Below are 57,671 nucleotides of genomic sequence, written 5' to 3' on the forward strand. Positions count from 1 at the left end.
CACTTTCCTCATTCCGACACCCCACGACCAACCAATTTATCGGTGGATCGAGGCTAAGGGCGTGCCGATTCCGCACCAGAACGTCACCCGACTGCTGGAGGCGCTCGCCACCGACATGGCTCTGGCGGATCAGGTATGGACCCAATGCCATTCACTGGCATTCGACTTCTCGGTGTGGGAAATATGGGGTGCGTTGCTCTATGGCGGCCGGGTGGTGGTGGTACCGGACGCGGTGGTCCGTTCGCCGGAAGACTTCCACACCCTGCTGGTGTCCGAACGGGTAGAGGTTCTAAGCCAAACCCCGTCGGCGTTCTACGCACTGCAGAGCGTCGACTCGCCCGCAGCTTCCGACCTGTCGCTCAAAGCCGTCGTGTTCGGTGGCGAAGCGCTTGAACCGCAACGACTTCGGACCTGGCTGCAGAATCACCCGGGATCACCACGGATGATCAACATGTACGGCATCACCGAAACCACCGTGCACGCGTCGTTCCGAGAGATCGCCTCGGCCGACACCGACAGCGCGGTCAGCCCGATCGGCCGGCCGCTGGCCAATCTGGGCTTCTTCGTGCTGGACAGTTGGTTGCAGCCCGCCCCCGCCGGTGTGGTCGGCGAACTGTACGTGGCCGGCTCGGGGCTGGCCTACGGCTACGTCGGCCGGGCCGGCTTGGCGGCAACCCGGTTCGTGGCATGCCCGTTCGGGGAGCCGGGCGCCCGCATGTATCGCACCGGCGACCTGGTGCGGTGGACGGCAGACGGTGAACTCGAATACGTGGGCCGCGCAGATGAGCAGGTCAAGATCCGCGGCTACCGCATCGAACTCGGCGAAATCCAGTCCGCCCTAGGCGATGTGGAGGGGGTTGAGCAAGCGGTCGTGATAGCCCGCGAGGACCGCCCCGGCGATAAGCGGCTGGTCGGCTACATCACCGGGACCGCGGACCCGGCTGCGGTGCGTGCGGCCGTGGCTGAGCGCCTTCCGGCCTACATGGTTCCGTCCGCGGTCGTCACTATCGGCGCGCTGCCGCTGACGGTCAACGGAAAGCTCGACACGCGGGCACTCCCGGCACCCGAATATCAGGACGTCGACTCCTACCGTGCCCCCGGCGACGCCGTCGAAGAGATCCTGGCGGGAATCTATGCCCAGGTTCTGGGGCTGGAGCGCGTCGGCGTGGACGAGTCATTCTTCGAGCTGGGCGGGGACAGCATCCTCTCGATGCAGGTGGTGGCCCGGGCCCGGGCAGCCGGTGTGTTGTGCCGTCCGCGTGACGTTTTCGTCGAGCAGACGGTGGCCCGGTTGGCTCAAGTGGCCAAGGTGATCGACGCCGACACCGACCTGGCCACCGACGGGGTCGGTCCGGTGATCGCGACGCCGATCATCCGCTGGCTGGAAAGTCTGGAAGCCGCGGGCAGCCCCGTCGCTCACTTCAACCAGACAGTGGTTGTCCAGGCACCCGTGGGGACGACCGAGGCCGATGTGCTCGAGATGCTGCAGTTTCTGCTGGACCGGCATGCAATGCTGCGACTGCGGGTCGACCGTGACGACGATGGCCGCTGGTCCCTGGAGGTGCCCGAGGCCGGTTCTGTGGACGCACGTTCGCGCCTGCACACCGTCGACGTACTGACTGACGACGCCGTGCTTCATGCCGGAACGCAGTTGAACCCGTCCGACGGCGTCATGCTGAGCGCGGTGTGGGTGACCTCGACGAACCGGTTGGTGGCGATCATCCACCATCTGGCGATCGATGGGGTGTCGTGGCGAATTCTGTTGGAGGACCTCAACTTCGCCTGGGCTCAGCATCGCGCCGGCGAGCCGGTCCTACTGCCCGAGCCGGGTACGTCCTTCGCTCGGTGGGCGTCATTGCTCTCTGAGCACGCACGCCGCACTGATGTCGTGGCGGAGACCGATGGGTGGCGAAAGATCGCCGCGACCCCGGCCGCATTGCCTGAGGTGGACCCCTTCGTGGACACGCTGGTGACCGCCGGAAACCTCGCGGCAGTTCTTGACATCGAGACCACCCAGACTCTGCTCGGGGAGGTGCCTGCGGCGTTCCATGCCGGTGTGCACGAGATCATGTTGATCGCTTTCGCTTTGGCCGCAACGGAATTCCTGGGAACGGGTGGGGCGCCGATCTCGATTGACGTCGAGGGGCACGGGCGCGACGAGGAATTGGCCGCCGACGTGGACCTGTCGCGAACAGTCGGCTGGTTCACGGCGAAATACCCGGTGGCGCTGGAAGTCGGTGGTCTGACCTGGGCTCAGGTGGCCGCCGGCGACGCACGGCTCGGCGCGGTGGTCAAAGCGGCCAAGGAGCAGCTTCGCGCAATGCCCGAAGGGCTGAACTACGGGGTCTTGCGTTACCTCAACCCCGAGGTCGATCTGCAATCACCCGATCCGGTGATCGGGTTCAACTACCTGGGCCGCCAGGGCGCGACGACCGCAGAAACATCCGGGGACGCCTGGCAAATCTGCTGGGACGGCCTCGCGAACATCAGTCCGAGCGTGAAGCCGCCGATCCCGCTGATGCACACCCTGGAGCTCAATGCCGGCACAGTGGACACCGACGCGGGTCCGATCCTCACCGCCCAGTGGATGTGGGCGCCGTCGGCACTCAAGCAAACACAGGTCAATCGGCTGAGCCAGTTGTGGTTCGAGGCGTTGACCGGTATCTGCGCGCACGTGCAGAGCGGCGGAGGCGGGTTGACTCCGTCGGATATCGCGGCCAGTCTCACCCAAGAACAGATCGACGAGCTTCAGCGGCAGTATGCGGATAGCTGATGCTCTACCGCTGACTCCGCTGCAGCAGGGGTTGTTCTTCCACGCCAGCGCGGCTCAGAGTGGCGACGATGTCTACGCCGTGCAGCTGTACGTCGGATTGAGCGGTCCGCTGGACCCGGAGCGGTTGCACGACGCCGTGCAGGCGGTGGTGGCACGGCATCCCAATTTGGCCGCCCGGTTCTCGCAGAAATTCGCCGAGCCGGTGCAGGTCATTCCGGCTGATCCGGTGGTGCCCTGGCAGTACTTGGAACTCGATACCGAAGACCGGCTCGCGGACCTATATGCCGCTGAACGAGTCGCGGTGTGCGAGTTGGCAAATCAGCCGGCGTTTCGGGCGGCACTGGTTCGGACCGCGGCCGACCGGTATCAATTCGTGCTCACCAATCATCACATCGTGCTCGACGGGTGGTCGCTGCCGATCCTGTTGGGCGAGGTGTTCGCCATCTATTACGGGCAGCGACTGCCCCCGGCGCCCCCGTACCGCCGGTTCGTCAGCTGGTTGACGGGCCGTGACCTCGACGCGGCTCGCGCGGCGTGGCGCGGGGTGCTCGCCGATGTCGAGACCCCGACCCTGGTAGGCGCAGCGGGGCGCGAACCCGGCGGACGCGCCATCGCTTCGTTCCAGCTGTCCGAGGACACAACCGGGGCGCTGGGTGATCTGGCGCGCTCGTGTCACACGACGGTGAGCACCGTGTTGCAGGGCGCCTACGCTCAGGTGCTGATGTCGCTGAGCGGTCAGCGCGATGTCGTCTTCGGTACGACGGTATCCGGGCGACCGGACGAGGTGTTCGGCGCGGACGCGATGGTGGGCCTACTTATCAATACCGTGCCGGTTCGGGCGGGCATCGAAGCGACGACCACAACCGCTGATCTATTGGGGCAGTTGCAAAGTGATCATGCCCAGACGCTGGACCATCAACACCTGGCGTTGAGCGAGATTCACCGTCTCACCGGGCTGGATCAGCTGTTCGACACCTTCTTCGTCTACGAGAATTATCCGATCGACGCGGCCACGCTTTCCGGCAGCGACGGGTTGTCCGTGACGACGTTCGCGCACCACGAGACCAACCACTATCCGCTGTCGGTTCAGGCCATACCGGGGGACGAGCTGACCCTGCGCGTCGAGTACGACACCGACGTGTTCGACACGGCGGGTATCGACGCTCTTGTCGAGCGACTCACACGGGTTGTGGCGGCGATGATTGCCGATCCCGACCGGGCGTTGTCGACACTGGACCTGCTGACCGACGACGAACACGCCAGATTGGATTGCTGGAGTAATCAGGCCGTGCTGGCCCAGCCGCCGACCCCTTCACCCTCGATCCCCGAGTTGTTCGCGGCGCAGGTCGCGCGTACCCCGGGGGCGCCGGCGCTCAGCTTCGATGGCCGCACGATGACCTACCGCGAGCTCGACGATGCCGCCACTAGTTTCGCGCATGTGCTGGCGGACAAGGGCGTTGGTCCGGGTCAGCGAGTCGTACTGTACCTGCCGAGGTCTGCTGACGCGATCGTGTCGATTCTGGCGGTACTCAAGACCGGGGCAGCGTATGTGCCGATCGATCCGGCGGCGCCGTCTGCCCGCATGGACTTGGTGGTGGCTGACGCCGAGGCGGCCGCGGCGATCACCAACTCTGCGTTGGCCGAGCGGCTGGCGGGACACAACGTACGGCTGATCGAGGTGAACGACCCGGCCCTCGATCATCAGCCCGGCACGGACCTCGTCAGACCGACACCGGACGACATCGCTTACCTGATCTACACCTCGGGGACCACCGGGGTCCCCAAGGGCGTGGCCATCACCCATCGCAACGTCGCGCAACTGATGGACTCGCTGCACGCGGCGCCCCTACCACCGACACGGGTGTGGTCGCAGTGCCGCTCCTATGGATTCGACGTCTCGGTCCAGGAGATCTTCGGCGCGCTGCTGGGCGGTGGCCAGCTGGTGGTGGTGCCGGAGTCGGTGGCCCGCGCGCCGGAAGACCTTCAGAGTCTGCTGATTTCGCAAGGCGTAAATGTATTCAGTACCACTCCGTCCGAAGTGGGGATGTTGTCGCCCGCGACACTCGAGTCGGTGGCACTGATCATCGGCGCCGAACCCTGCCAGACCGAGCTGAGGGATCAGTGGGCGCCCGGACGGGTGATGATCAATGCCTACGGCCCCACCGAGACAACGGTCGACGTCGCGTTGAGCGCACCGTTGACCGCCGGCTCCGGAGCGGTGCCTATCGGGCCACCCATCGCGGGGGCGGCACTGTTCGTGCTCGACGGCTGGCTGCGGCCGGTGCCGCCCGGCTCGATCGGCGAGTTGTACGTCGCAGGCCGCGGTGTCGGTGTCGGCTATTCGGGCCGCGCGGGGTTGACGGCGTCCCGCTTTGTGGCCTGCCCGTTCGGCGGAGCAGGAACACGCATGTACCGCACCGGCGATCTGGCGTGGTGGGGTCCGGACGGCCAGCTGCGCTACGTCGGGCGCGCCGACGACCAGGTGAAGATCCGCGGCTTCCGCATCGAGCTCGGCGAGGTCCGCTCGGTGCTGGCCGGCCTGGACGGCGTCGAGCAAGCGGTGGTGATCGCACGCGAAGACCGTCCCGGCGAGAAGCGGCTGGTGGGTTACATCGTCGGGACAGCCGAGCCTGCGGCACTTCGCGCGGCGCTGGCCGAGCGCCTGCCCGAATACATGGTCCCCGCCGCGATCATGGTGATCGATGTCCTTCCGCTGACCGTCAACGGAAAACTCGACCGAAAAGCGTTGCCGGCTCCGGAATTCCAAGACGTCAGCCATTATCGCGCACCGACGACGGCCGTCGAGGAAGTTCTGGCCGGCATCTATGTTCAGGTGCTGGGCGTTCAGCGCGTCGGCGTGGACGACTCGTTCTTCAACCTGGGTGGGGATTCGCTGTCGGCGATGCGCCTGATCGCGGCCGTGAATGCCGGTGTGAACACGCGACTCTCGGTGCGAGCCCTCTTCGACGCCCCGACCGTCGCGCAATTGGCCGCCGTGATCGCACGAGATGAGGCCGCACCGACACCGGCGGCAGCGAAGCCCGCGCCGACTCCCGTCGTCGCCAAGAGCAGCGCACCGACCGGCGGCGGAAGTCTCCGGATAGCCGACGTTCTGCCCCTGACTCCATTGCAGCAGGGGCTGCTGTTCCACGCCAGTGCGGCACTGGGCGGCGACGATGTCTATGCGGTGCAGCTGTACGTCAGTTTGCGAGGACCGCTGGACGATGAGCGCCTGCAGAATGCGGTGCAGAAAGTCGTGGTGCGCCATCCGAACGTGGCCGCGCGGTTCTCGCAGAAGTTCGCCGAACCCGTACAGGTCATACCGGCCGACCCGGCGGTGCCGTGGCAGTACTTCGACCTGGAAGCCTCCGGTGGAGACGTCGAGGAGCAGATCACGCAGATCTGCGCGGCGGAACGTGTCGCAGTGTGCGAATTGGGCAATCAGCCGGCGTTCCGTGCGACGCTGATTCGGACGGCGGCTGATCAACACCGGCTCGTGTTGACCAATCACCACATCGTCCTGGACGGTTGGTCGCTTCCCATTCTGCTCGGTGAGGTGTTCGCCAGCTATTACGGGCAGCGGTTACCCCCGCCCGCGCCGTATCGGCGGTTCGTCAGCTGGCTGGCCGGCCGTGACCTCGACGCCGCGCGCGCGGCGTGGGGTGAGGTGCTGGCGGGGTTCGACACCCCGACATTGGTGGGTAACGCCGGCCGGGCAAGCGTCGGGCACCGCGATGTGGTGGGATCCGTGGTCCCGTGGCATACCACGAAAGCTCTTGCCGAACTTGCACGCTCACGTCACACGACGGTGAGCACGGTGTTGCAGAGCGCCTTCGCGCGGGTGTTGATGTCGCTCACGGGACAGCGCGATGTCGCATTCGGCACGACCGTGTCGGGCCGTCCCGATGAGGTTTTGGGGGCAGACTCGATGGTGGGTCTGCTGATCAATACGGTGCCTGTGCGGGCCACGATCACAGCGTCGACAACCACTACCGAACTGCTACACCAGCTGCAGAACTCGCATGCGCAGACGCTGGACCACGAGCACTTGGCGCTCAGCGAGATACACCGGGCGACCGGTCACGACCACCTGTTCGACACATTTTTCGTGTACGAGAACTACCCTATCGACGCCGCCAAGCTCAGCGGCGCAGACGGGCTGTCCGTCGAGAACTTCGCGCACCGCGAATACAACCACTACCCGCTCGCGATGCAAGCGATCCCCGGTGACGACCTGCGCCTGCGAGTCGAGTACGACACCGACCTTTTCGACTCGGCTGCGATTACGACACTGATTGAGCGGCTCAAGCGGGTGTTGGCTGCCATGGTCGCCGATCCGGACCGCCCGCTGTCGTCGATCGACGTACTCGACGACGCCGAGCACGCCCGAGTGGAGCAGTGGAGCAACCGGGCCGCTCTGGCGGCGCCGGTGCCGACCGGGTCGATTCCCGCGTTGTTCGCCGCACAGGTGGCGCGCGCTCCGGAGACGGTGGCGCTGACGTTCGGCGAGCAGTCACTCACCTACCGAGAGCTGGACGAAGCCACCAACCGCTTCGCGCATCTGTTGGCTGATAGGGGGATTGGGCCGGGGCGGCGGGTGGCACTGCTGGTGCCTCGCTCTGCGGAGGCGATCGTGTCGATCTTGGCGGTGCTCAAGACCGGCGCAGCGTACGTTCCGATCGATCCGGCGGCGCCGTCGGCGCGCATGCAGCTGGTGCTCGGCGACGCCGAGCCGGTCGCGGCCATCACCACCCCGCAGCTCGCCGAGCGCCTCGACGGACTACCGATCATCGACGTGTACGACCCCGCTGTCGCGAGCTACCCCAGCACCCCGCTACCAGGCCCTGCACCAGAGGACATCGCGTACCTGATCTACACCTCGGGCACCACCGGAATCCCCAAGGGCGTGGCGATCACCCATCAGAACGTCACCCAGCTGCTGGCGGCGATGGACACCAAGGTCGCAATGGCCGAGCAGGTCTGGTCGCTCTGGCACTCACTGGCCTTCGACGTCTCGGTGTGCGAGATGTGGGGTGCGCTGCTGTATGGCGGACGGCTGGTGGTGGTGCCTGAATCGGTAGCTCGCGCACCGGAGGAATTTCATGCGCTGCTGGCCGCGGAGCAGGTCAGCATGCTGTCCCAGACGCCGTCCGCGTTCTATGCTTTGCAGACCGCCGATGCGCTGCGGCCCGAGCTCGGACGTGAGCTCAATCTGCACGCGGTCATCTTCGCCGGCGAAGCCCTTGAGCCGCAACGTCTCCGACCATGGCTGGCAAACCACCCGGACTCCCCGCGCCTGCTCAACCTGTACGGCACAACCGAGACCGCCGTGCACGCATCATTCCGCGAGATCGTGCACGCGGATGTCGCGGGCGATTCCGACGTGAGCCCCGTCGGGGGGCCGTTGGACGATCTGGCGTTCTTCGTGCTGGACCAGTGGTTGAAACCGGTTCCGGACGGTGTGATCGGTGACCTCTACGTGGCAGGACCGCAGGCCGGCCTTGGCTATTGGCGTCGCCCGGGGTTGTCATCGTCGCGCTTCGTCGCAAGCCCGTTCGGGCCGCCGGGACAGCGGATGTATCGCACCGGCGATCTGGTGTGGTGGGGTGCCGACGGCGAGCTGCGGTACGTGGGCCGCGCCGACGAGCAGGTGAAGATCCGCGGTTATCGCATCGAACTCGGCGAAGTCCGGGCCGCACTCGCCGCGCTGGACGGGGTCGAGCACGCGGTGGTGATCGCACGCGAGGACAGGCCCGGCGAGAAGCGGCTGGTCGGCTACATCACGGGAGTGGCGGATCCGGCCGCCGTCCGCGCGGCGTTGGCCGAGCGAATCCCGGAATACATGGTTCCGGCCGCGATCATGGTGATCGAGGCGCTGCCGCTGACCGTCAACGGCAAACTCGACCGACGCGCCCTGCCCGCACCGGAATTCGTCGACACCGATTCCTACCGCGCCGCGACGACCGCGGTCGAGGAGATCCTGGTCGGAATCTACGCCAATGTGCTTGGCGTGCAACGAGTCGGCGTGGACGATTCATTCTTCGATCTCGGCGGCGACTCGCTGTCGGCGATGCGCCTCATCGCCGCGGTCAACACCGGGATGAATACCAGGCTGTCCGTGCGGACGTTGTTCGAGGCTCCGTCGGTCGCGCAACTGGCGCTGCGCATCGGCGGGGAAGACGACCGGTTGTCTCCGCTCGTCCCCATGGAGCGCCCTGCGGCGATCCCACTGTCGTTCTCGCAGAACCGATTGTGGTTCCTCGATCAACTCCAGGGGCCCTCGCCGACGTACAACATGGCCGTCGGACTGCGCATGCAAGGCCACCTCAACGTCGAGGCGCTGGGTGCTGCCCTTGCCGACGTGGTCGGCCGCCACGAGAGCCTGCGCACGATATTCACCGCACCCGACGGCGTACCCCGTCAGGTGGTGGTGCCCGCCGAGCAGGCCGACTTCGGCTGGGCCGTCATCGATGCGACCGACTGGACGCCGGCGCAACTCGATGAGGCCGTGGGCGCGGTCGCGCTACACGCGTTTGATCTTGCCCTCGAGATCCCCATGCAGGCACGGCTGTTCCGGGTCAGTGACAACGAGCACGTCGTAGTCGCCGTGGCGCACCACATCGCCGCTGACGGTTTGTCGATGGGCCCGATGGTGCGTGATCTGGGCGTGGCCTATGTCTGTCGGAGCGCGGGTCTGAATCCGATGTGGACCGAACTGCCGGTTCAGTACGTCGATTACACGCTCTGGCAGCGCGCACAGTTCGGTGACCTGGACGACAGCAACAGCCTGATCAACGCCCAGCTGGCGTACTGGCAAGACGCGTTGGCCGGCATGCCCGAACGGCTGCAGCTGCCCACCGACCGGCCATACCCGCCGGTGGCCGATCAACGGGGCGCCACCACGTCGTGGCGCTGGTCCGTCGACCTGCAGGAGCGGATCACGCGGGTAGCCCGCGAATACAATGCGACGCCCTTCATGGTGGTGCAAGCCGCACTGGCGCTGCTGCTGGGCAAGCTCAGCACGAGTTCCGATGTCGCAGTGGGCTTCCCGATCGGTGGACGGCGCGATCCGGCTCTTGACGACCTGGTCGGGTTCTTCGTCAACACCTTGGTGTTGCGGGTCGACGTCGGCGGTGACCCCACCGTTGCGGAGCTACTTGATCAGGTGCGGGCTCGCAGCCTGGCCGCCTACGAGCACCAGGACGTGCCCTTCGAAGCGGTCGTCGAGCGGATCAATCCCACCCGCTCGCTCAACCACCACCCGTTGGTCCAGGTGATGCTGACCTGGCGGAGTATGCCAGGTGAAACCAGCGACGACATCGCACTCGCCTTGGGGGACCTACAGGTCACCCAGCTTCCACTCGACACTCACACCGCCCGCGTGGATCTCGCGTTCTCGCTGAGTGAACGGTTGACCCACGGTGGTGAACCCACCGGTATTGAGGGCATGGTCGAATTCCGCACCGACGTCTTCGACGCCGCCACCATCGAGACGTTGGTCGCGCGGTTGCAACGCGTACTGGTTGCCATGACCGCCGAGCCGACCCGGCGGGTGTCCACGATCGATGTACTCGACCCCGCCGAACATGCCCGCCTCGACACGATCGGCAACCGCGCAGTGCTGACCCGGCCGGCGCAGACCGGGGTCTCGGTTCCCGAACTGTTCGCCGAACAGGTTCGTCGCATTCCGACAGCCGTCGCACTGACATCCGGCGATGTGTCCATGACCTACCGAGAGCTGGACGAGGCGGCAAATCGGTACGCACACCTGCTGTCCGATAAGGGAGTCGGCGCCGGCGACTGCTTGGCGTTGTTCATGGACCGCTCGGCCGAGGCCGTCGTCGTGATGCTGGCCGCGCTGAAGATCGGCGCGTCGTACCTCGCCGTCGATCCCGCGCTGCCTGAAGCGCGTATCGAATTCATGCTCGGCGATGCTGCGCCCGTCCTCGTGATGACCACCGCTGAGCTCCGGCCCCGGCTGCACGGGCACGATGTCACGGTCATCGACATCGACGATCCAGGTGTCGAGGGCCAGTCCAGTGCAGCCCTGCCTGCGCCGGATCCGGACAACATCGCGTATCTCATCTACACCTCGGGCACGACGGGAACGCCCAAAGGTGTTGCGCTGAGCCACCGCAACCTGGCTCACCTGGCGGCGTCGGCCCATCCCGCACTTCCGGCCGACCAGGTGTGGACGCAGTGCCACTCGTACGCCTTCGACTTCTCGGTATGGGAGATCTGGGCCGCCCTACTCGGTGGCGGGCGGCTACTAGTGGTACCCGACGCGGTGGTCCGTTCGCCAGACGACTTCCACGCGCTGCTGGTCCGCGAACGCGTCAACGTTCTCACCCAGACCCCGTCGGCGGTGGCCGCGCTGCGCCCGCAAGGGCTGGAGTCGGTGGCGCTGCTGCTCGGCGGTGAAGCTTGTCCGCCGGAAGTGGTGGAACAGTGGGCACCCGGCCGAGTGGTGATCAATGCCTACGGCCCAACCGAAGTCACCGTGTACGCGTCGATGAGTGCGCCCTTGGTCGTCGGCGCTGAAGTGCCGATCGGTGCTCCGCCGCCGACCGTCGCCCTGTTCGTCCTCGACGAGCGCTTGCAGCCGGTGCCGCAGGGCGTGGTCGGCGAACTGTACGTGGCGGGACGCGGCGTCGGTGTTGGGTACATCGGACGCACGGATCTGACGGCGTCCCGGTTCGTGGCCTGCCCGTTCGGCGAGCACGGAACACGCATGTACCGCACCGGGGACCTGGTGCGGTGGCGCGCCGACGGGCAACTGCAATACCTCGGCCGCGCCGACGAACAGGTCAAGATCCGCGGCTACCGGATCGAGCCCGGCGAGATCCAGGCCGTCCTGGCCGGACTCGACGGGGTCGAGCAGGCGGTGGTGATCGCCCGCGAGGACCGTCCGGGTGACCCGCGTCTGGTGGGCTACTTCACCGGGACGGCCGATCCGGTGAAGATCCGTGTCGCTCTCGCCGAGCGGCTCCCGGCGTACATGGTGCCCGCCGCGGTCATCGAACTTGCCACGTTGCCGCTGACCGTCAGCGGCAAGCTCGACCGCCGCGCCCTCCCGGCACCGGACTATCAGGACGCGGAAAGCTACCGCGCGCCAAGCACTCCCACCGAGGAGATCTTGGCGGGGATCTTCGCCCAGGTGCTGGGTACCGAGCGCGTCGGCGTGGACGACTCGTTCTTCGACCTGGGTGGGGATTCGTTGTCGGCAATGCGTCTGGTCGCCGCGGTCAACAACAGCCTGGGCTGCGGTCTCGCGGTGCGGGTGCTCTTCGAGACGCCCACCGTGGCGCAGCTGGCGCCCCGGCTGTCCGGGGCCGAGAGTTCCGCGGAGCCACTGGTCGCCGGTCCCCGGCCCGAGATCGTGCCGCTGTCCTTCGCGCAGAACCGATTGTGGATCGTCGACCAACTGCAAGGGCCGTCACCGATCTACAACCTGCCGGTCGCGTTGCGGCTGCGCGGTGAGCTGGACGTGGACGCCCTCGGGGCGGCGCTCGCCGATGTGGTGGACCGTCAGGAGAGCCTGCGGACGCGCTTCCCCGAGGTGGCCGGAGTACCCGAACAGCTCATCGTTCCCACCGAGATGGCGGACTTCGGCTGGACCGTCATCGACGCGACCGGCTGGTCGGACAGCGAACTGGCTGACGCCATCGACACCGTGACGAGCTACGCATTCGACTTGTCGCGGGAAATCCCCATGCAGGCCAGGGTTTTCCGGGTCGCCGGTGACGAGCATGTGCTGGTGGCGGTGGTGCACCACATCGCGGCCGACGGGTGGTCCATCGCTCCGCTGGTGCGCGATCTGGGTGTTGCGTATACGAGCCGGTCGGCCGGTGACGCTCCAGGCTGGGCCGACCTCGCGGTGCAATACGTCGACTACACGCTGTGGCAACGAGCGAGGCTCGGCGATCTGGCCGATCCCGACAGCCGTATCTCCGCTGAACTGAGCTACTGGGAAGACGCACTGGCCGGCATGCCCGAGCAGTTGCAGCTACCGACCGACCGGCCATACCCGATGGTCGCCGACTACCTCGGTGCGCGGCTCGACATCGACTGGCATGCCGAGCTGCAGCAAGCGGTCGCACGGGTGGCCCGCGAGCACAATGCAACCAGCTTCATGGTGATCCAGACCGCGTTGGCGGTGCTGCTGTCGAACCTGTCCGCCAACAACGATGTGGCGGTGGGCTTCCCGATAGCCGGGCGTGGCGACACCGCGCTGGACGAACTGGTCGGATTCTTCGTCAACACCTTGGTGCTGCGGGTCGACCTGAGCGGAAACCCGACTTTCGCCGATCTGCTGGCGCAGGTGCGTCGACGAAGCCTGTCCGCCTACGAGCATCAGGATGTTCCGTTCGAGGTACTGGTCGAGCGGCTCAAGCCGACCCGCAGCATGGCCCACCACCCGCTGGTGCAGGTCGTGTTGGCCTGGCAGAACTTCGGTTGGCAGGCAGGCGATGCCGCCGGTTTGTCGTTGGGTGATCTGCACGTCGAACCGCTGGCGGTGGACACCAAGACCGCCCGGATGGACCTCACCTTCAATCTGGCCGAACGCTGGAACTCAGCGGGTGAGCCGGCCGGGATCGGTGGTGGTATCGAATTCCGCACCGACGTGTTCGACGCCGCCAGCATCGAGAAGATGGTCGAGCGGCTACAGCGCGTGCTGGAAGCGATGACTTCCGAGCCGAATCAACACATGTCGGCACTGGACGTTCTGGACAGCGCCGAGCACGCCCGGCTAGATCGGGTCGGCAATCGAGGTGTGCTCACTCGGGCGGCGACAACTGCCGAGTCGATCGCCTCGGTGTTCGCCGCGCAGGCGGCGCGCACGCCCGAGGCGATGGCGGTCACCTTCGAGGGCCGTTCGATGTCGTATCGCGAGCTCGATGAGGTGACCGACCGCGCGGCCCGGGTGCTTATCGGGCGTGGGGCCGGGCCCGGACAGCGGGTCGCGCTGCTTCTGCCGCGCTCGGCCGAGGCGATCATGGCCATGGTGGCCGTCGTCAAGACCGGCGCCACCTATGTTCCGATCGACCCGGCGGTGCCCGAGTCGCGACGACAGTTCGTGCTGGGTGACGCCAACCCGGTCGCCGCGATCACCACCGCGGCTTTGACGGAACTGCTTGACGGGCAGTCCCTCTCGGTCATCGATGTCGACGATCTGAACGACCCCGCCGCCGATACCAGCGCGGCACTGCCCGGGCCGCAGCCGGACGACGTCGCGTACATCATCTACACCTCGGGCACGACGGGCACACCCAAAGGCGTGGCGATCCCGCATCGCAACGTGATTCGGCTACTCAAGACCCTCGACGCCGACATGGACATGACGGGGCTCGCCTGGTCGCAGTGCCACTCGCTGGCGTTCGACTTCTCGGTGTGGGAGATCTGGGGCGCGTTGCTGTACGGCGGCCGGGTGGTCGTAGTGCCCGATGCGGTGGTGCGCTCGCCGGAAGACCTGCACGCCCTACTGGTGTCGGAACGCGTCGGGGTGCTGAGCCAAACCCCGACGGCGTTCTATGCATTGCAAACCGCCGACGTCGCGAACCCTGAGCTGGGTGCGCAGCTGGCACTTGAGGCCGTGGTGTTCGGTGGGGAAGCGCTTGAGCCGCAACGGATGCGTCCGTGGCTGGAGAACCACCCCCCGGGTTCGCCGCGCCTGATCAACATGTACGGCATCACGGAGACGACGGTCCACGCCTCGTTCCGGGAGATCGTGGCTGGGGATGTGACCGGCTACGGGGGGAGCACGGCCAGCCCCATCGGTGTGCCGCTGGGCCACCTCGGCTTCTTCGTCCTCGACACGCTGTTGCGGCCGGTCGCGCCCGGCGTGGTCGGTGAGCTGTACGTGGCCGGCGCCGGGGTGGCCGACGGATACATCGGTCGGGCCGCCTTGTCGTCAACCCGCTTTGTGGCCTGTCCATTCGGGGAGCCCGGAGCGCGGATGTATCGCACCGGCGATCTGATGTATTGGGGCGCCGACGGCGAACTGCGCTACATGGGGCGCTCCGACGAACAGGTCAAGATCCGCGGATACCGGATCGAGCTCGGCGAAATCCAGTCCGCCCTCGGCGCGTTGGACGGGGTCGACGACGCGGTGGTGATCGCCCGCGAGGACCGGCCCGGTGACAAACGCTTGGTGGGATATGTGACCGGCGTGGTCGATCCGGTCGCCGCCCGCGCCGCATTGGCAGACAAGCTGCCGTCGTACATGGTCCCCACCGCGGTGGTCGTGATCGATGCGCTGCCGCTGACGGTCAACGGCAAACTCGACACCAAAGCCCTGCCTGCACCGGACTACCAGGACGTCGACTCCTACCGTGCTCCGTCGGACGCCGTGGAGGAGATCCTGGCGGGCGTCTACGCCCAGGTTCTCGGCCTGGAACGGGTCGGCGTCGACGAGTCGTTCTTCGAACTCGGTGGCGACAGCATCCTGTCCATGCAGGTGGTCGCCCGGGCGCGCGCTGCCGGCGTGCTGTGTCGCCCGCGCGACATCTTCGTCGAACAGACCGTGGCCGGGCTGGCCCGGGTCGCCACTCTCACCGACGGTGAGAACGATGTGGTGGATGAAGGCGTCGGCCCGCTGCCGGCGACCCCGATCATGCGGTGGCTCAACGAAGTTCAGGGTCCGGTCGATCAGTTCAATCAGACTGTGTTGATCCAGGCGCCGGTCGGTGTCACCGAGGACGACGTGCTGGTGGTGTTGCAAGCGATCCTCGACCGCCACGCGATGTTGCGGCTGCGCATCGACCACGACGGTGCGGGCGGTTGGGCACCGATCGTGCTCGAGCCGGGAGCGGTGGATGCCGCGACGTGCCTGCAGACGGTCGAGGTGCTCTCGGACGAGGTGGTGACGCAGGCCAGGTCACGGCTCAACCCGGCGGCCGGCCAGATGGTCAGCGCCCTGTGGGCGGTGCCAACGGGGCAATTGCTGATGATCGCGCACCACCTGGTGGTCGACGGTGTGTCGTGGCGGATTCTGCTGGAGGACTTCAACCTCGCGTGGGCCCAGCATCACGGCGGTCAGGAGGTCGTGCTGCCCGCGCCGCGGACCTCGTTCGCACGGTGGTCGTCGGTATTGGCCGAACACGCTTACCGCCCCGAGGTCCTCGATGACCTGCCCCGCTGGCGAGACATCGCGGCAGTCCCCGCGCCGCTGCCAGCGGTTCAACCCGTCATCGACACGTACGCCAATGCCGGCAGTCTGTCGGTGGAGCTCGATCCCGAGACCACCAGGATGCTGCTCGGCGAGGTGCCGGCCGCTTTCCACGCGGGCATCAACGACATTCTGTTGATCGCTTTCGGGTTGGCACTAACCGAATTCCTCGGTACCGCAGGTGCTCCGGTCGTGATCGACGCCGAAGGCCACGGCCGCGAGGAGGAGGTGGCCGGCGATCACGATGCCGTCGACCTGTCCCGCACCGTGGGATGGTTCACCACCAAGTTCCCGGTGGCGCTCGCGGTCGCCGCCGGGGACTGGGAACAGGTGCTCGCCGGCGATCCAAGTCTGGGACCGATCATCAAAGACGCCAAAGAACAACTCCGTGCCCTGCCGGACGGTCTGACCTACGGTCTGCTGCGTTACCTCAACACCGACGTCGATCTGGCGGGTTGCGACCCGACGATCGGCTTCAACTACTTGGGCCGGATGGGTGCCGGTAGCGGTCAGGTGTCCGGTGACATCTGGGAGATTCGTGAGGACGGCTGGAAGGTGACCGGTGCCGCGGCGGCGGTCCCCATGCCGTTGATGCACACCGTCGAACTCAACGCCGGCACAGTGGAAACCGCGGACGGCCCGAGGTTGCGGGCCGGCTGGACATGGGCGCTGTCCGCCCTCGACCACGCCCGGGTCTCCCGGCTGTCCGATTTATGGTTCGACGCACTCGCTGGGATCTGCGCGCATGTGCGCGGCGGCGGAGGGGGCCTGACGCCGTCGGACATCGCGCCCGCACAGCTGACCCAGCCGCAGATCGACGAACTCTGTACGACCCACGACGTCGCGGACATCCTGCCGCTGACGCCGTTGCAAGAGGGATTGTTGTACCACGCCGACATCGCGCACAGTTGCGGCGACGACGTGTACGCCGTGCAGATGGCGGTCACCCTGAGCGGGCGGCTGGATCCGTACCGGCTGCAGGAGGCTGTGCAGGCCGCGGTCGCCCGCCATCCCAACCTGGCGGCGCGATTCTCGCAGCGGTACGGCGAGCCGGTACAGCTCGTCCCGGCCGATACCGAAGTGCCGTGGCAGTACGTCGATCTGAGCCGTGTCACGACCGACCGCGCCGAACGGATCGCCCAGCTATATGCGGCTGAGCGTGCCGCGGTGTGTGATCTCGCCGGGCAGGCGGGCTTCCGCGCGGCGCTGATCCGCATCGCACCCGATCAACATCGGCTGGTCGTCACCAACCACCACATCCTGCTCGATGGCTGGTCGGTGTCGGTGCTGCTGCAGGAGGTGTTCGCCGGCTACTACGGGCAGCGGCTGCCCTCCGCCGTGCCCTACCGCAGGTTCATCACCTGGCTTGCCGATCAGGATCGGGACGCAGCGCGGTCGGCGTGGCGAGAGGCCCTGGCTGGCTTCGACACACCGACCGTGGTCGGGCCTCGGGATCTGACACCGGTGGGGCCGAGAAGTGTCACCTCGCTTCGAGTTTCCCCCAATATCACGTCGGCTCTCACCGAACTTGCTCGCAACCATCACACCACCATCAGCACCGTGTTGCAGGCCGCCTGGACTCAGCTGCTGATCGCGATGACCGGTCGGCGTGACGTCACCTTCGGCGTAGTGGTCGCCGGACGGCCGGCCGACGTGGCCGGCACCGACGCCATGGTGGGCCTGCTGATCAATACGGTTCCGCTGCGCGTGACCGTCTCACCCGAGAGCACCGTCGCGGATCTGCTCGATCAGCTGCAGGACAAACGCGGCCGCACTTTGGACCATGAGCATCTGGGACTCAACGAGATTCACCGGGCAGTCGGCCGGCACGAGCTGTTCGACACCGTGTTCGTGTACGAGAATTATCCGACTGACACATCTCTGTTGTCGGGAGCGGACGGGTTGGCGGTCACCGAGGTCGACAGCCGCGACTACTACCACTACCCGCTCACCGTTCAAGCGGTCCCGGGCGAGGAACTCGACCTTCGGATCCAGTACCGCGCAGATGTGTTCGACGACGCCGACATTCAGCGGCTGATCGACCAACTCGACCAGGCGCTGGTAGCAATGGCCGCCGGCGCTGACCAGCCGCTGCCTGCGTTGGACTCCTGGGGCCGCGCGCAAACCCCTGATGCTCCGACGCCGCGTACCGGCAACGGTCACCGGGCGGCGGCCACCGAGGTGGAACGAATCCTGTGCGACATCTACGGGCACGCGTTGGGTATCAACCCGGTTGGAGTGGATGACTCGTTCTTCGACCGGGGAGGCGACTCCCTGTCGGCGATGCGGGTCGTCGCGGCCATCAACGCGGTGCTCGGCGTCCGGCTGGATGTGACGGTGTTGTTCGACAATCCGACGGTACGCGAACTGAGCGTGCGGGTGGCGCGTTAGCCTTGCGACACGTGGCCTTCCGAGGGGGCGGTGTACCACCGGGTGACGTCGTAGCCAGCCTCGTAGCGTTCGAGCCATTCAGCGGCGAGCGCCGGCATCTTGTGCCGTCCCGGATCGTGGCCCGGAATCTGGCTACGTAGGACTCCCAACGCCGCCACCGCCTGCACACGCAAGGGGATGTGGGGATACATCCGTTGGTTCGGCCCGTTATCGGGAAGGTTGAATCGGCGGAATCTCTTGAGGAATGGAAACCTCTGCACCAGAGCGGCATTGATATCCGGACCGTACATCGAAGTCGCGTCGACCTTGCGCTCCTCAAGTGGGATCAGTCGATTGAAGCTGTCGACGGCTGCGCCGATCACCGCGCCGGTGTGGCCGAACACCGACGGTGAGATGCGCATCCGATACCACCGGTCGGCCACGACCGCGTTGTAGATGATCAGTGCTGAGCTGCGATGCTCGATCTCTTCGACGAAGTGCCATAGGAACAACGAGGCCACGCGATCGTCACCTGGTGCGAACAAAGTATCGGCGTTGTCGAGCATCATCGTGAACGTCGGAGTGAACGTGGCCTCCAGATCGGCGATGTAGGCCAACCGATACTTCACCGACGTGGTGGCCGTCAGCTCGTCGTACACGGCCATCATGTCGTCGAGCACCTTTTGCAGCGCCGGATACGCCTTGATCAGACCTTTGGCGTGCTGACGGTGGGCCATGCTGTGCTGGCCCTCTTGACGGACGAACGCCACCGCCTCCTCGGCGACGTCCGGGTCGGAGATGTCCGGCAGCGCTTCGTGGACGGTCGCGCTGATCATCTTCTCGATCGCGAGAAACAGGAACGACAACATGTTGGCTGCGCAGGAGAACGCCGGATCGGAGGGATTCCAGTTGAACGGAACGGGGCGTTCGGCGAAGGCGAATCGCATCTTTCGCACGATGAGATCGGTCATGTCATCACCACATGTAGGGAATCAGGCGGGAACGGACCTTCTGGGTGTACGCGCGATAGCCGTCCAGCTCGTCGCCGAGGAGCTTCTCCTCGTCGTGGATGCGGGTGGCGAGTACGGCAATGCCCGGCATAACGAACGCGAGCGCCCAGAGCGAGCCGATGGCCAGCGGCAGACCGACGAGGATCAGGACGTTGCCGGTGTACATGGGGTGCCGCACCAATCCGTAGAGGCCGGTGCTGACCACTTGCTGGCCTGTCTCCACCTGAACGGTTGTGGAGGCATACGTGTTCTGGATGGCGACCAGTACCGTCACGACCAGGCCCGCCCCGGCCAGTGCGCTACCGATCACGCAGAGCGCGGCAGGAACCGTAGACCAGCCGAAGCGGTGGTCCAGGCCGCCAACTATGCAGATCGCCACCAACGAGCCGTAGAGGCCGAGCATCACGACCTTTTGAACGGTCCGGCCTTCGGCGACCGGACCGCTCTTCATCCGGCGTTGCAGAACAACAGGATTCGTTACCTGCAGATAGATGCTGGGCAGCCAGGCGGTCACCGCGAAAACCGCCAGAAACACCCAGGCCTGCCAGTAGTCGAACGTGCCAGCCGACGCGAAGAACAACAGTCCGATCGTGACGAGCTGGCCAAGGCCGAGTGCGGCCACTCTGAGAACGGCGTTCACTATCCTCCCAAGAATCCTGTCCTGTATCGCCTACCGCTACGCCGATGCGTCACTATTGGACGGTGCCAGCCTCTCGCACAGCAGTTCCGCCAGTCCGCGAATGGTGCCGACGGCAAGATCATTCGGCGTCAAGCGCACGCCTGTCTCAGTCTCGATGCGGGTTCGCAGTTCGAGAGCGCCCAGCGAGTCGACCCCGTACTCCGACAAGGGCCGGTCCGGATCGATGCTGCGCCGCAGGATCAGGCTCACCTGATCGGAGATCAGATGCCGCAATCGGGCGGGCCACTGGTCACGTGGCAACTCACTGAGCTCGGCCCGCAACCTGCTTGTGTCGGTAGGGTCTTGCCCCAACATCTTGAAAGCCTCCGCGAACGGGGTGCGCTGGGCGAAGGCGGTCAGCCAGGTGTTGTCGACCGTCGGCGCGTAGGCGGTGTAAGGACGGTCGTAACGCAGCAGCATGTCAAGCGCATACGCCCCTTCATCGGGGGCGACGGCGCCTGCGGTGTCGGCGAGCTTCGTGCCACGGCCGATCTGACTCCAGGCGCCCCAGGCGATGGAGGTGGCGGGCAGTCCCTGAGACCGTCGCCACCGAGTGAAGGCGTCGAGCCAACTATTGGCGGCGGCGTAGGCCCCCTGCCCGGGTGAGCCCACCAGCGCGGCGGCCGAGGAGAACGAGCAGAACCAATCCAACGGTTCCTCGGCGGTGGCGGCGTGCAGATTCCAGGCACCGTAAGCCTTTGGCGCCCAGTCACGTTCGATGAGAGCGTCGGTGATGTTTGCCAGGGTGGCGTCGTCGATCACCGCGGCCGCGTGCAGCACACCGCGCACCGGCAAGCCAGTGGCGGTCGCGGCCTCCACCATCCCCTCGGCGGCGGCAGGGTCGGCGATGTCGCCGCAATGCGCGACCACGTCGGCGCCCATCGCCCGGATCAGTTCGATGGTTTCCAGCGCTTTGAGCGTCGGCTGCGAGCGGGAGGTCAGCACGATGCGCCCGCAGCCGGCGATGGCCATTTTCTCGGCCAGGAACAGTCCCAGCCCCCCAAGGCCCCCGGTGATCAGGTAGGCGCCGTCGGTTCGAAATGGCTTCGCCTGCTGCGGTGGCACGACAGCGCGACTGGTTCCCGTCTGAGGGATGTCGAGCAGTAGCTTGCCGGTGTGCTGCGCCGCGGCCATCACCCGGATCGCAGTGGCGGCGTCGGCCAGTGGGTACGCCGTGTACTGCGCGGGCGGCAGATCGCCCTCTGCGACAAGCCGATTCACGGTTCGCAGCAACTCGCCCACCCGTTGGGGGTGGCTGAGCGACATCAGTGCGAGATCGACGTAGTAGAACGTGAGATTCCGGCGGAATGGGAACAGTCCCAGCCGGGTGTTGCCGTAGACGTCACGCTTACCGATCTCGACGAAACGTCCGCCGACCGCAAGCAGTTCCAGCCCGGCCCGCTGCGCGGCGCCGGTCAGCGAGTTGAGCACGATGTCCACGCCATAGCCGTCCGTGTCCCGGCGGATTTGCTCGGCGAAGTCGGTGCTGCGGGAATCATAGACATGCTTGATTCCCATGTCGCGCAACATCTGTCGTCGTTCTTCGCTGCCCGCGGTTGCGAAGATCTCGGCGCCCACGGCGCGCGCGACGCCGATGGCCGCCTGGCCGACTCCGCCGGTCGCGGAGTGGATCAGCACCCGATCGGCGGCGGTGATACGGGCCTGCTCGTGCAATCCGTACCAGGCGGTGGCCGTCGCGGTGGCCACCGCGACGGCCTGGTGATCGCTCAATCCGAGGGGCAGCGGCGCTGCCAGCCGGGCATCGCAGGTCACGAACGTCCCCCAACAGCCGTTTGCGGAGAACCCGCCGACCCGGTCGCCGACCCGATGGTCGACGACGTCGGGACCCACCGCGGTGACCACCCCGGCGAAATCCATGCCCAGTTCCGGCAATGCGCCCTCGATCGCGGGGAACAACCCCATCGCGACCAGGACGTCGGCGAAATTGATGCTGGACACCCCGACCGCGACCTCGATCTGCCCCGGTCCGGGCGCGACCCGCTCACAGGCGACCAGTTCCAGGGTCTCCAGATCCCCGGGTGTTCGGATCTGCAGGCGAACGCCGTCGAACTCGTTGTCCGCCACAGTGTTCTGCCGGTCGTCAGGACCCAGTGGGCTGGGCAGCATCCGGGCCACGTACCACTGTCCGTCTCGCCAGGCGGTCTCGTCCTCGTCGGATCCGCTGAACAGATGCCGGGTCAGCTGCTCGGCATCGACGGCGTCATCGACGTCGATGTGGGTGGTGCGCAGATGCGGGTGCTCGGCGCCGATCACCCGGATCAACCCTCGCAAGCCACCCTGCTCCAGATTGGGAACGTCGCCGCCCAGAACGGTCTGCGCGGAGTGGGTCACCACGAACAGGTGCGGCAATTGAGCCTGCGTCCGCAGCACTTCGCCGACGACGCGAACCAGATGCTCCACATACTCGCGGCCGGCGGACGCAAGTGCAGCATCCTCGGTCGCCGTTTCACCGGGTCCGGTGAGGATCACCATCCCCGTGACGTGCCCGGACCGCAGGTTGTCGGCCAATTGTGCGGCATGGGCTGCATGATCAGCGGACCGGGGCCAGCAGATAGCCGCGTACTGCGCGCCTTCACGCTTCAGGGCGTCGGCCAACGCTGTCGTGAGCACGGTCGGCGTCGCGGTGACGCTGACCAGCAACCAGATTCCCGCGTCGACATGAGGCGGCTCGGGCAGCTGTCGCGGCTGCCACTCGATGGTCAGCAACCGCTCGCTGAGCAACCGATTCTGTTGGACTTCCTCGGATTCGCCTGTGCCGCAGCGTAGCCCCTGCACACTGAGCAACACTGCGCCGTCCTCGTCGAGCACATCGAGGTCGGCCTCGATCTCGGACGAGTCGACGCGCGTGATGCGGGCGTGGCAGTAGCGGGCATTTCGGGTCGGGGCGTACAGCCGGAGCCGCCGCACGCCGAGCGCCAGCCCGAGCGCACCGTCGCCCGCGGCCTGGAGCTGCGGACTGGCCGCGATAGCCTGGAAGCAAGCATCCAAAAGCGCGGGATGCACACCGTAGGCGCTCTGTTGTGAGCGGATCTTGCTGGGTAGCGCGACCTCGGCGACGACGGTGTCTGCTGAGTCCGCGCCGGTGTGAACCGCGCTGAGACCGCTGAAAGCTGGGCCATACTGAACCCCGCGCTGGTCCATGCTCGCGCGCACCTCGGCCCCGTCGGTGCGACGCGGATGACGGGCGAGCAACGCGCCGATGTCGTAGGCGGTGGGGTGCTCGTCCGCGGCCGTCTTGAGGGTTGCGCTGGCCTGGCGCACCTGCGCACCGCCCTCGTCGGATTCGACGATGAACTCGACGACGCCGGGGGAGGACACCGTCGCCGAGGCGCCGATGATGGTCTGCTGATCGAGCAACAGCGCCTGCTCGAAGCGGATGTCGTGGACCTCGGCGGCGTCGCCCAGCACGGTGTGCGCGGCGCTCAACGCCATTTCGCAGTACGCCGCTCCCGGCAGCAGGGGCACGTCGCGGATCGAGTGCTCGGCGAGCCAAGGCTGGGCGGCTGTCCCGACCTCGGCCTGCCATACATGGCGCTCAGGTTCCTCCTGCAGTCGCACGTGGGGGCCGAGCAGCGGGTGTACCGCTACCGAGTAGCCGCTGTGCGTGGAGACCTCCGGATCGTTGCGTTCTAGCCAGAGGCGGCGGTGCGTCCAGGTCGGCAGTGGCGCGTCCACCAGTTGACCCGTCGGATACGGCACGGCGAAATCAATTGCCGCACCGGCACTGTGGAGACCGGCAACCAGATCGCGAAGGCCGTTTGGCTGGGTCTGCTCACGGCGCATGGCGGCGAAGGTGGCAACTGGTGTGTCCAACGTGGCGGCCGCACGCTCGATCGCATGCGTCAGCATCGGGTGCGGCGCCATTTCGGCGAAGACCCGGTACCCGTCCTCCAAGGCGGCTCGCACCGCGGCGGCGAACCGGACCGTATTGCGAAGGTTCTTCACCCAGTACTTGTTGTTGCACACCGACTCCTCGCGGGGGTCGAAACCCGTCGCCGAGTAGAACGGAACGTCCGGTGTCCGTGGCGTGATCTCGGCGAGAGCCTGCGTAAGGTCGTCGAGGATCGGATCGACGAGGGGAGAATGGGCCGCCACGTCGATCAGCGACTGACGCACCATCACGTCGCGTTCTTCCCAGGTTGCCATCAACTCGCGGACCGTCGCCGTTGCTCCGCTGATAACCGTGGACTCGGGTGCGGCGACCACTCCGACGACGACATCCTTGATGCCGCCGAGCGTCAGTTCCGAAAGCACTTGCTTGGCAGGCAGTTCCACCGATGCCATCATCCCGGATCCGGCGAGACCGGCCATCAGCCGCGAGCGCCGGCAGACCACCCGCACGCCGTCCTCGAGCGACAACGCACCGCACACCACCGCTGCGGCGACCTCACCCATCGAATAGCCGATGACCGCGCCGGGACGCGCACCGTAGGCGGCCATGGTCGCCGCCAGCGCGACCTGCACGGCGAACACCGTCGGTTGGAGCTGGGCGTCACCGCTGACCACCTCGGGCGCGGTCATTGCGGCGGTGACCGAGAATCCGGACTCCTCGGCCACCAGGGGTTCGATCTGCGCGACCGTCGCGGCGAAAACCGGTTCGGTGGTGAGTAATTCAGCACCCATCCGAGCCCACTGCGATCCCTGCCCGGAGAACACCCACACCGGCCCGCGGTCGCCGTGTCCCAGCTCGGCCGGATAGGGCGTATCGCCCTCGGCAACCCCACGCAGCGCCCGCGTCAGCTCCGGGCGGGTGCGGGCCGTCACCGCGGTGCGCACGGGGCGGTGCGCGCGCCGGCGGGCCAGGGTGTACGCCAGGTCGGGCAAGGCGACTTCGTCATGGGTCTGCACCCATTGGCCGAGGCGGCCCGCAGTTCGGCGGAGCTGCTCTGCGGACGTCGCCGACACTGGGAAGAGAAGCGCGACGGGTGCGACGCCGGCGTCTCCTCCGCCGTTCGACTGTCCCTGAGGGACAGGGGCTTGTTCGACGATGGCATGCACGTTGGTCCCGGACACCCCATACGACGACACCGCCGCGCGCCGTGGATTCAGGCCGCTGATGGGCCATACCGTGGTCTCGCGGGGCACGAAGAGTTTCGTCGGGATGCGGGCCAGATCGTCGGGCAGACGGGTGAAGTGCAGATTGCGCGGAACCGTACCGTGTTGCAAAGCCAGGATCGCTTTGATCAGGCCGACGGCACCGGACGCCGATTGCGAGTGGCCGGCATTGGTTTTCACCGAGCCCAGCGCACACGGCTCCGAGATGCCGTACACCTCGCTCAAACTGCTGAACTCGATCGGGTCACCGACCGGTGTGCCGGGTCCGTGTGCCTCGATCATGCCGATGCTGTCGGCGTCGATGTGGGCAGCAGCCAGCGCGGCTCGGTACACCGCGGCCTGGGCAGGTGCCGAGGGGGTGGAGATGTTCACGGTGTGGCCGTCGTGATTGGCGGCGGTACCACGGATGACGGCGAGAATCCGGTCGCCGTCGCGCTGCGCGTCCGGCAACCGCTTGAGCAGGACCATCGCGCACGCTTCGCCGGCGACGTAGCCGTCGGCTGCGACGTCGAAGGCGCGGCATCGTCCGGTCGGCGAAAGGTGGCCCGCTGCCGTCCCTGCCAGGTATTTGCGCGGATCGAGCATCACGTAGGCGCCTCCGGCGAACACCAGGTCGCTTTCGCCCTCGCTCAGGCTGCGGCACCCCAGGTGGACTGCGAGCAGTCCGGACGAACAGGCGGTGTCAACCGCGAGCGCGGGACCGCGGAGTGCGAGGGTGTAGGCGATCCGCCCGGCCGCCATGCTGAAGGTGTTGCCGGCGAAGCCGTACGGCCCTTCCATCGCGTCGGAATCGGCCGACACCGTTTGGTAGTCGGCGTGCGTCAGTCCGGTGAAGACCCCGGTCAGCGAGTCCTTGAGGGCGGCCGGTGTGAGTCCGGCATGCTCCATGGCTTCCCAGGCCGTCTCCAGAAGCAAGCGATGCTGCGGGTCGATCGCCGCTGCCTCGTCTTCCTTGATACCGAAAAACTCCGAATCGAAGCCGGCGACGTCATCGAGGAACGCGCCCCACTTCGACGCCGTCCGACCTGGTACGCCGGCTTCGGGGTCGTAGTACTCGTCGTTGTCCCAGCGATCGCGCGGGACTTCGGTGACCAGGTCGTCACCCCGCAGCAACGCCGCCCACAGCTGCTCAGGGGACTCGATACCGCCGGGCAGTCGGCAGGCCATGCCGATAACGGCGATCGGTGTGGGCGATGTGGCGTTCACAGCGGCCGGGGGATTCGCCGGGTCGGAGCAACCTGCCCGGTCATCGAACGCACTGAATGAAACCATCCCGTCTCTCCGCAGCAACGGCATTGCGGACCTGTCCGTCGCTGACTTACCGCCGGTTCCCCCGAACCCGGGCAAGGCAATTATTGACGCAGACGCAGCGTTGCGGGTCAAGTTTGCTTGATTCGCAACTATCCGCCTGGCCAGACCGGGTGGCCGAGCCGCTGCGCGGGTGCCCTCGGCGCCCGCTTAACGACGGTACGGACTAGTTGACGGCCGCGTCACTCAAATCCCGGTTCAAAGGAATCGGGGCGACGGCCTTTGATAGCTTGCTTCGCGTGACACAGGCGATCGAGGCTTCACTTCCGGCACTGCTGCGCGAGCGGGCCAGTATGCAGCCGGACGACACGGCATACACCTTTATCGACTATGACCAGGACTGGGCCGGGGTTCCGATCAGCCTGACCTGGCCGCAGTTGTATCGGCGGGTCACCAACATGGCCCGTGAGCTCCGGCTCACCGCCTCGGCGGGGGACCGCGCCATGATCATCGCGCCGCAAGGGCTGGAGTACATCGTTGCCTTCCTCGGTGCACTGCACGCCGGAGTGATCCCCGTTCCGCTGTCGGTGCCGATGGGCGGTGTCACCGACGAACGCGTCGAATCGGTGCTGCGCGACGCCTCGCCCGTTGCTGTTCTGACCACATCCGCGGTGGTGAACGAAGTCGTGCGCAGTGTGACCCCCGAGTCGGGGCAGCCCGCACCCGCAGTCATCGAGGTCGATCGGCTCGACCTGGACGCCCCGCCCCAGTCCGGGGGCGGCATGTACGAGGACGGCAGCCACCACGACACCGCCTATCTGCAGTACACGTCGGGTTCGACTCGTTCGCCGGCCGGCGTGATGATCTCGTACACGAATCTTCTGGCCAACCTGCAGCAGATCACCACCGACTACTCGCGGCACGCGGGCATCACTCCGCCGGACTTGACGTTCGTGTCGTGGCTGCCGTTCTTCCACGATCTGGGATTGATCCTGGGGGTGTGCTCGCCGATCGTGCTGGGGACCAGCGCCGTGTTGACCAGCCCGGCCTCTTTCCTGGTGCGGCCCGCACGCTGGATGCAGTTGCTGGCCACAAACCCGTGCCCGTTCACAGCAGCACCGAACTTCGCGTTCGATCTGGCGACGCGCAAGACGTCCGACGAAGATATGGCCGGACTCGACCTCGGTGGTGTGCACACCATCCAGAGCGGCGCCGAACGCGTCCAGCCGGCGACGATCAAGCGGTTCACCGACCGGTTCGCTCGGTTCAACTTGAACGAGAATGTGATCCAGCCGTCGTACGGCATGGCCGAGGCGACGCTCTACATGTCGACGCCCAAGCCGGAAGACCCGATCAAGGTCGTCCACTTCGACTCCGACGCGCTGACCGCCGGTGAGGCGAAGCGAATCGACGGAGCCGAGGGGACGCCGTTGATCAGTTACGACGGCCCAATCAGCTCGCGCTCACCGGTTCTGCGGATAGTCGACCCGGAGACACATACCGAGGTTCCGGAGGGCAAGACCGGCGAGATCTGGTGCCACGGCGACAACGTCAGCGCCGGCTACTGGGAGAAACCCGAGGAAACAGCACGCACGTTCGGCGCGACCATCGCCGCGCCGTCGGCGGGTACGCCCGAGGGGCCGTGGCTGCGGACCGGCGACGTTGGCTTCATCTCCGAGGGTGAACTGTTCGTCGTCGGCCGCATCAAGGACATCTTGATCATCTACGGCCGCAACCACGCTCCCGACGACATCGAGGCGACGGTCACCGAGGTCACCGGCGGCCGCTCTGTGGCGGTCTCTGTTCCCGACGACTCCGTCGAGAAGCTTGTCGTCGTCATGGAAGTCAGGAAGCGCGGCGACTCCGAGGCAGAGATCGCGGAGAAGCTCGAGGCCATCAAGCGTGACGTCACGGTGGCGATCGCGAACACGCACGGCATCGCCGTCGCGGATCTCGTTCTGGTAGGTCCGGGTTCAATCCCGGTCACCACGAGCGGCAAGGTCAGGCGACAGTTGTCGAGAGACATCTACCTGCGCAACGAGTTCACCCGGGTCGACGCGTAACGACGCGCTACGGCGTTCCGGTGGTGCCGTCGATTCCGTTGGTGCCGTCGATTCCGTTGGTGGCTGTCCCGTTGGCCGCCGAGGCGGTGCCGCCGGTCCCGGCCGCACCGCCGGCCGAAGTCCCGTTCCCGCCATTGCCGCCGTTGCCGCCGGTGGCGTTTCCGAGGCTGTAGTTGTAGGCGATTCCACCACCACCGCCGGTGCCCCCGGTGGTGGTGCCGTCGCCGCCCGCTCCGCCTTGGCCGCCGGTGGCATTGCCGGCAGAGACCACCCCGGGAAGCAGGGTCGCCACCGACAGCAGGTAGTCCCACAGAGGGTCGCTGGCGAGCGCGGCGCTACCTCCCGCACCCCCGTTGCCGCCGGCTCCGCTGGTACCGGTGCCGCCCGCACCGCCGTTCCCGCCGTAGACGCTTCCGGGGTGGTATGCGCCGGTGAAGTAACCGAAGCCGAAGCTGCTGACCGAGCCGCCCGCGCCACCGTTGCCACCCGTCTGACCGTCGCCGCCAGTCCCGCCGGTCCCGCCGGCACCGCCGATCAGACCGCCGATTCCGCCCGCCCCGCCGTCGCCACCGACGCCGCCGGAGTTCGCGCCGCCCGCGCCGCCGTTGCCGCCGACGCCGAACAGCAGAGCCGACCCACCAGCGCCGCCGGCCCCGCCGAGAGCACCGTCTCCGCCATTGCCGCCATTGCCGATCAGTCCACCGGCCCCACCGCTACCGCCCGCGCAACCCGCGCTGGTGGTGCAGGTCGCGTCGATCCAGGAGTAGCCCTTGCCGCCGCTGCCCAGCAACCAGCCGCCGGCCTGTCCGTCCGGGTTCGTCACAGTGCCGTTGGCGCCGTTGCCGATGATAGGGCGCCCCTGCCACTGATTGGTGATGAGCGCGGTGACGATCTCAGAGAGGCTGATCTGCACCTTTGGGCCGCCGCCCCCTGACTGGGCGTACGTGACGAGCGCGCCGATGATGTCGTTGATCGTGAGGTTCGGCGGAGTGGTCGGGGACGCCGCCGCCGACGGCGTCGGCGCGGCCGCTGCCCTGGCTGACTTCGCGGGGCTGGATTGTGTGACGCTGGAAGCCGCCTCAGTGGTGACGGCCGTCGTGGAGGAGAGGGTCGAGTCGGTGGCCGCCGAGGGCGCCACCGATGATGCCGCCGAGGGCGCCACCGATGATGCCGCCGAGGGCGCCACCGATGATTTGGGCGTGCGGGCGGCGCCGGGCGCCGATTTCGGGTTGGCGCGGTCGGCAGACCCGGCGTCGGCGGTGTGTTTCGGCGGGTTGGCGCGGCCAGTTTTGCCGACCGCGGAACGGTTGCCGCTGTGGGCCGACGGCGTCGAATCACCGCGGGCGGAGTCGGCGTGCGCTACGCCGGTCGCGGTGGACAGCGCAGCGCAAACGCCAACTGCGAGAGTGCCTGCCCCCAACCAGATTGAGACTTTGCTAGACGCCTGGTGAGCGCGATGCTCACCGCCGGTGCTCCGGGCTCGGGATCGAGCCCGGTTCGTCGCGCGATGCGTTCCCGCCATGGCTTGCTCCCATGTTCACTGATGCTCTAGCGGTCCCATGGTAGCAACGCGCGAGGGGGATCGTGGCAAACTTTCGATCGTATGATTTTTCGCTGCGGTGGAGGATCGGTTGTAATACCGGTTGACCTCCCGCGTTGCCGAAATCCGGTACGTAAATCCAGTACGCATCCGTCCTCCGCGGTGGTTTGTGTCGGCGGCCCGCATGTCAATATGCGGGCTGCGCCGGGCTTGTGGGCTGACCGAGCTACTGCGTCAGGTACGTCCGGCGCGGCCGGTGCCGACCGACTCGCCGCCACCGCCCGCGCCACGCTTGATGCCAGCCGGCCCGTTGCCACCATTGTTAGCGCCACCGGTGACACTCCCTTACCGGCGCTAGCGCTGCCTTTGCCGGATGTGTGTTATCGCCGGTCTGACGGAGCGTGGCCTGAGTGCTCTCGTCACAGCGCCGTCGACGCCGGTTACCGCGCCAATGGCGCGCAAATCTATTGTGCCGGCAGGCCTCGAGTCGAACAGAGGTGTGCTCGCGGCTGGGAACCCGCAGAACCGGACCGAAGGTGTTAGGGCAACTGACCCTAGCGTGCAGTTCGTTTGTTGGCACCGCCGGATCGTGCGGAACCGGCGACCTTCTTGGTGCTCTTGGTGCTGCCGCTGGACGTAGCGGAGGCCGACTTTTTCTTGCCGACGGATCGGGTGCTCGACGCGGTGGTCGTGGTGCCGGAATCGGACGTCGTCGTTTCGCTGGTGCCCGATATCGCTGCAGACGCAGCCTTTTTAGTGCCGCCGACGGCTGCGGCCCCGTCGGCGGTGATGCCGTTGATGGTGATCCCGGGAAGCGCCCTCGCGATCGTCCGCAGATTTTGGCTGATCGCTCCCGCAATCGCGAACGGGCCCCGGCCGGCCGTCACGACATTATTGTCGCCGAAGAAATTGAACGCCAGACTCAAGGTGGTGTTAGGGAAAGGGCCCGACGAGGAGACGGTGTTCCCATCGCCCAGTAGATTTCCGGCAGCGGTCAAGATGCCCTGAGCGACCACAGTGCTGGCGCCGAGAATGTTGGTGGTCGAACTCAGGAAGCCTTGGGTCAAAGCCTTGCCTGCATCGCCGATGTTCAGGGCCAAATTCCCGAAGCCGCCGGCACTCGTGGATTTGGACCCATCCCCACCGGTAGCACTGGCAAGGGTCAGGTTGAGACTGCCGATGTTGGTCATCGTGCCCGGTCCGATTTGCAGGGCGATGTTGCCGACGCCGACCGCTCCCGTCGACTGAGCACCGCTACCGCCCGTCAACAACCCGATCGCAAAGTTCATTGCGCCCATGGCCGAGGAGTTGCCCGGTCCCTGCTGCCAGGCGATGTTCAGAAATCCGGGTAGCGTCGACGCCCGCGCACCATCGCCGACAGCCACCGCGAAGCTGAGGACGCTGAATGTGGTTGCGGTGACTGCGTCGGCGCCGAATGAGATGGCTCCGCTGAAGAACCCAGCGCTGGCATTCGCTGTGGCGCCAGCGCCGATCCCGATCGCAACGCTGGTTAGGTTACTTGTGCAACCGTTGCCGTTGCCGATACCGAGGGCGGAAAAGCAGCTGGCGTTTGCAGCCGGGGCTTCACCCAAGGCGCTGACCGCGAGCGCGCCCGACACCAAAGTGGCGAATACCGCACCACCCGTAGCACGAACATGACTCATTGACACACCCTGTTACGTTACGCATCTTTGCTGAAATGGACCGTACCCGACGCGCAGCGAATTTACAGCTTTCCAGAGGATATTGCACCCGGGATTCCCAGTTGTTGGATAGCGCTTCTCGGACCGGCTGTGGGAGGTGTCGGTATCACGGCCGAGTAAGCCTCACGACCCTGACTCGCCAGTGACAGCCTCGGGCGGGGATGTCACCCGGACGCGGCAAGAGGATGATTGCCTGGAGTCTCATCAGACGTCCGTAATTCAGCCAGTCGGTACAGAATTCGGCGAGCTGTCAGACGGCGGGACAACTATGTTTCGAGCGTGGGTTGGGGGGCACTTCGTGCCGCGCGCAACTGAACAATTGCGACACCAAGGGTTGGTGGGCTACCGCTTCCGGTGCTTTCCACCGCCGACGCTGTGAGTCGAGCTCGGTTTCGTGCTGTCGTCGCCCGTGTCGCTTGACGCTTCGGTTTTCCGGTGACGGCCGCTGACGGTGCCGGTTGTCGAGCTGCTGTCACCGCCGGTAATCGTCGCCGTGCTGTGGCGGCCTGACCTCGCCCCGGTATTGATTCGGTCGCTCTCGCCGTGGCTACCGAATGCCCGTTGGGGAGTCTTCGCTCGGGTGTCGTCCGTCGTCGACGTCGTGGAGTCGGCAACGGCGGAAGTCGCACTCTCGGCACCAGTCGAGGTTTTGCTCTCGTTGGCACCGGCCGGCAGCACTCGTCGGCCGGAAGCGGCTGCAGCAGACGGGAGAAGTGAACCGGGGAAGTGGTTGATATTGATGCCGGGGCCGCGCTGGATGAGTGTTTGGGCTTCCTGGAGTATCGACGTCACGAAGGACAGCGGACCGTAGAGAGCTTTCACGGTATTTCCGTTGCCGAACGCGTTGAGGGCGAGGCTCAACGGAGCGAGTGGGTTGCCTGCCATCGAAATCGTGTTGCCGGTGCCGAAGAGGCTTGCGCCCGCACTCAGAAGGCCCTGCACCAAGACGTTGTTGGTGCCCAGAATGTTGATCGCGGAACTGAAATATGACTGTGTTGTCACGGAGCCCGCATCGCCGAACAAGTTGAGCGCAAAACTGCCAAGAAGGCCCGCAGTCGTGGTCTGTGTGCCGGTGCCGTTGGCCACGATGCTCAACGCAACATTCACGAAACCGACGGTTTGGGCAATTCCGGCGCCGATCTGGGCTGCGATGTTGCCCAGACCGGAAGCGCCCGTCTGCTGGGTTCCCGAGCCGCCGCCCGGCAGGCCAAGGCTGAGATTGAAGCCGCCGATCGTTTGCGAGCTGCCCGGGCCGAGCTGTATCGCCACGTTGCCGAGGCCGACGGCGCCGGCGACACTCGCCCCGACATCGGCGGGGTTGACGGAGAGGACGAGATTGAGGATGCCATTCAGGGTCGATGCCGTGCCGGCGCCGAACTGCAGGTTGAGCCCGAACAGTGACGAAAGTGTCGACGAGGCCGCATTGTTGCCGAATGCTCCGGCGAAGGTGAAGGCGGCGACATTGGTGAGAGCGTTTGCGCCGTTCCCAATTGCGATGGCGCCGCCGAAGAGCGCGTTGCCGGCGTTGGCTACCGCGCCGTCCCCGATTCCGATCGCGAGCGTGGTCAAATTGCTGGTACAACCGTTGCCGTTGCTGAGTCCGAAGGCCGAAAAACAGCTCGCGTTGGCGGTCGGAGTTGCGGTGAATGCTCCTGCTGTCAAGGCACTGGCGACCAGTACGCCGAGCGCCGTGTTACGTCCGTCTCGAACCCGCCCCACCGACGTCTCCGTTGTTCGTAATGTTTCTTTGCTGGTTTGGACCGTACCCGAAAAAGGACCGTTACTGGCAGTGTTCGGATCGATAAGTGCCAGAGTGACCCATGGAATTGCGTTGCGCGCTCATGTCGGAGAAGCTCGGCCCAACTGGTCGTGGCCAACTCAATCCCGAAAGAGCGCGACAGCGGCCGTAATACAACTCAAGGCGCGGGCCGTCAGTCGCCCGGTCGAGCGTCTGACGATCGCTACCGGTACCGCCGTCCCCTTGCGGCGACGGCTGAAGGCGTGGGGCAGCTAAGGGTTTTGGTAGCTGCGTCGTGGAGCCCGGCGGAATCACGATAATCGCGCTCGGCTTCCGGGCCGGCTCCGGATCACTCGGGCCGTTTCTTGGCCGGAATGCGGGGAGGCTCTGCGCCTGACCGCCGCGAACGTCGGAGCTCTCGTCGACTTCGCTTCCCGGCCTCCGAAAGTCGGAGTCGAGGGAAACTCCAACCGTCCTCATGAGTGCCCCCGGCAGGATTCGAACCTGCGGCCTTCTGCTCCGGAGGCAGACGCTCTATCCCCTGAGCTACGGGGGCGCACGCACAGCTGCGCCAATGGGCTCCGACAGCCTAACGCATTCGGATGACTGCTCCTGCCCGCCGGATCCATCCCCGGGTCGCTGCGCTCCTGCCCGCCGGATCCATCCCCGGGTCGCTGCGCTCCTGCCCGCCGGATCCATCCCCGGGTCGCTGCGCTCCTGCCCGCCGAATCCATCCCCGGGTCGCTGCGCTCCTGCCCGCCGGATCCATCCCCGGGTCGCTGCGCTCCTGCCCGCCGGATCCATCCCCGGGTCGCTGCGCTCCTGCCCGCCGACCGCCCGCCGGAGGCTGAGATATGGATTCGGGCGCTGACCACGTCAGACCATAGGATGGACCCCCGTGACACCCGCCGACCTCGCCGAGCTGCTCAAGAACACCGCCGCCGCGGTGCTCACCGAGCATGACCTGGATATCGCCGCCCTGCCAGCGACAGTGACCGTCGAGCGTCCGCGCAACCCTGAGCACGGCGATTACGCGACCAACGTGGCGCTGCAGCTGGCCAAGAAGGTCGGCGCAAACCCTCGTGAGCTGGCCGGCTGGCTGGCCGCGGCGCTGGCCGAAGCCGACGGCATCTCCGCAGCCGAGGTCGCCGGCCCCGGATTCGTGAATCTGCGCATCGAGGCCTCGGCGCAGGGCGTGATCGTGAGCAACGTGCTCGCGGCGGGCGCGAGCTATGGCAATTCCACCGCGCTCGATGGCACCAACATCAACCTGGAGTTCGTCTCGGCCAACCCGACCGGCCCGATCCACATCGGTGGCACCCGCTGGGCCGCCGTCGGTGACGCCCTGGGCCGGCTGCTGAGCACACAGGGTGCGGCGGTCACCCGGGAGTACTACTTCAACGACCACGGCGCCCAGATCGATCGGTTCACCAACTCCCTGATCGCCGCGGCGAACGGCGAGCCCGCGCCCGAAGACGGCTACGCCGGCGACTACATCAAGGACATCGCCGACCAGGTGCTGGCCAAGGCCCCTGATGCGATGAGTCAGACCGGTGATGAGCAGAAGGAGACCTTTCGCTCGATCGGTGTGGACCTGATGTTCAACCACATCAAGGAATCGCTGCACGAGTTCGGCACCGACTTCGACGTCTACACCCACGAAGACTCGATGCACACCAGCGGGCGAGTCGATCAGGCCATCGCCAAGTTGCGCGAGACCGGCAACATCTACGAGAAGGATGGCGCAACGTGGTTGCGCACAACGGAATTCGGCGACGATAAAGACCGGGTCGTCATCAAGAGCGACGGTCAGCCCGCGTACATCGCCGGCGACCTGGCCTACTACCTGGATAAGCGGCAGCGCGGATTCGACCTGTGCATCTACATGCTGGGTGCCGACCACCACGGGTACATCGCCCGGCTCAAAGCCGCCGCAGCCGCCCTCGGCGACGACCCCGACACCGTCGAGGTCCTGATCGGCCAGATGGTCAACCTGGTTCGCGACGGCCAGCCAGTCCGGATGAGCAAGCGCGCGGGAACCGTTATCACCCTCGACGATCTGGTCGAGGCCATCGGCGTGAACGCTGCCCGATACTCGCTGACCCGCTCCTCGGTGGACACCCCGATCGACATCGACTTGCAGCTGTGGTCGTCGGCGTCCAGTGAAAACCCGGTCTACTACGTGCAATACGCGCATGCCCGGCTGTCCGCTCTGGCCCGCAACGCCGCCGACCTCGGGTTGACGCCCGACACCGCACACCTGGAGCTGCTCACCCACGACAAAGAGGGCGCGCTGATCCGCAACCTCGGCGAGTTCAGCCGAGTACTCCAGGCCGGTGCATCGCTGCGCGAGCCGCACCGGGTGTGCCGCTACCTCGAAGATCTGGCCGGGGACTATCACCGGTTCTACGACTCGTGTCGGGTGCTACCCATGGGCGACGAGGAGCCGGGTGATCTTCATCGTGCGCGGCTGGCTCTGTGTGCCGCCACCCGCCAGGTGATCGCCAACGGTCTGAACATCCTCGGCGTATCAGCTCCGGAGCGGATGTGAACGCTCACCCAGCGGGTCCGCGCCACGCCGACGAGATCCATCACGGCGGCGCGCCGCAGCAACCGCAGACCGCCGCCGACGCATTGTCACTCGCTCCGGATGTGTGGCCGCGCAACCTTGTTCGTCGTGACGACGGCGAGGTATCGATCGCGGGTATGCCGGTGACCGGCCTGGCCGCCGAGTACGGAACGCCGCTGTTTGTGATCGACGAGGACGACTTCCGCGCCCGGTGCCGCGAGATCGCCGCGGCGTTCGGCGGCGGTCACAACGTGCATTATGCGGGTAAAGCATTCCTGTGCAGCGAGATCGCGCGCTGGGTGGACCAGGAGGGTCTCTCGCTGGACGTCGCCAGCGGTGGCGAGCTCGCCGTCGCGCTGCACGCCGGATTCCCGGCCGAGCGAATTGCCTTCCACGGCAACAACAAATCTGTCGATGAGCTCGCGACTGCGGTCAAAGAAGGCGTCGGGCACATCGTGCTGGACTCGATCACCGAGATCGAACGTCTCGATACGATCGCGGGCGAAGCCGGCGTGGTGCAGGACGTGTTGCTGCGGGTCACCGTCGGGGTCGAGGCGCACACCCACGAGTTCATCGCGACCGCGCACGAGGACCAGAAGTTCGGCCTGTCGCTGGCGAGCGGCGCGGCCATGGACGCGGTGCGCCGGGTGTTCGCCACCGATCACCTGCGCCTCGTCGGACTGCACAGTCACATCGGGTCGCAGATCTTCGACGTGGCGGGCTTCGAGCTGGCCGCACATCGGGTTATCGGGCTGCTGCGCGACGTGGTTGCCGAGTTCGGGGTCGACAAGACCGCGCAGATGGCCGTCGTCGACCTCGGTGGGGGACTGGGCATTTCCTATCTGCCCCAGGATGATCCGCCGCCTATTGAGGAGCTCGCCGGAAAACTCGACGAGATCGTGCGCAGTGAGTCGGCAGCTGTCGGGCTGCCCGCGCCGCGCCTGGTCGTCGAGCCGGGACGGGCGATCGCCGGGCCGGGCACCGTCACGCTGTATGAGGTCGGCACGGTCAAGGACGTCGCGATTGGCTCGGGCGCCTCGCGCTGCTACGTCAGCGTCGACGGCGGGATGAGCGACAACATCCGCCCGGCGCTCTACGGGGCCGAGTACGACGTCCGGCTGGTGTCCCGGGTTTCCGACTCCGCGCCGACGCTGGCCCGGATCGTCGGAAAGCATTGCGAGAGTGGCGACATCGTTGTCCGAGACACCTGGGTGCCCGAGGACGTCACACCCGGTGATCTGCTGGCGGTGGCCGCCACCGGCGCCTACTGCTATTCGATGTCCAGTCGATACAACCTGATCGGCCGCCCCGCAGTGGTGGCCGTGCGCGACGGGCGGGCTCGCCTGATCCTGCGCCGGGAGACCGTCGACGATCTGCTGAGTTTGGAAGTGAGGTAAAAACCGATGACGGAAAAAGCAATAGGCGTAGCGGTATTGGGCCTGGGTAACGTCGGCAGCGAGGTTGTCCGGATCATCGAGGAGAGCGCGCCGGATCTGGCGGCTCGCATCGGTGCCCCGCTGGAGCTGCGTGGCGTGGCGGTGCGCCGGGTGTCCGATGACCGCGGCCTGCCGGTGGAGTTGCTCACCGACAACGTCGAGGAGCTGGTCTCCCGCGAGGACGTGGACCTCGTCGTCGAGGTGATGGGACCCGTCGAGCCCGCCCGCAAGGCCATCCTGACCGCGCTCGAGGGCGGCAAGTCGGTGGTGACCGCCAACAAGGCGCTGCTGGCTCAATCCACCGGTGAGCTGGCGCAGGCCGCCGAACGAGCCCATGTCGACTTGTATTTCGAGGCCGCGGTGGCCGGTGCGATCCCGGTGATCCGGCCGCTGACGCAGTCGCTGGCCGGCGACACAGTGCTGCGGGTGGCGGGCATCGTCAACGGCACCACCAACTACATCTTGTCCGAAATGTCTTCCACCGGGGCTGATTACAGTTCGGCTCTCGCCGATGCGAGCGCTCTGGGATACGCCGAGGCCGACCCGACCGCCGATGTCGAGGGTTACGACGCCGCGGCCAAGGCTGCGATCCTGGCGTCGATCGCGTTCCATACCCGGGTCACCGCCGACGACGTCTACCGCGAGGGCATCACCAAGATCACCCCGGAAGACTTCGAGTCGGCCAAGGCCCTGGGATGCACCATCAAACTGCTGTCGATATGCGAGCGGGTCACCGGAAGTGATGGGCAACAACGGGTTTCCGCCCGCGTGTACCCGGCGCTGGTGCCGCTGAGTCACCCGCTGGCCAACGTCAACGGGGCGTTCAACGCCGTCGTCGTCGAGGCCGAGGCTGCAGGCCGGTTGATGTTCTACGGCCAGGGCGCCGGCGGCGCGCCGACGGCCTCGGCGGTGATGGGCGATCTGGTGATGGCCGCGCGCAACCGAGTTCAGGGTGGCCGCGGTCCGCGTGAATCCAAGTACGCGCAGCTGCCGATCGCGCCGATGGGCATCATCCAGACCCGGTACTACGTCAGTATGACCGTCACCGACCGCCCCGGCGTGTTGTCGTCGGTCGCAGCCGAATTCGCCAAGCGTGAGGTCAGCATCGCCGAGGTGCGCCAGGAAAGCATGGCCGACGAGGGTGCCCGCATCGTTGTGGTCACCCACCGGGCCACCGATGCGGCGTTGTCCGAAACCGTTGCTGCACTGTCCGATCACGACGCTGTCCAGGAAGTCAACAGCGTGTTGCGTCTGGAGGGAACCAGCGAATGAGCTCAATCAAGGCATCTCCCGTACACACCCCGTGGCGCGGACTGATCGAGGCCTACCGGGACCGGCTGCCGGTCGGCGCGGATTGGACCCCGGTGACCCTGCTGGAGGGTGGCACCCCGCTCATCAGCGCGCCACGGCTATCTGAAAAGACCGGCTGCACAGTTCATTTGAAGGTCGAGGGCCTCAATCCCACCGGTTCCTTCAAGGACCGCGGCATGACAATGGCGGTCACGGATGCCGTCGCGCGCGGCCAGAAGGCCGTGCTCTGCGCCTCGACCGGCAACACCTCTGCTTCGGCGGCGGCCTACGCCGCCCGGGCCGGGATCACCTGTGCGGTGCTGATCCCGCAGGGCAAGATCGCGATGGGCAAGCTGGCGCAGGCGGTCATGCACGGCGCCAAGATCATTCAGATCGACGGCAACTTCGACGACTGCCTGGAGCTCGCCCGCAAGCTGACCAACGATTACCCGACGATCGCGCTGGTCAACAGTGTGAACCCGGTGCGCATCGAGGGCCAGAAGACTGCGGCGTTCGAGATCGTCGACGCGCTGGGCATCGCGCCGGACGTGCACTCACTGCCGGTCGGCAACGCGGGCAACATCACCGCGTACTGGAAGGGCTACCGCGAGTACCACCGTGACGGTCTGACCGAGCGGCTGCCCCGCATGCTCGGCACGCAGGCCGCCGGCGCGGCGCCGCTGGTGTCGGGTCAGCCGGTCACCAACCCTGAGACCATCGCCACCGCGATCCGCATCGGCTCACCGGCGTCCTGGGACGGTGCCGTGACGGCCCAGCAGGACTCCGGCGGCCGGTTCCTGGCTGCCACGGACGACGAGATTCTGGCCGCATATCACCTGGTCGCGGAGTTGGAGGGCGTGTTCGTAGAGCCGGCGTCGGCCGCCAGCATCGCCGGTCTGCTCAAGTCGGTCGAGGACGGCTGGGTCACGCCCGGCTCGTCAGTGGTGTGCACCGTGACCGGCAACGGTCTGAAGGATCCGGACACCGCGCTGCGCGACATGCCTACGGTGAAACCGTTGCCGGTGGATCCGGGCGCCGTCGTCGCCGAGCTGGGCTTGGTCTGAGAGACGCACCCGGTGACCGTGAAACTGCCTGCCGGCCTGACCTCCCACGCCACCGTGGCGGCGTCCAGCGCCAACCTCGGCCCGGGCTTCGACAGCCTCGGCCTGGCGCTGGGGCTTTACGACGAGATCGTGGTCGAGACCACCGACGCCGGGCTGATCATCGAGGTGGAGGGCGAGGGGGCCGGGCAGGTGCCGCAGACCGCCGAGCATCTGGTGGTCCGGGCTCTGCACCGGGGTTTGACGGCAGGTGGTGCCGCCGTCCCGGGACTGCTTGTGCGCTGCCGCAACGCCATTCCGCACTCGCGGGGTCTCGGCTCGTCCGCGGCGGCCGTCGTCGGAGGGTTGGCAGCCGCGAATGGCCTTCTGGCACAAGCGGATTTGCAGCCGTTGACGGATGCGCAGCTGATCCAGCTGTCGTCGGAGTTCGAAGGTCATCCCGACAACGCGTCGGCCGCGGTGCTCGGTGGGGCAGTGGTGTCGTGGACCGACACTCGCACGGCGCCCGCGACGTATGCTGCAGCGCCGTTGCGACTGCACCCGGACATCCGGCTGTTTCCGGGAATCCCGCAAGTACGGTCATCGACCGCGGAGACCCGCGTGCTGCTGCCTGATCACGTCAGCCACGTGGATGCCCGCTTCAACCTGAGTCGGGCAGCGTTGCTGGTGGTTGCGCTCACGGAGCGGCCGGACTTGCTGATGGCGGCCACCGACGACGTTCTGCACCAGCCGCAGCGCGGCCCGGCCATGCCGGCCTCGGCGGAATACCTGCAGGTGTTGCGGCGTTGTGGAGTGCCAGCGGTGCTTTCCGGTGCTGGTCCGTCGGTCTTGGCCCTCACGACCAGCGCGGAGCTGCCGGCCGAGGCCGTCGAGTTCGGCACCGCGATGGGATTCACCGTCAGCGAGATGAGCGTCGGCGAAGCAGTTCGCTGGAGCTCAGGCGTCGCAGTCCGCGGCTGAGTTGCGCACACGCCGGTGGCGATTTCTTGCTTTCCGGCGCTAAAGGGGGATATCCTCGGTGCCGTCCCGGCAATCGCAGCGACTGTTCCTGCGTCGACACTAGGACGACCACCAATTTCTCTTGTGTTCAACTCATGGACTGACGGTTCGCCATATCTCCATGGTCGCGAATCCTGGCGATCACCGTTGACACACAGACGATGGTGAGACTTCGCATTCAGCGAATCGGCTGAGTGCCAGAACCCCTCGCCCCGATGAAACGGCGGGGGAAAGAAAGGAAATCCGTGACCGATACGGACCTGATCACGGCTGCAGAACGTGCCCCGCAGACGGAGGCGCCGGCCGTGACCGCAGAATCCCCCTCGGCGCCTGATTCTCGGCCGGAGACCTCCCCGCAGGCCGCCCCCAGTGGGGACGCCGGCTCGAGCGGCTCGCTCTCAACAATGGTTTTGCCCGAACTTCGTGCCCTGGCCAGCCGAGTTGGCGTCAAGGGAACCTCCGGGATGCGCAAGAGCGATCTCATCGCCGCCATCAAGGAGCACCAGAACGGCGGCAACGGGACCGCCCAGCGCAGTGCCGACACCGCCGAGAAGGCGCCTGCCGCCCAGCCCACCGAGGCTCGCGACAACGCCGAGAACACCGCCGACACCGCCACCGCCGAAACCAATGGCGGCGAGCCGCGTCGCCGTGAGCGGCGTACCGCGACCCGTCAGGCCGGCGCCACCGGCTCCGACGCCGCAGAGCAGCCGAAGTCGCAGGACAACCGGCCCGAGCAGGGCGAGAAGAAGTCCGAGAACAAGGCCGACAACCGCGATTCGGGTGACCAGGGCGGCGCCAACCAGTCCGGCGGCCAGCAGAACCAGAACCGCGGTGACAACCAGAACCGTGGCGACAACCAGAACCGTGGTGACAACCAGAACCGGGGCGACAACCAGAACCGCGGCGACAACCAGAACCGCGGCGACAACCAGAACCGCGGCGATGACGACGACGACCGCCAGGGCCGTCGCGGCCGCCGGTTCCGTGACCGTCGCCGCCGCGGTGAGCGGCAGGGCGGCGAGGGCGGTGGCGGCAACGACACCGAACTCCGCGAAGACGACGTCGTCCAGCCGGTCGCCGGCATCCTCGACGTGCTGGACAACTACGCGTTCGTCCGCACCTCGGGCTACCTGGCCGGTCCGAACGATGTCTACGTCTCGATGAACATGGTCCGCAAGAACGGCCTGCGCCGCGGGGACGCCGTCACCGGTGCAGTCCGGGTGGCCAAAGAAGGCGAGCAGAACAACCAGCGGCAGAAGTTCAACCCGCTGGTCCGGCTGGACAGCGTCAACGGCGGCCCGGTCGAGGCGGCCAAGAACCGCCCCGACTTCACCAAGATGACGCCGCTGTACCCGAACCAGCGACTGCGCCTGGAGACCACCAGCGACCGGCTGACCACCCGCGTGATCGACCTGATCATGCCGATCGGTAAGGGCCAGCGCGCCCTGATCGTGTCGCCGCCCAAGGCCGGTAAGACCACGATCATGCAGGACATCGCGAACGCGATCACCCGCAACAACCCCGAGTGCCACCTGATGGTGGTGTTGGTCGACGAGCGTCCCGAAGAAGTCACCGACATGCAGCGGTCGGTCAAGGGTGAGGTCATCGCCTCGACCTTCGACCGCCCGCCGTCAGACCACACCCAGGCCGCCGAGCTGGCCATCGAGCGGGCCAAGCGCCTGGTCGAGCAGGGTAAGGACGTCGTCGTGCTGCTCGACTCGATCACCCGGCTCGGCCGCGCCTACAACAACGCCTCGCCGGCGTCCGGGCGCATCCTGTCCGGTGGTGTGGATTCGACCGCGCTGTATCCGCCCAAGCGGTTCCTGGGCGCGGCCCGCAACATCGAGCACGGTGGCTCGCTGACGATCATCGCGACGGCCATGGTGGAGACCGGTTCGACCGGTGACACCGTGATCTTCGAAGAGTTCAAGGGCACCGGCAACGCCGAGCTCAAGCTCGACCGCAAGATCGCTGAGCGCCGGGTGTTCCCCGCGGTCGACGTCAACCCGTCGGGCACCCGCAAGGACGAGCTGCTGCTCAGCCCCGACGAGTTTGCGATCGTGCACAAGCTGCGGCGCGTGCTGTCCGGGCTGGACTCGCATCAGGCCATCGACCTGCTGATGAGCCAGCTGCGCAAGACCAAGAACAACTACGAGTTCCTCGTTCAGGTGTCCAAGACCACGCCGGGCGGCCCCGCCGGCAACGGCGACATCGACTAGCCCGAGGCTTCTGCGCGCCGGCGTGCGCTCAGCGCACGTTTTCGCGCCGAACTAGCTCTGCCGCAGCGCGTCCATGCCGGGCGCCAGCAGACCGTCGAGTTCCGACCAGGGCACTGTGATCGTCGGTGTGCCGTGGAAGAACTGATAGTCGGCGAAATGGATCTCCAACCCCGCTGGCGTCGGAATCCAGTTCGCAAAGTTCGCCTCTACAGGCGCGTTGCCCGGTTCGTCGGGCATCGGCGTGGGCCCCACTCCGCTGACGGCGGGCAGTAGCGCTTTGGTCTGTTCGGAGAGCTTGTCCAAGCCCGCTTGCTTGTCGGTGAACAAGTCTCCCAACGTGATCGGCTTGGCGTTGCGCGCGTCGATCACCACGGTGCTGACGAAGCTGCTCGGATGCGCCGACGGCGTGTGTACATACAGGCCGCTGATCAGTTCCGACACCGATGCGCCGCCGAAGTAGATCTGCGGTTGGGTCTCAAACGTCCAAGTGCCGTCCGGGTCGGCGTCGCGTTTGACCGGTTCCAGCTGCCCGGCTGCGGACGCGTGCACCGCGCTGTTGAAGGCGCTGGCCACCCGCGGATCGCCACCGGTGATGGTGTCGACGACCAGTGTCCATCGGCCTTTGCCGTCGGTGGTGGCATCCCCGGCGGTGGACCGGGTGACCGAGTAGGTCTGCTTGTTGGCGACGCCCTTGCTGGGCGCCTCGGTCGTCGGCGACGCGGTCGCGGATCCCGACGAACTGACAGCCGCTGTGGTGGCGGTGGTCTTCGCAGATGTGCTTGTCGAACCCCCACATGCGGTGAGGCCGACGGCCAAAGCTGCAACCAAGACCGCCCCCCGGCGGCTGCGTGTGCCCATGCCTGACATTGTGTCAGGCGGTCAGTCGCTGCCGCGCATAGATCATGATTGCGCTTGGCGCACAATGTTTTTCAGCGACCCTCATTCTGCTGCGGGCGCCATGCGCAGCCCGGGGAGCACGTAGCGCCGCATGAAGCGCAGCACCGCCGCGTGGTCGTCGGGGTCGATCGTCTCGCCGGGAACGGTGCCCAGGGTGATCTGCACCCGGGCCACCCACTCGGCTGCCTCGTCCAGGTCGGTGTCGGCGTGGATCTCGCCGCCGTCGCGCGCCGCTTCGAGGTACGGCCGCCAGAACCGGCCGAGATCGGGCACCAGGCCCTGTACGCCGGCACCGGCGCAGGCCGCGAACTCCTCGGGTTCATCGCGTCGCAGCTGCATCACCAGCGCGCCGGGGGAGTCGTAGGCGCTGCGGCCCAGCCGCACCCCGACGGCCAATCGATCTTCGAAGGTGTCGAGTCCGTCGAGCACCTGGTGCGATTCGGCCCAGAACGCATTGTTGAGGCGCACGATCGCCGCACCCAGCAGCGAGGCCTTGTCGGGGTAGTGTCGGTAGAGCCAGCCGCGGGAGACCCCCGCGGCCTCGGCCACCTCGGAGACCGTGGTCGCCCGGATGCCCTTGGCGCGCAGGCACGATTCCGCGGCGTCGACCAGCCGCTCCTGCACGGACTTCTGTCGGCTGTCGGCGTCGGCGCTGGCAGTCACCTTGGTGGCCCTCCTTGTCTCGACCCGACAGTCCCGATACGGACATCCTTTCAAACGGGACTCAGCAGCTGTCCCGCACACCGGTAGACAGATTTGGCATTCTGTTTACCCTGCGCTTCTATTGTGACCCAAGGCACCCTGGAAAGCCGGGGGATGCCGAAGTTGGCCGAAGAGGGGAGCTCCGTGGCCGAGACCGTCCAGCAGCTGCTTCGTCAGCGCCTCGACGACACCACCCCGGCGGTGAAGTTCGGCGAACGCGTGTGGACCTGGCGCCAACACCTCGACGAGGCGGCCCGCCAGGCGGCGGGTCTGATCGCGATCGCCGACCCGGATCGGCCGCTGCACGTAGGGACGCTGCTGGGCAACACTCCGGCGATGCTGACCGCCATGGCGGCGGCCGGCCTCGGCGGTTATGTGCTGTGCGGGGTGAACAACACCCGCCGCGGCGCGGCGCTGGCCCGCGACATCGTCAAAGCCGACTGCCAGATCCTGCTCACGGATTCAGGGCACCGCGAATTGCTCGAGGGTCTGGAACTGCCGGGCGTCCGCGTGTTCGACGTCGACTCCGACGAGTGGTCGGCGCTGCTGGCCGGCGCCGGGGAGCTGACACCACACCGGGAAGTCGCCGCCACCGACACGTTCATGCTGATCTTCACCTCCGGCACCAGCGGTGAGCCCAAGGCGGTGCAGGTCGCGCACATGATGGTGCCGTTCGCCGGCGTGGCACTGGCCGACCGGTTCGGGATCACCGCCGACGACGTCTGCTACCTGTCGATGCCGCTGTTCCACTCCAACGCGTTGATGGCCGGTTGGGCGGTGGCGCTCAATGCCGGCGCGGCGATGGCCCCGGCCGCGTTCTCGGCATCGGGCCTGCTCGCCGACCTGCGCCGATATGGCGCCACTTACATGAACTACGTCGGCAAGCCGTTGGCCTACGTACTAGCGACGCCAGAGCAGCCCGACGACCACGACAATCCGCTACGGGTCGCTTTCGGCAACGAGGCCACCGACCGCGACATCGCCGAGTTCGGCCGCCGCTTCGGCTGCGCGGTGTGGGACGGGTTCGGCTCCACCGAGGGCGCGGTCATCATCACCCGCGAGGACGACTGCCCACCCGGTTCGGTCGGGCGCGGCTTTCCCGGCGTGGCCATCTACGACCCCGAGACCCGTCAGGAATGCGCGACGGCGGTGTTCGACGAGACCGGCGCGCTGGCCAACGCCGACGAGGCGGTGGGGGAGATCGTCAACACCACCGGCGGGGGCATGTTCGGCGGGTACTACAACGACGGCAACGCCACCGACGAACGCCTTCGCCACGGCATGTATTGGTCCGGGGACCTGGGCTACCGCGACGCCGACGGCTGGATCTACCTGGCCGGCCGGACCGCGGACTGGATGCGCGTCGACGGCGAGAACATGGCTGCCGCGCCCATCGAGCGGATCATCTTGCGGTTGCCGCAGGTCAGCCAGGTGGCGGTGTATCCCGTGCCCGACGAGCATGTGGGTGATCAGGTGATGGCGGCGATCGTGCTCGCCGACCACGCCCAACTGACCCCCGCCGAGCTCGAGGAGTTCCTGGCCCAGCAGTCGGACCTGTCGCCCAAGTCGTGGCCCCGGTACGTCTGGATCGCCGATGAGCTGCCGGCCACCGCCACCAACAAGGTACTCAAGCGCGAGCTCATCACCCAGGGGACCAAGCCCCAGAAGGGGCAAGTCTGGACCCGTGCGGCGCGGTCGAGGAGTTACACGATCGCCTGAGGAATAGGCCGAGGCGACCGCGCGTTTGGGCTGGTGATGGTCTACCTGGCATACTGGATCGTCGACCACCTCAGGTACCGGTTCACGCTCGAATTGCCAGGAAAACACTCGGGCGACCCGGCGACCATCGAATGCAGAGGACACCATGAAAACTGGGATTCATCCCGCTTACGCCGAGACCACCGTGGTCTGCGGTTGTGGCAATTCCTTCACCACTCGCAGCACCAAGGACGGCGGACACATCACCGTCGAGGTGTGCTCGCAGTGTCACCCGTTCTACACCGGCAAGCAGAAGATCCTCGACAGCGGCGGCCGCGTCGCCCGCTTCGAGAAGCGCTACGGCAAGCGCAAGGCCGGCGAGACCGCCGACAAGTAGCTGCTTTACCGACGCCCGCTCTGCTGCCCTGCGCGCAGGCCGGGCGTCGGTTTGCGTTTGGGGGCAGGGTCGACAGTCGGACAGAGATGAGGTGAGTGTGACGCACTCGACGCAGGTTGAGGCTGTGCTGACCGAACATGCCGACCTCGAACGTCAGATGTCCGATCCGGCACTGCACGCCGACGCCGGCAATGCCCGCCGGGTGGGCCGGCGGTTCGCGCAGCTGGCGCCGATCGTCACCACTTACCGCAGGCTGGAGACCGCCCGTGGCGACCTCGATGCCGCCCGCGAGCTGGCCGCCGAAGACGCCTCTTTCGCCGCCGAGGTGCCCGAGCTCGAGGCCAGGGTCGCCGAACTCGACGCCCACCTGACCGACCTGTTGGCGCCGCGGGATCCGCACGACGCCGACGACATCGTCCTCGAGGTGAAATCCGGTGAGGGCGGGGAGGAGTCGGCGCTCTTCGCCGCCGACCTCGCGCGCATGTACATCCGGTACGCCGAGCGGCACGGCTGGACCGTCACGATGCTCGACGAGACATGGTCGGATCTCGGCGGTTACAAGGACGCGACGCTGTCGATTCGCAGCAAGGGCGACTCGGCCGACGGCGTGTGGTCGCGGATGAAGTTCGAGGGCGGCGTGCACCGGGTGCAGCGGGTGCCGGTCACGGAATCTCAGGGCCGGGTTCACACCTCCGCGGCCGGCGTCCTCGTCTACCCCGAGCCCGAAGACGTCGAGGCTGTCCAGATCGACGAATCCGACCTGCGGATCGACGTGTACCGCAGCTCAGGTAAGGGCGGCCAGGGCGTCAACACCACCGACTCGGCGGTCCGCATCACCCACCTGCCCACCGGCATCGTCGTCACCTGCCAGAACGAACGCTCGCAGCTGCAGAACAAGGCCCGCGCGATGGTGGTGCTGGCCGCGCGCCTGCAAGCGCTGGCCGAGGAGCAGGCGTCGGCTGACGCGTCGGCGGACCGGGCCAGCCAGATCCGCACGGTCGACCGCAGCGAGCGGATCCGCACCTACAACTTCCCCGAGAACCGCATCGCCGATCACCGGATCAACTTCAAGGCGCACAACCTCGATCAGGTGCTCGACGGTGAGCTCGACCCGCTGCTGGATGCCCTGGCCGAGGCGGACAAGCAGACCCGGCTTCAGCAGGCATGAGCCGAAGCCTGCGGCAGGCCATCGACGTGGCCACCGCTGCGCTCGCCCGCGCGGGCGTCGGCTCGCCGCGCATCGACGCCGAGCTGTTGGCGGCCCATCTGGCCGGCACCGATCGTGGCCGGCTGGCCACCATCGCCGAGCCCGACGCCGACTTCTTCCGCCGCTATGACGCGATCATCGACGCCCGTTGCACCCGCGTCCCGGTGCAGCACCTGACCGGTTCGGCGCCGTTCGGCCGGCTGGATCTGACGGTCGGTCCCGGGGTGTTCATCCCACGCCCGGAGACCGAGGCGCTGCTGGAATGGGCGCTGGCGCAACGCCTACCCGATGACCCGGTGATCGTCGACCTGTGTACCGGATCCGGTGCGCTGGCGATCGCGCTGGCCGCAGCGTGGCCGCAAGCGCGGGTGATCGCCGTCGACGACGACCCCACCGCGCTGGGCTACGCCCGACGCAACGCCGAGTCGACCGCTGTCGACGTGGTACAGGCTGACGTGACCGTCGCAGGCCTGCTGCCAGAGTTGCGCGGTAGCGTCGACCTCGTGGTATCCAATCCGCCGTACATCCCTGTCGGGGCGCAGCTGGAACCCGAAGTGGCCGACCACGACCCGGCGCACGCGCTGTTCGGCGGCGACGACGGCATGGCCGTGATCGGGCCGATTGCGCGCCTGGCCGCTGGCTGGCTCAAGCCCGGCGGACTGTTCGCCGTCGAGCACGACGACACCACGTCGCAGCTGACTGTCGAAACCATCAGCACCACAGCACTTTTCACTGACATCAGCCCCCGCCACGATCTGGCCGGCCGTCCCCGATTCGTGACGGCCCGCCGGGTAAAGGAGTCAGCGTGACCCAGGTGTTCGACTGTGCCGACCCCAACCAGCGCGCCGAGGCGATCACCGCCGCGGCGGCTGCGGTGAAGAGCAGCCGGCTCGTCGTGATGCCCACCGACACGGTGTACGGCATCGGGGCCGACGCCTTCGACAGCGGCGCCGTGTCGGCGCTGCTGGCCGCCAAGGGCCGCGGTCGCGACATGCCGGTCGGTGTACTCGTCGGCTCCTGGCACACCATCGAAGGCCTGGTGTATTCGGTGCCGCACAGCGCCCGCGAACTGATTCGGGCGTTCTGGCCGGGTGCGCTGAGCTTGGTTGTGCAGCAGGCGCCCTCGCTGCAGTGGGACCTCGGCGATGCCCGCGGCACCGTGATGTTGCGGATGCCGCTGCATCCGGTCGCGATCGAACTGCTGCGCGAGACCGGCCCGATGGCGGTTTCCAGCGCGAACCTGTCCGGGCGTCCGGCGGCGACGACGTCGGAGGAGGCGCAGCGCCAGCTCGGTGATCTGGTTCAGGTGTATCTCGATGCCGGGCCGTCGCCGGAGCAGGCCGCCTCGACGATCGTCGACCTCACCGGATCCGCCCCGCGACTCCTGCGCGAGGGGCCGATCAGCGCGGCCGCCATCGCCGAGGTGCTCGGCACCGACGTCGCCTCGTTGACCGCCTGAACCGCCACAGCTTGGTGCAGTACGGTTTTTGCGATGGTCGGCACATCGGAATTCGTTGCGAGCGCGCTCGCGCTGGCTGACCGTGGCGCCGGTGTTCCGTTGCGCGAGTTGGCCCTTGTCGGGCTGACCGCCGCGATCATCACCTATTTCGCCACCGGTTGGGTTCGGGTGTTCGCGACCCGGGTCGGCGCGGTGGCCTATCCCCGCGAGCGGGACGTCCACCTGAAGCCGACCCCGCGGATGGGCGGCCTGGCGATGTACGCCGGCGTCGTCGTGGCGGTCTTCCTGGCGTCGCAGTTGCCCGCGCTCACCCGCGGCTTCATCTACTCCTCGGGCATGCCGGCGGTCGTGGTCGCCGGCGGACTGATCATGGGCATCGGGCTGATCGACGACCGGTGGGGCCTGGACGCGCTGACCAAGTTCGCGGGCCAGATCACCGCGGCCAGCGTCCTGGTCACGATGGGCGTGGCGTGGAGTGTCTTGTACATCCCGCTCGGCGGGGTCGGCACCATCGTGCTGGACCAGGTGTCCTCGATCCTGCTGACGCTGGCGTTGACGGTGTCGATCGTGAACGCGATGAATTTCGTCGACGGCCTCGACGGGTTGGCGGCGGGCCTCGGGCTGATCACAGCCCTGGCGATCTGCATCTTCTCGGTCGGCCTGCTGCGCGACCACGGCGGCGACGTGCTGTTCTACCCGCCCGCGGTGATCTCGGTGGTGCTGGCGGGCGCGTGTCTTGGGTTCCTGCCGCACAACTTCTACCGCGCCAAGATATTCATGGGCGATTCCGGCTCGATGCTCATCGGCCTGATGCTGGCCGCCGCCTCCACCACCGCGGCGGGCCCGATCTCTCAGAGCGCCTATGGAGCACGCGATGTTTTCGCCCTGCTCTCGCCGTTCCTGCTGGTCGTCGCGGTGATGCTGGTGCCGGCCCTGGACACGTTGCTGGCCATCGTCCGTCGCACCCGCGCCGGCCGCAGCCCGCTGAGCCCGGACAAGATGCATCTGCATCACCGGCTGCTGCAGATCGGGCACTCGCATCGCCGCGCTGTGCTGCTGATCTACCTGTGGGTGGGCATCATCGCGTTCGGTGCGGCGGCCACCATCTTCTTCGACCCGCGCTACACCGGGGCGGTGATGCTGGCGGCGATCGTGGTCGCCATCGTGGTCACGTTGATCCCACTGTTGCGCCGCCGGGACGATGATTACGAGGGAGTTTACGACAGTAAGTAGTAGACGTGTTTTCTGCCGTCTACCATGTGGTACGGTGCTGGCAGAACCCAGCCGAGACACAGCAAGAAACCTCGCGGGTTGCCGGCCCGGCCCATCGGATTCACGTCCGATCGGCGCCGATTTACGACCGACAAAGGGAGCTGCCCCTTGGGTGATTCCAGCGCGCCTGTCGCCCTCCGATACGCTCGGCGGGCCAGGACGAAGGATCACTTGACCGGCTCCCCAGAACGCAAGATTGAGGTGAACCTGTGACGACACCAGCGCAAGATGCGCCGTTGGTGTTTCCGTCCGTTGCCTTCCGGCCCGTTCGGCTTCTTGCGATCTGCGCTGCGCTGACCGCGCTCGCGGTGGTGCTGGCCGCGGTGGCCGGTCACATCCTGTTCGGGGTTTTCTTCGGCGTCGGCCTGGCGCTGGGCCTGGTCAACGCCATTCTGGTGCAGCGGTCGGTGGAGTCGATCACCGCCGGTGACCACCCTCTCAAGCGCAAGATGGCACTGAACTCCGCGACCCGGTTGCTGGTGATCACGTCGATCGGCTTGGCCATCGCGATCATCTTCCGGCCGCTGGGGCTGGGTGTGCTCTTTGGTTTGGCGCTGTTCCAAGTTCTTTTGGTTTTGAGCACCGCGTTGCCGGTGTGGAAGAAGATTCGCACGGGCGACCACGACGCCGACGTAGTTGCAAGCCCCGGAGCTGCCGGCTCCGCCGACGAAGCACCGAAGGATTGACCACGCGATGAGTGAACGCATCCTCGCCGAGGCCGCCATCGAGGTCGGCCACCACGACACCGCCAAGTGGCTGGGTCTGACGGTCAACGTCGACACCATCATGGCGACGGCGATCGCCGCCGTGATCGTGATCGCGCTGGCGTTCGTACTGCGAGCCAAGGTCACCTCGACCGGCGTCCCCAGCGGCGTGCAGTTGCTGTGGGAGACGCTGACGACTCAGATGCGCGGCCAGATCGAATCCGCGATCGGCATGAAGATCGCCCCGTTCGTGCTGCCGCTGGCGGTGGCGCTGTTCATCTTCATCCTGATCGCCAACTGGATTTCGGTGCTGCCGGTGCAGTACGGCACCGCCGACGGCAGCACGCACGAGCTGCTCAAGCCGCCGGCCGCCGACATCAACTTCGTGCTGGCGCTCGCTCTGTTCGTGTTCTTCTGCTACCACGCGGCCGGCATCTGGCGCCGCGGCCTGATCGGCCACCCGGTGAAGCTGCTCAAGGGCCACGTCGCGTTCCTCGCCCCGATCAACCTCGTCGAGGAACTGGCCAAGCCGATCTCGTTGTCGCTCCGACTTTTCGGCAACATCTTCGCCGGCGGCATCATGGTCGCGCTGATTGCGCTGTTCCCGCCGTACATCATGTGGGCGCCCAACGCGATCTGGAAGACGTTCGACTTGTTCGTCGGCTTGATCCAGGCATTCATCTTCGCGCTTCTGACGATTCTGTACTTCAGCCAGTCGATGGAACTGGAAGAAGACCACCACTAAAAGACGTGTTCGACCCAAGGACCACCCACTCACCTGGTAGGAGTCCTACCAGCAATCAAGGAGGATAAGTAATGGCAGACCCTCAAATCGTCATGGGAGCCCTGATCGGCGGCGGGCTCATCCTGGGCGGCGGCGCCATCGGCGCCGGTATCGGTGACGGCATCGCCGGTAACGCCCTGATTTCCGGCATCGCCCGGCAGCCCGAGGCCCAGGGCCGGCTGTTCACCCCGTTCTTCATCACTGTTGGTCTGGTGGAGGCGGCGTACTTCATCAACCTGGCGTTCATGGCCCTGTTCGTGTTCGCCACGCCTGGCGCTTCCTAGTCGGCATGGGGGAGCACAGCGTCACTCTGTTGGCGGCCGAGGAAGGTGGCACCCAGAACTTCCTCGTCCCCAACGGCACCTTCTTCTTCGTACTCGCGATCTTCCTGATCGTGCTGGGCGTGATCGGCAAGTTCGTCGTGCCGCCGGTCCAGAAGGTGCTCGGTGAGCGCGAGAAGATGGTCGCCAAGACCACCGAGGACAACCGCAAGGCCACTGAGCTGGATGCCGCCGCGGATTCCGACTTCCAGAAGGTGATGGCGGAGGCCCGCACCGAGGCATCGGGGATCCGCGACGAGGCCCGGGCCGAGGGTCGCAAGATCCTCGAGGAGCACCGGGGCCGCGCCAGCGAGGAGGCTGCCGCAACCCTGCAGCAGGCGGCCGATCAGCTCAAGCAGCAGAGCGACAGCATCTCCGGTGACCTGAGGTCATCGGTGGATACGCTTTCTGCCACGCTGGCCAGCCGCGTTCTGGGTGTTGAGGTCTCCAGCGAGTCGGCGACAACGGCGCCGGGACGGTAGGACATGTCAACCTTCATCGGACAGCTCATCGGCTTCGCGGTCATCGTGGCCATCATCTGGCGGTACGTCGTGCCGCCGTTGAAAAACATGATGGCCAACCAGAAAGAGGCCGTTCGCACTCAGCTCGACGACAGCGCGAAGGCCGGTCAGCGGTTGGCTGATGCCGACAAGCATCACGCCAAGCGGGTCGACGAGGCCAAGGCCGAAGCCAAGCGCATCGTGGAAGAGGCGCGGGTCGATGCCGAAGGCATCACCGCGCAACTGCGTGCGCAGGCAGATGTCGAGGTGGAGCGGATCAAAGTCCAAGGTGCGCAACAGGTTCAGTTGCTGCGCGCTCAGCTGATCCGGCAGTTGCGTCAAGACCTCGGCAGTGAGTCGGTGCGGCGCGCGGGCGAGCTGGTGCGTGCCCACGTCGCCGACTCGCAGTCGCAGTCCGCCACTGTCGACCGCTTCCTGGACGAACTGGATTCGATGGCCCCGGCGGCCTACACGCCGGAGGCCGGTTCAGATCTGCGGTCGGCCAGTCGCGAAGCTCAGGCCGCGGTGGTCGAGAAGTTCGACGCGCTGTCCTCGGATCTGTCGGTCGATGCGTTGTCCACGCTGTCCGATGACCTTGCGTCGGTGGCCGCGCTGCTGATTGCCGAGCCCATCCTCGCCCGCCATCTCGCGGAGTCCTCCGGTGAGGTCGACGCCAAGAAGCAGTTGATTCACCGGCTGCTCGACGGCAAGGTCGGCGACAACACACTCCAGCTGCTCGAGACCGCGGTATCGGTGCGCTGGTCGTTGACCTCGGATCTGGTCGACGTCGTCGAGCATGTCGCGCGGCTGGCACTGCTGACTCGCGCGGAGCGCGAGAACCAGGCCGACGAGCTCGAGGAGCAGCTCTTCCGCTTCACCCGCATCCTGGACGAGCAGCCCCGGCTGACTTCCCTGCTGGGCGACTACACCGCACCGGCCGACGGCCGAATCGAGTTGCTGCGCAAGGTCCTCGGTGACGGCAGCGGTGCCAGCGCGACCGCGACCGCCCTGCTGGTTCAGACCATCAGCCTGCTGCGCGGCGACCGGGCCGACGAAGCGGTGCTGGAGCTGGCTCAACTTGCGGTCGCCCGGCGCGGCGAGATCGTCGCTCAGGTCAGTGCGGCTGCCGAGCTCAGTTCGGAGCAGCGCACCCGCCTGACCGAGGTGCTGACCCGGATCTACAACCACCCTGTTTCGGTGCAGCTGAACATCGATCCCTCTCTGCTGGGCGGCCTTTCGGTCGCCGTCGGCGACGAGGTGATCGACGGGACGTTGTCCTCGCGGCTGGATGCAGCTGTGACGCGGCTTCCCGATTAGCCGACCGACTGACCGGCCGAACAGCCGACCGAACCCCAAGACCCAAAAACAAAGGCAGGAAGACGAAAAGCCATGGCAGAGTTGACAATCTCGGCTGACGACATCCAGGGCGCCGTCCAGGAGTACGTCTCGAGCTTCGAGGCGGATACCGGGCGCGAGGAGATCGGCACCGTCATCGACGCCGGCGACGGCATCGCCCACGTCGAGGGTCTGCCCTCGGTGATGACCCAGGAACTGCTGGAGTTCCCCGGCGGCGTGCTCGGTGTCGCACTGAACCTCGACGAGCACAGCGTCGGCGCGGTCATCCTCGGCGAGTTCGAGAAGATCGCCGAGGGCCAGCAGGTCAAGCGGACCGGCGAAGTGCTCTCGGTGCCCGTCGGCGACGCCTTCCTGGGCCGCGTCATCAACCCGCTCGGCCAGCCGATCGACGGTCAGGGCGACATCGAGGCCGAGGGTCGTCGCGAACTCGAGTTGCAGGCGCCGTCGGTGGTGCAGCGCCAGGGTGTCGGTGAGCCGCTGCAGACCGGCATCAAGGCCATCGACGCGATGACCCCGATCGGCCGCGGCCAGCGCCAGCTGATCATCGGTGACCGCAAGACCGGCAAGACCGCCGTCTGCGTCGACACCATCCTCAACCAGCGGGGTGCCTGGGAGACCGGCGATCCCAACCAGCAGGTGCGCTGCGTCTACGTCGCGATCGGCCAGAAGGGCACCACGATCGCCTCGGTGAAGCGGGCGCTCGAAGACGGTGGAGCGATGGAGTACACCACCATCGTCGCGGCTCCGGCTTCCGACGCCGCTGGCTTCAAATGGCTTGCGCCCTACACGGGTTCGGCCATCGGCCAGCACTGGATGTACAACGGCAAGCATGTGCTGATCGTGTTCGACGATCTGTCCAAGCAGGCCGACGCCTACCGCGCCATCTCGCTGCTGCTGCGCCGCCCGCCGGGCCGCGAAGCCTTCCCCGGCGACGTCTTCTACCTGCACTCCCGCCTGCTGGAGCGTTGCGCCAAGCTGTCCGATGAGCTGGGTGGCGGCTCGATGACCGGCCTGCCGATCATCGAGACCAAGGCCAACGACATCTCGGCGTTCATCCCGACCAACGTCATCTCGATCACCGACGGCCAGTGCTTCCTGGAGTCCGACCTGTTCAACCAGGGCGTTCGCCCGGCCGTGAACGTCGGTGTGTCGGTGTCCCGCGTCGGTGGTGCCGCCCAGATCAAGGCGATGAAAGAGGTTGCCGGTTCGCTGCGTCTGGACCTGTCGCAGTACCGCGAGCTGGAGGCCTTCGCGGCGTTCGCGTCCGACCTGGATGCCGCGTCGAAGGCTCAGCTGGACCGCGGTGTGCGCCTCGTCGAGCTGCTCAAGCAGGCCCAGTACAGCCCGATGGCGGTCGAGGATCAGGTCGTCGCGATCTTCCTCGGCACTCAGGGGCATCTGGATTCGGTTCCGGCCGAGGATGTTTCGCGCTTCGAGTCCGAATTCCTGGAGCACGTGAAGGCGAGCCACTCGGAGATCCTCGACGGCATCAAGGAGTCCAAGAAGCTCTCCGAGGAGGCCGAGGAGAAGCTGGTCTCGGTCATCAACGAGTTCAAGAAGGGCTTCGCGGCAACCGACGGCAGCTCCGTGGTCGCCGACGAGCACGACGCCGAGGCTCTGGATCCCGAGGACCTGGAGAAGGAATCGGTCAAGGTCCGTAAGCCGGCTCCCAAGAAGAACTAGGTAACCAATGGCAGCCACACTTCGCGAACTACGCGGACGTATCCGCTCCGCCTCGTCGATCAAGAAGATCACGAAGGCTCAGGAGCTGATCGCCACGTCGCGGATCGCCAAGGCGCAGGCCCGGGTCGATGCGGCTCGGCCCTACGCCAACGAGATCACCAACATGCTCACCGAGTTGGCGGGCGCGAGCGCGCTCGATCACCCGCTGCTCGTCGCACGGGAGAAGCCGCGGCGGGCCGGTGTGCTGGTGGTTTCGTCGGACCGCGGTCTGTGCGGCGGCTACAACGCGAACGTCTTGCGCCGGGCCGAGGAGCTCTTCTCGCTGCTGCGGGAAGAGGGCAAGGACCCGGTGCTCTACGTCGTGGGCCGGAAGGCGCTGGGCTACTACAGCTTCCGTCAGCGCGAGGTCAAAGAGTCGTGGACCGGCTTCTCCGAGCGGCCCGATTACGAGCACGCCAAGGACATCGCCGACACCTTGGTGACGGCGTTCATGTCCGGTGTCGACGACGAGGGTGACGAGGCCGGCGCCGACGGCGTCCTCGGTGTCGACGAACTGCACATCGTGTCGACGGAGTTCAGGTCGATGCTGTCGCAGACGGCGACGGCGCTGCGGATCGCCCCGATGCTCGTCGAGTACGTCGGTGAAGCCGAAACCGGCCCGCAGACGTTGTTCTCGTTCGAGCCCAACGCCGAGGAGCTGTTCGACTCGCTGCTGCCGCGCTACATCGCGACGCGCGTGTACGCGGCGCTGCTCGAGGCGGCGGCGTCGGAGTCGGCGTCTCGGCGGCGTGCCATGAAGTCGGCGACCGACAACGCCGACGATCTGATCAAGGCACTCACGCTGGCGGCCAACCGCGAACGTCAGGCGCAGATCACCCAGGAAATCAGCGAAATCGTCGGTGGCGCCAACGCGCTGGCAGACGCTACCTAACAGAAGCCCCATCGAGAGCTAGAGAAGCGAAGAGAGAATGACTGCTGCCGTAGAGACCAAGACCGCCGGACGCGTTGTCCGCATCACCGGCCCCGTGGTGGACGTCGAGTTCCCGCGTGGCTCAGTACCCGAACTGTTCAACGCGTTGCACGCCGAGATCACCTTCGGCGCGCTGGCCAAGACCCTGACCCTCGAGGTCGCCCAGCACCTCGGTGACAACCTGGTGCGCTGCATCTCCATGCAGCCGACCGACGGCCTGGTGCGTGGCGTCGAGGTGTCCGACACCGGTGCCTCGATCTCCGTGCCGGTCGGCGACGGGGTGAAGGGCCACGTGTTCAACGCCCTCGGCGACTGCCTCGACGACCCGGGCTACGGCAAGGACTTCGAGCACTGGTCCATCCACCGCAAGCCGCCTGCCTTCGCTGACCTCGAGCCTCGCACCGAGATGCTGGAGACCGGCCTCAAGGTCGTCGACCTGCTGACCCCGTACGTGCGTGGCGGCAAGATCGCCCTGTTCGGTGGTGCCGGCGTGGGCAAGACCGTGCTGATCCAGGAGATGATCAACCGCATCGCCCGCAACTTCGGTGGCACCTCGGTGTTCGCCGGCGTGGGGGAGCGCACCCGTGAGGGCAACGACCTCTGGGTCGAGCTCGCGGACGCCAACGTGCTCAAGGACACCGCGTTGGTGTTCGGCCAGATGGACGAGCCGCCGGGCACGCGTATGCGCGTCGCACTGTCCGCGCTGACCATGGCGGAGTTCTTCCGCGATGAGCAGGGCCAGGACGTGCTTCTGTTCATCGACAATATCTTCCGGTTCAC

General features: G+C 66.7%; 32 protein-coding genes and 1 tRNA gene (1 of these 33 running past the window's edge). 24 read left to right on the top strand and 9 right to left on the bottom strand.

The window, feature by feature from the left end:
- Nucleotides 1–61: 61 nt before the first annotated feature.
- Nucleotides 62–2,773, top strand: a complete 2,712-nt coding sequence (locus CRM90_RS24540) for an AMP-binding protein (RefSeq protein ID WP_502693317.1) — start codon at nt 62–64, stop codon at nt 2,771–2,773.
- A complete protein-coding gene (locus CRM90_RS24545; RefSeq protein ID WP_102809520.1) occupies nt 2,760–18,332 on the top strand; it encodes a non-ribosomal peptide synthetase in 15,573 nt (5,190 codons plus the stop codon). Before CRM90_RS24540 ends, CRM90_RS24545 begins: the two co-directional genes overlap by 14 nt.
- On the opposite strand, the gene CRM90_RS24550 is transcribed toward CRM90_RS24545, so the two are convergent.
- From CRM90_RS24550 to pks2, 3 genes are read right to left on the bottom strand one after another with little or no spacing between them, the layout of a single operon-like run.
- Entirely contained in the window at nt 18,329–19,282 is a 954-nt protein-coding gene (locus tag CRM90_RS24550; RefSeq protein WP_102809521.1) for a metal-dependent hydrolase, read from the bottom strand. The genes CRM90_RS24545 and CRM90_RS24550 overlap by 4 nt on opposite strands.
- Nucleotides 19,283–19,286: 4 nt before the next feature.
- Nucleotides 19,287–19,961: a methyltransferase family protein gene (locus CRM90_RS24555; protein WP_102809522.1), complete on the bottom strand. Its 675-nt coding sequence runs from the start codon at nt 19,959–19,961 to the stop codon at nt 19,287–19,289.
- 36 nt (nt 19,962–19,997) lie between these two features.
- Nucleotides 19,998–26,348: a sulfolipid-1 biosynthesis phthioceranic/hydroxyphthioceranic acid synthase gene (gene pks2, locus CRM90_RS24560; RefSeq protein WP_102809523.1), complete on the bottom strand. Its 6,351-nt coding sequence runs from the start codon at nt 26,346–26,348 to the stop codon at nt 19,998–20,000.
- A 275-nt stretch (nt 26,349–26,623) separates the two neighbouring features.
- On the opposite strand from pks2, the gene CRM90_RS24565 reads away from it, so the two are divergent.
- Nucleotides 26,624–28,387 carry an AMP-binding protein gene (locus CRM90_RS24565; protein ID WP_102809524.1) on the top strand — a complete coding sequence of 588 codons (1,764 nt, stop codon included), beginning with the start codon at nt 26,624–26,626 and terminating at the stop codon, nt 28,385–28,387.
- A gap of 7 nt (nt 28,388–28,394) precedes the next feature.
- Here the strand turns inward: CRM90_RS24565 and CRM90_RS30545 are convergent, their stop codons facing one another.
- The gene (locus tag CRM90_RS30545) at nt 28,395–29,300 is read right to left on the bottom strand and encodes a PGRS repeat-containing protein (RefSeq protein ID WP_158249054.1); all 906 of its coding nucleotides are present in this window, start codon (nt 29,298–29,300) and stop codon (nt 28,395–28,397) included.
- Between the two features lie 46 nt (nt 29,301–29,346).
- On the opposite strand from CRM90_RS30545, the gene CRM90_RS24575 reads away from it, so the two are divergent.
- Nucleotides 29,347–29,838 (top strand): hypothetical protein, encoded by a 492-nt coding sequence (locus tag CRM90_RS24575; RefSeq protein WP_158249055.1) that lies wholly within the window; start codon nt 29,347–29,349, stop codon nt 29,836–29,838.
- A 643-nt stretch (nt 29,839–30,481) separates the two neighbouring features.
- On the opposite strand, the gene CRM90_RS24580 is transcribed toward CRM90_RS24575, so the two are convergent.
- The 3 genes from CRM90_RS24580 to CRM90_RS24590 all read right to left on the bottom strand — a co-directional run bounded on the left by CRM90_RS24580 (nt 30,482) and on the right by CRM90_RS24590 (nt 33,924).
- Nucleotides 30,482–31,549 carry a hypothetical protein gene (locus tag CRM90_RS24580; protein ID WP_142391447.1) on the bottom strand — a complete coding sequence of 356 codons (1,068 nt, stop codon included), beginning with the start codon at nt 31,547–31,549 and terminating at the stop codon, nt 30,482–30,484.
- 423 nt (nt 31,550–31,972) lie between these two features.
- A complete protein-coding gene (locus CRM90_RS24585) occupies nt 31,973–33,349 on the bottom strand; it encodes a hypothetical protein (protein ID WP_102809527.1) in 1,377 nt (458 codons plus the stop codon).
- Between the two features lie 502 nt (nt 33,350–33,851).
- Nucleotides 33,852–33,924 (bottom strand) — tRNA-Arg (locus tag CRM90_RS24590).
- Between the two features lie 342 nt (nt 33,925–34,266).
- On the opposite strand from CRM90_RS24590, the gene argS reads away from it, so the two are divergent.
- The 6 genes from argS to rho all read left to right on the top strand — a co-directional run bounded on the left by argS (nt 34,267) and on the right by rho (nt 42,942).
- A complete protein-coding gene (argS, locus tag CRM90_RS24595) occupies nt 34,267–35,919 on the top strand; it encodes an arginine--tRNA ligase (protein WP_102809528.1) in 1,653 nt (550 codons plus the stop codon).
- Nucleotides 35,920–35,954: 35 nt separating this feature from the next.
- Entirely contained in the window at nt 35,955–37,334 is a 1,380-nt protein-coding gene (lysA, locus tag CRM90_RS24600; RefSeq protein ID WP_199190039.1) for a diaminopimelate decarboxylase, read from the top strand.
- 6 nt (nt 37,335–37,340) lie between these two features.
- A complete protein-coding gene (locus CRM90_RS24605) occupies nt 37,341–38,645 on the top strand; it encodes a homoserine dehydrogenase (protein WP_102809530.1) in 1,305 nt (434 codons plus the stop codon).
- Entirely contained in the window at nt 38,642–39,727 is a 1,086-nt protein-coding gene (thrC, locus tag CRM90_RS24610) for a threonine synthase (protein WP_102809531.1), read from the top strand. Before CRM90_RS24605 ends, thrC begins: the two co-directional genes overlap by 4 nt.
- A 12-nt stretch (nt 39,728–39,739) precedes the next feature.
- Nucleotides 39,740–40,684 (top strand): homoserine kinase, encoded by a 945-nt coding sequence (gene thrB / locus CRM90_RS24615; RefSeq protein ID WP_102809532.1) that lies wholly within the window; start codon nt 39,740–39,742, stop codon nt 40,682–40,684.
- 284 nt (nt 40,685–40,968) lie between these two features.
- Complete coding sequence (gene rho / locus CRM90_RS24620; RefSeq protein ID WP_102809533.1) at nt 40,969–42,942, top strand: transcription termination factor Rho; 1,974 nt, start codon at nt 40,969–40,971, stop codon at nt 42,940–42,942.
- 51 nt (nt 42,943–42,993) lie between these two features.
- Here rho and CRM90_RS31080 read toward each other — a convergent pair whose 3' ends face one another.
- Nucleotides 42,994–43,800: an RsiV family protein gene (locus tag CRM90_RS31080; protein ID WP_233209492.1), complete on the bottom strand. Its 807-nt coding sequence runs from the start codon at nt 43,798–43,800 to the stop codon at nt 42,994–42,996.
- Nucleotides 43,801–43,881: 81 nt separating this feature from the next.
- Nucleotides 43,882–44,502 carry a TetR/AcrR family transcriptional regulator gene (locus tag CRM90_RS24630; RefSeq protein WP_102809534.1) on the bottom strand — a complete coding sequence of 207 codons (621 nt, stop codon included), beginning with the start codon at nt 44,500–44,502 and terminating at the stop codon, nt 43,882–43,884.
- Nucleotides 44,503–44,685: 183 nt separating this feature from the next.
- Between CRM90_RS24630 and fadD1 the strand changes: the two genes are divergently transcribed.
- The 14 genes from fadD1 to atpD form a co-directional block, all read left to right on the top strand.
- Entirely contained in the window at nt 44,686–46,260 is a 1,575-nt protein-coding gene (gene fadD1, locus CRM90_RS24635) for a fatty-acid--CoA ligase FadD1 (protein ID WP_102809549.1), read from the top strand.
- Nucleotides 46,261–46,405: 145 nt separating this feature from the next.
- Nucleotides 46,406–46,636 (top strand): 50S ribosomal protein L31, encoded by a 231-nt coding sequence (gene rpmE / locus CRM90_RS24640; protein ID WP_036343974.1) that lies wholly within the window; start codon nt 46,406–46,408, stop codon nt 46,634–46,636.
- Between the two features lie 97 nt (nt 46,637–46,733).
- Entirely contained in the window at nt 46,734–47,804 is a 1,071-nt protein-coding gene (gene prfA, locus CRM90_RS24645) for a peptide chain release factor 1 (RefSeq protein ID WP_102809550.1), read from the top strand.
- Complete coding sequence (prmC, locus tag CRM90_RS24650) at nt 47,801–48,652, top strand: peptide chain release factor N(5)-glutamine methyltransferase (RefSeq protein WP_102809535.1); 852 nt, start codon at nt 47,801–47,803, stop codon at nt 48,650–48,652. Before prfA ends, prmC begins: the two co-directional genes overlap by 4 nt.
- Nucleotides 48,649–49,302, top strand: coding sequence for an L-threonylcarbamoyladenylate synthase (locus CRM90_RS24655; protein ID WP_102809536.1), 654 nt, complete (start codon nt 48,649–48,651; stop codon nt 49,300–49,302). The genes prmC and CRM90_RS24655 overlap by 4 nt, the downstream gene beginning before the upstream one ends.
- Nucleotides 49,303–49,335: 33 nt before the next feature.
- Nucleotides 49,336–50,535, top strand: a complete 1,200-nt coding sequence (locus CRM90_RS24660) for a glycosyltransferase family 4 protein (RefSeq protein WP_102809537.1) — start codon at nt 49,336–49,338, stop codon at nt 50,533–50,535.
- Between the two features lie 248 nt (nt 50,536–50,783).
- Nucleotides 50,784–51,260 (top strand): ATP synthase subunit I, encoded by a 477-nt coding sequence (locus CRM90_RS24665; protein WP_102809538.1) that lies wholly within the window; start codon nt 50,784–50,786, stop codon nt 51,258–51,260.
- Nucleotides 51,261–51,267: 7 nt separating this feature from the next.
- Nucleotides 51,268–52,023, top strand: coding sequence for a F0F1 ATP synthase subunit A (gene atpB / locus CRM90_RS24670; protein ID WP_102809539.1), 756 nt, complete (start codon nt 51,268–51,270; stop codon nt 52,021–52,023).
- A gap of 71 nt (nt 52,024–52,094) precedes the next feature.
- The gene (locus CRM90_RS24675; protein WP_036343982.1) at nt 52,095–52,346 is read left to right on the top strand and encodes a F0F1 ATP synthase subunit C; all 252 of its coding nucleotides are present in this window, start codon (nt 52,095–52,097) and stop codon (nt 52,344–52,346) included.
- A 5-nt stretch (nt 52,347–52,351) separates the two neighbouring features.
- A complete protein-coding gene (locus CRM90_RS24680; protein ID WP_102809540.1) occupies nt 52,352–52,864 on the top strand; it encodes a F0F1 ATP synthase subunit B in 513 nt (170 codons plus the stop codon).
- Nucleotides 52,865–52,867: 3 nt separating this feature from the next.
- Complete coding sequence (locus CRM90_RS24685) at nt 52,868–54,199, top strand: F0F1 ATP synthase subunit B/delta (protein ID WP_102809541.1); 1,332 nt, start codon at nt 52,868–52,870, stop codon at nt 54,197–54,199.
- 72 nt (nt 54,200–54,271) lie between these two features.
- The gene (gene atpA, locus CRM90_RS24690) at nt 54,272–55,921 is read left to right on the top strand and encodes a F0F1 ATP synthase subunit alpha (protein WP_102809542.1); all 1,650 of its coding nucleotides are present in this window, start codon (nt 54,272–54,274) and stop codon (nt 55,919–55,921) included.
- Between the two features lie 7 nt (nt 55,922–55,928).
- Nucleotides 55,929–56,852 carry a F0F1 ATP synthase subunit gamma gene (locus CRM90_RS24695; protein ID WP_102809543.1) on the top strand — a complete coding sequence of 308 codons (924 nt, stop codon included), beginning with the start codon at nt 55,929–55,931 and terminating at the stop codon, nt 56,850–56,852.
- 37 nt (nt 56,853–56,889) lie between these two features.
- Nucleotides 56,890–57,671, top strand: partial view of a F0F1 ATP synthase subunit beta gene (atpD, locus tag CRM90_RS24700; protein WP_083122766.1) — the 5' portion only. It continues 649 nt past the right edge of the window; the window shows 782 of its 1,431 coding nt (coding positions 1–782); its start codon is at nt 56,890–56,892; its stop codon lies beyond the right edge, outside the window.

The sequence above is a fragment of the Mycobacterium sp. ENV421 genome (assembly GCF_002887815.1).
Classification (GTDB): domain Bacteria; phylum Actinomycetota; class Actinomycetes; order Mycobacteriales; family Mycobacteriaceae; genus Mycobacterium.

Bases quoted from the DNA above. Each gene is read 5' to 3' on its own strand.
- atpB (WP_102809539.1), top strand. From the start codon at position 51,268: ATGAGTGAACGCATCCTCGCCGAGGCCGCCATCGAGGTCGGCCACCAC.
- pks2 (WP_102809523.1), bottom strand. From the start codon at position 26,348: ATGGTTTCATTCAGTGCGTTCGATGACCGGGCAGGTTGCTCCGACCCG.
- CRM90_RS24675 (WP_036343982.1), top strand. From the start codon at position 52,095: ATGGCAGACCCTCAAATCGTCATGGGAGCCCTGATCGGCGGCGGGCTC.
- CRM90_RS24575 (WP_158249055.1), top strand. From the start codon at position 29,347: ATGATGTCGTTGATCGTGAGGTTCGGCGGAGTGGTCGGGGACGCCGCC.
- CRM90_RS31080 (WP_233209492.1), bottom strand. From the start codon at position 43,800: ATGGGCACACGCAGCCGCCGGGGGGCGGTCTTGGTTGCAGCTTTGGCC.
- rpmE (WP_036343974.1), top strand. From the start codon at position 46,406: ATGAAAACTGGGATTCATCCCGCTTACGCCGAGACCACCGTGGTCTGC.
- thrC (WP_102809531.1), top strand. From the start codon at position 38,642: ATGAGCTCAATCAAGGCATCTCCCGTACACACCCCGTGGCGCGGACTG.
- CRM90_RS24680 (WP_102809540.1), top strand. From the start codon at position 52,352: ATGGGGGAGCACAGCGTCACTCTGTTGGCGGCCGAGGAAGGTGGCACC.
- CRM90_RS24545 (WP_102809520.1), top strand. From the start codon at position 2,760: ATGCGGATAGCTGATGCTCTACCGCTGACTCCGCTGCAGCAGGGGTTG.
- prmC (WP_102809535.1), top strand. From the start codon at position 47,801: ATGAGCCGAAGCCTGCGGCAGGCCATCGACGTGGCCACCGCTGCGCTC.
- CRM90_RS24695 (WP_102809543.1), top strand. From the start codon at position 55,929: ATGGCAGCCACACTTCGCGAACTACGCGGACGTATCCGCTCCGCCTCG.
- CRM90_RS24660 (WP_102809537.1), top strand. From the start codon at position 49,336: ATGGTCGGCACATCGGAATTCGTTGCGAGCGCGCTCGCGCTGGCTGAC.
- CRM90_RS24605 (WP_102809530.1), top strand. From the start codon at position 37,341: ATGACGGAAAAAGCAATAGGCGTAGCGGTATTGGGCCTGGGTAACGTC.
- atpA (WP_102809542.1), top strand. From the start codon at position 54,272: ATGGCAGAGTTGACAATCTCGGCTGACGACATCCAGGGCGCCGTCCAG.
- CRM90_RS24550 (WP_102809521.1), bottom strand. From the start codon at position 19,282: ATGACCGATCTCATCGTGCGAAAGATGCGATTCGCCTTCGCCGAACGC.
- CRM90_RS24685 (WP_102809541.1), top strand. From the start codon at position 52,868: ATGTCAACCTTCATCGGACAGCTCATCGGCTTCGCGGTCATCGTGGCC.